Source organism: Burkholderia sp. E168m22 (assembly GCF_001319805.1).
Taxonomy (GTDB): Bacteria; Pseudomonadota; Gammaproteobacteria; order Burkholderiales; family Burkholderiaceae; genus Burkholderia; species Burkholderia orbicola.
In genome coordinates, this window is the sequence record NZ_BBSK01000112.1 from 1 (window position 1) to 56978 (window position 56978).

Consider the following 56978-nt stretch of genomic DNA (forward strand, 5'->3'; position numbering starts at 1 on the left):
ACTCGTCGTCAATCGGTCTTCGCGCAAAACTCGCGACAACGGTTTTGAATGCAGAGACGGCGTTTCGCTTCAGTGCATTGCTAACCCCGACCGCATCGATTTTTTCGAGCCACTCTCGACTCGACAGCGACAGGCTTGCCGCCTTCGCAACTGCGGTCGCACCGCTCATGTGATGACGCCCGTCGGCATCATGAACGATAACGATGCGATCCTTGCCTCTTGAGAACAGCTCCGGTTGCTGATAGTCAAGCCAAGCCCCCCCGACTGCATCTTGGAAAGCTTTGGTCGACCGTCTTGCGGTCAGTCCTGATTTCATTTGGAAGAACACGCGATGCCGGTGACCCGCCGAGTTCTCGACTGTGCAAACCAGATCGTCCGTTTGCGGTCCATGCGCGCGTGCCTGGAAGCGCAGTTCTGCGATGACCCACCCTTCAGCAATTCCCGGGGAAGGCGCACCTAAACACATGTGGATCAGCTTGACAGCCTGGGCACGATTTTCGAATGTGACTCCCTGCCCTCCAGTCGACGCTGAACTCGCGGCCGATTTGGCCATTCCTTCGGTAGAGGACTTGCGTTGTGAAGACTTTCCCGGTCGACGTGTCTGTTTTTTCGTATTCGTATTCGTTTTCATGTTTTGATCTCTGCCCGCATTGCTTTGCCGCTACTCGCCGCGTCGCGCTGCCAGTCACGCGTGATACTTCGCCGCCTCCTGGCACATCCGTTGCTGTTCGACGAGCACCGGCGAGCCCTCGCGCAGCGCGATCGACACCAGGTCGTCACGCATGGTGCGCAACAGGCGCTCGACCTCGAGCGGTTCGTGCTCGTCCAGGTCGAAGTAGAGCCGCGCGATCGCGGCGATCGGCAGACTTTTCACGCGCGCGCAGCACGGTGAACTCGGTACGCGTGTAGGTGCGCGGCACTGGTAGGTCGAGCTGCTGGGGGCGATTGGCCACGGGATCGTGACTCCTCAGAAATTGCTAGCGCCGGGCGATGGTTGATCGGCGGGATACAGGATGTCATCCGTGATGCGGCCGGCGACCCCGTCGAGGTCCGGGAACAACACGCCGCGATTGATGCCGGCCCGCTGAAGCTGCCCGCGGATAGTGCCAAATGCCTCGCCTGGAATGCGGATGTATCGCAGTCGGTCACGAAACCCGGGGTTGGTGTCGAGCGCGAAGTATCTCGTGTCGAGGCCACTTTGCTTCCCGCGATGCACCGTGAACCAGCCGTCCTGGGCAGCGATACGGCGAGAGACATGGCGCGGCTTCAGCAACCGCGTTCGGCCGAGTCGGAGCGGATCTTTGCTCTCCTCGGGCGAGATCAGGTCGTCGTGCACGACGGGCAACATCCACACGGCGCCCGGCCACACGCCACGGCCCTCCTCGCTTTCACACGAACGGTACTCGCACGGTTGCTCGACGGCCGGTTTTTTTACTGCGAACCAGAGGGCCGACAACGCACTCCCCGACCAATCCAGCAAGCGGGTGGGCATCGCGTGGTGTTGCGCGATCGCAAGCCAGTCGGCGTTCGTCAAGTCCACGGTCGATTCGACGTGAGGCAGGGCACGCTGCTTGAACTCGTCGAGCATGCGTTGCTCGGTGTTGGGCCGCAACCGCAGTTGGTATGGTGCGCGTCCAATTGCGGGCACAAGCCGCCACGACTCCACCTCCTGGCCGCGAAACAGTGGGAAATCGAGGCTGATCACGTCGACGCTGGCAAGCCACTTGTCGACGTGTTGTAGAAAGCTCACGAGGTCAGTCGCTTCCCCGACACATTGGGCATCGCGGAGATTCGGATCGAGACTGGATGAGGTGCTCATCGGTGAGTCCTTTGTTCGTGGGTCAGGGTACCGTCATCCTAATGCCCTTTTATTCCACTAGATCCCGCCACGGAATAGAACCACTTAGACAAAGAGTATCGCGGTGCCCTTTGACGACACAACTACACACGCCCTGACTCACTTGCTAGAGTTTCTACGTAGAAACTGTCGACTACGAGGTCCACACACGGATCACGCATTGGCTGCGCCAACTCACAGATTTACCCGTGCATATCAACCGCCGGCGTATTCGCCACGACAGGCAGAAAACGTTCAGCATCAGTCCGATTCGATCGGCAAGTTAAAGGAAGGCGTGCCAACATGCTGCACCTGCTCCAGTGCTTCAAGATAGCGATGGACCGGCACCGCAGCAAGTTGCTTATCATGAACACGAAGCAACGCTTCGAGTGCAGTCCGTTCCGCGTCTGTAAAAGTCCACTTGCCACCCCGCTCTGCCCGCGCAATGCATTGGTTGAGTGCGAAATCCGCGGAGCGATACAGTTCCGCTTCGCCGTCGGAACGCAAATAGAGCGCGAGCGCGAGTATATTGGACAGCGTGGCGATCGACTCGATATCACCACTGCCGCCGCAAAGCAGCGCAAGTGCGAGGTGGTGCTTGAGAGAAAGACGACGGACTTGGTCAACCGGAAGAGGTAGTAGTTGCGCCTTCGTCAGTGGCCGTCGGCGCACGGTAGAGTGTTTTCGCATAGCTTGATTGCCGTGCCAGCAACATCAAATTTTATCGGGCGACCGCTTCATCGTATTCGCCGATCCGCGCGTGTTTAAGCACTTCGGAACCTCGGACGGGAAGTCACGCCTTGCGGCCCCGGCGCTCTAGTTCGATCCTGGTACGTTCCAATTCTCGCGCGAATGTGGCCTCATCCGGGAGGACCGTCTGATACTCCGCTGCGAGTATCTTGTTCGGTAAGTTGTCGAGTGCATAATGCGCCTCGGCCGCGCCTTTTTCAGCACACAGAATCAAGCCAACCGGGGGGTTTTCGCCGGGCTTCATCCAATGTTCACGCGCGTAGTTGAGGTAGAGATGCATCTGCCCCGCGTCCGCATAGCTGAAGCGCCCGACCTTCAAATCGATAATGAGCAGGCATCGCAAGCGCCGGTGAAAAAACACGAGATCGACTCGAAACCAGGTGTCATCGATCCGTAGACGCCGTTGCCGACCTATGAACGCAAAGTCATCGCCGAGCTCGAGGAGGAAATCCGCCAAGTGCTGGATCAAGGCCGCTTCGAGATCCGACTCCGAATATTCGTCCTTCATGTCAAGAAATTCGAGGACGAACGGATCGCGGATCGCTTCCTCAGGCGATAGAAGATCGCCGGGTTGCGCTACAGCCACCTTTCCGAGCAAGGACGCCTTGTTGCGTGACAGCACCAGCCGCTCATAGAGCTGACTGCTGATCTGACGGTCAAGCTGTCGCACAGACCAGCCCTCACGCAACGCTTCAGCCTCGTAAAAGTCGCGAGCAGCTTGCGTTTTCACCGCGAGGAGGCGAACGTAGGCGGACCAGGGCAACGGAAAAGCCTGAGCGATAGAATTTAGCTCAAACGCCACGCCCGGCGGCGCCTTCACCGCCGCCTTGGTTGATTTTGCAGACGCTGTCGGGACAATCCGGGCGGGCGTGGATTGTGCAGACAGTGTCTGCACAATCCGATCCGCAGGCCACGTCAAGTAAAAGGCGCGCATCTGTGCGAGATTGCGCCATCCGAAGCCGCGACCGAATCGCTCTGACAGATCGGCGCCCAAACGGCGGATCACCGCCTCGCCATAAGCGGCCCGTTCCTCCCCGCCCTGCTCGAACTCAACGATTCGTCGCCCGATCTCCCAATATGTCGCCGTCATCAGGGCGTTCACCGTGCGAGCCGTCGCTTCGCGCGCCGACGCGACTATATCGGCAATTTCACGGTGTAGTCCCGCATAAGCGGCCTGCCCGACATCACGCTGCGTCACAGTGCGTTCACCACGTCCTTGAACGCCTTGCCAGCGGTGAACTTCACAGTATTCGCGGCCGGGATGGCAATCTCCGCGCCCGTCGTCGGATTACGTCCCGTGCGGGCGGCTCGCTGCCCCTGCGAAAACGCGCCGAAACCGATCAGCTGTACCGATTCGCCGCGACTCACCACGTCCGTGATCGCGTCCAGGACCGCCTGGACGGTTTTGCTCGCGTCGGTTTTGCTGACGCCCGCGCCCGCTGCGACCGCGTCAATGAGTTCCTGCTTGTTCATGAACAGCCTCGGCAACAAAGTCAAAGCTGCACCCTACCTCATCCCGCTGCACACACGCAAATCGCTGGCGATCAGTGCAGCAATACCCTCCAACTCACTGGCATCCGTCCCCACCACTGCCTGCGGCGGGCAGCCCACCAATAAACTCCGGCTTACACCTGTCGCAGCCACGCTCGCCAAGAGCAATCGCGAACGTTTTTCGCCCGGCCAGCGCTCACACAACTAGCGGGCCGGTGCGGGTGTCATCACTCGCGCAGACTACATGGTCCGGCTTCCGGTGTCACACAACCTGACTGTTTCTCCAGCCGAATCTGCCCGGCCGACCTGCGCGGACCACGGCATCGGTTCGTGCCGCGTCTCCTGCCTCCCGTCTGCCCGCCACCGGCAGCCGGGCCTAGACTCAACTTCAGTTGTGTGAGCGATGGATTCAGCGACATGAATGCAGGGGTCCCGAAATAAAGGGTAACATAGCCCTTAATATGTTCCCCTTCATTTCGCTAGACGCCGTCTCTCGAATGCCTTCTTCTTAACGCGATTGCGCGGCACTAAACCTACGGCAAAATTGTTCAGTTAAGAACAGCAGCATCGCCGCCATTAAAGCCGCAATGTCCGGCTGAAATCGACTTTCATGTCGCCATGAAATGAATACTTGGTATGTCGGATGCCCCCCAGATCCAAATGCCCGATACGCTCGAGCATTCCGAAGCCGGGGTAATACGCGTCGACCCACCCTTGACCGGTAACGCGCGCTCCGTGATCGCGCGAATACACGAACCGACGGCGCCCGTTCGTGAACACGAAGCTTCCGCCGGCTAGAGAGACCGTCGGGCTGAAAATCAGGCACGTGCTGAGGGCCGCAACTCACCGTGCCTTCGAGCCGTGAAAATACGCATAATACGAATTCACTGTATCAGGAGGCTGTCATGTCCACCATCACCGCCACCGATCTGGCGCGCCACACCCGCCAGATTCTCGACCGAGTTGCCCGCTAAGGCGAGACCATCGTGGTCGAACGCAACCAGACCGTGATCGCGCGCCTGATGCCCGCCGAACCCGCGATGAACGCCGCCCAGGCGCTCGCCGGTCTGCCGATGATCGTTGCCGAGGCCGCGGCCCGTTGGCTACACGAGAGCCGCACCGGCTTCGAAGACGGAGTGCGTGACCCGTGGGCGTGATCATCGACAGCTGCGTGGGGTCGGGCTCGCCGGCGGAATGGTCGCGCCGTGCGCGGTGATCGATGCAGCCGGAGATACGCCGGTGTTTATCTCGACGATCTTGCTCGGCGAACTGGCGTTCGGCGTGCAGTCCTGCGCGAATGCGGCATAGCGCGCGCCGCGCACCTGCGCCTCGAGCGCCGGCCTGCGCTGGACATCACGCGCCACACCGCGGCCGCGTTCGGCGTGCTGGCCGCCGCCGTCGAGCAAACCGGCCGCTCGCCGCGGCCCCACTGCAACGACCTGTGGATTGCCTCGCAAGCGATTGAGCACGGCTACGCACTGATGACGCTGAACGTGCCGGATTTTGCGGACCTGCCCAGACTGAGCGTGATAGTGCCGACGAGCGCCGGCACCAGCTGAATGGGATCACCAAACCAGCTATAGGCACCGACATCCGTTTCGACTAGACGTGCTTGCATAGCAAATCAAAACCGCACCCGCACCCCGGCTCCGACGCCATTTCCTGATGAGGCATGCGTAATCGTGTCATAGCGCCACGCCGCGTAGATGTCTGTGCGCTTCGACAGTGGATAGTCGTAGCCCAGCGCGAACGTCGACCACCGGATGTCGAAACCGGTGACAGGACGCCGACGGGTGCCCGCCCACGACAGCAGCATACTGCCCATACCGAATCGCGCGCTTGCTCCCACCTGCACGGTGTCGTCGGTCACGTTGCTATTGTTGCTCACCCGCTCGTACTGGAACATGAGCTTCGTCGCGTCGATCCGATAGGCACCGCCGACAAGCCATGCCGTTTGTGCCGTCGCACCGTTAAGAAAAAGCGAAGCTGTGTGCAAGCTTTGCACCGCAGCCGTTGCCGAAAACGAGCCGGCGAAGTAAAGGACGTTGGCACTATAGTTCGCCTGTCCAGCATGGCCAGCCACACCCGCATTGCTATAGAGCAGGCTTGCAGAGAGCCCGCCGACCTCCGGTGTCTGATACAACACCGAACTGTCGATCGCCGTATCGCTTTGCACGGAAGCCGCCCCCATGGCGGAGCCCAGGTATCCGTGGGAGATCATCGGCGAGAACGCGAACGAGTTACCGAACGGATTGAAGAGTAACGTGGAGACGAACAGGGGTGCCGTATTGCGCCCGACCGTCACTTCCCCAAAGCCTCCGCTCAGTCCGACAAAGGCATTGCGACCGAAGAATGACTGACCATTGAATGAACCGAGCTGACCAGCGTTGACACGGAAAAAACTCTCCAGCGTGAATACCGCCTTCATGCCGTGACCAAGATCCTCCGATCCAGACACGCCCCAATATGACGTCGTCATCCCGCCTGAGCCAACCTGCCAGGCACTGCCAGCGGCGCCTGGCGCATGCGTTTCGCCAACAAAGGCGTCGATCAAACCGTAAAGCGATACCGAAGACTGGGCGTGGACGACGCCCGGGATGCCCCACATCCCAACCGAAACAGCGCAAGCGCGCGCCAAGCCCCAAACTATCTTCCGCATAGGTTCTCCTCCTCGTTGTTCGAATCGATCGCGCGCAACCGGGGCGACGCGTCTACGCGGACACGACGCGCGCGAGCGGCCGACCGTGCTCGGCCAATGCGACGGCCACCACGAGTTCATCCGGCGCAGGAGAATCCGGCACAATCAGCGACGCGGTATCGAAGTGATCGAAGTTCCACATGTCAACCGCGCCATGCAACGGAATGTCCAGACACGCACCTGCGGCGCCGCGCTTCGTGACTGACGGAATGAGCGAGGTGGTCCCCGGTAGACAGGCGCGTATCGCCTTGCCCATTCGTGGATGTAACAGCGCGGCCGCACACTCGAGCGGCACCGCCGTGCCCACCAAGGCGGCCTTGCCGTACACTTGAATGGCCCCGCGTTGCACGCCCAGTGCACATCGGGCGTGCTCGGTCAGCGACGTCCCCAGCTCCGCACCGAGCTCGTACAGAGGCTCAAGAGGATCATCTATTCGCCAGTTCTGCCGTGACAGGACCGCAGCTGCAATGGCCTGGCGGTGCGCTGGATAGATTGCGGTGCCCAGCTCGGCACGCCGCTCAACCAGATGCACCACGATCTTTGCGATTTGAACGCTCACGAGGTTACCTCCGTGGCTACCGCCGCGTGCTCACCCTGAAACAGGGGCGCCGTGGGAAACGCGCCGCGCGCCGACTCGTAGGCGCGTGCGGCGCGCAGCACGAGTGCATCCGCGTGCAGGCGCCCAACGATCTGCACCCCCGTGGGCAAACCACCGGGCAGGCCGCACGGTACGCTCGCGGCAGGCAGCCCGGTCTGGTTGCACCACGATGTCTGCTGAGGTGCCGTGAGCAGTGTCTTCGGCAACCCGGGCACCGGCAATGGGCCGCAATGAAACACCGGTGTCACGAGCAAGTCGTAGCGCTCGAAGAACGCGGCCATCTCGACACCCAGCAGATGACGTGCACGCAACGCACCGGCAAGTTCTGGCGCGGTGACTTGCAGACCGGACTGCACAAGAACCTGTACGTCCGAGTCGAGCTGTGCACGTTGCGCCTCGCTCATCGCGCATGCACGTTGCGCAAAGAACACCGACCACTGAATCGCGTGCATGCGACTGTCCAGATAATTGGCCAGCGGCTTCACATCGACTTGCTCGACGTGCGCACCCAAGGCCTTGAGCACGTCCGCGGCCTGCGCGACACTTGCAGCGACCATGGGGTCGACCGTCACGCCCGCAATGCCAGGGCAATACGCCACGCGCAGCCCGGCGACGCCATCCTCCAGTCCAATGCGATAGTCCACCGGGCGAACTGACTCTGACCGCAAAGGCTCGTGCACTCCCGATGCAACGCTAAGCATCAACGCGGCGTCACGCACATTGCGCGCAATTGGCCCGAGCGTGGACAGTCGCGTCCAGGAGCCGGCTACGCCGGTCGGCACGAGATCGAACGTGGGCTTAAAGCCTACGACGCCGCTCCAGCACGCCGGCACACGAATCGACCCGCCGCCGTCGGTGGCCAGCGACAAAGGACCCATGCCAAGTGCGACCGCAACTGACGAGCCGCCGCTGCTGCCACCCGGCGTCACGCGCCGATCCCAAGGATTGCGGGTAATGCCGGTGAGCGGGGAGTCCGTCACAATCTTGTTGCCGTATTCCGATGTCGTCGTTTTTCCGAACAACAATGCCCCGGCACGGCGCAAGCGCGAAACCGCAGGCGCATCGCTACGTTGCAGTGTGTCCGGGCTCGTCAATGAGCCATACCGCGTCGGAAATCCTTGTACATCGATGAGATCCTTGACCGATACCGGCACGCCATCGAGTAGCCCGAGCGGCTCGCCGCGCATCCAGCGCTGCTCCGATTCGCGCGCTGCCTGCAGCGCCATATCTGCATGGAAGCTGCACATGCAATTCACGAGCGGATCAAACCGCTGGATGCGCTCCAGCACTGCCTCCATACACTCACGTGGCGACAGTGCATGACGTCGATACTCGACAAGCAACGTCTCTGCACTCATCATGGATATATCATTCATATCGCACTCCTTAGTGATATAGACAAAGTAATGACGGGATGTCGTGGCCGCTTTATCCCTGACAGGTCGGTAAAATCGGTCCGACCGAATCCAAAAGCGCAAAGCCGTTATCCGCCTGCGCCTGAGCGATGCGCGTCATGCATGTGACGTGATCGCCCACTCGGCTCACGCCCGTCTTACCGCGCGGCAAATTCAGCGAAATGCCCGACAATGCCGCCTTGACATGCATGACTTCGACGCTGCCAGCGTCTTGCGCGGCCTGCGCAAAGAGTCGAATACCTGCGTACGTGCATTCCCCGTGAGGCAGCATCACCGCATAGGGGCCTAACCGCGGCGCACGGGTGTTGGCCACGCGCGCGGTGTAGCGCGCAAGAAAGCGATGATTTTCAGCGCTATCGATGCTCATAAAGTACGATGACACACCGATGGCGCCCGTTGATGCGCCCGCAGTTGCAATCGATAGCGATTCGTGCGCGATGTCCGTGACCAACTGCGGCCTCATCGCAAACGACCGATACTGTTTGACAAACGTGACCGGATCATCGCCGATGCTGTGCCATACCAGTTGCGGCTGCTGTGCTGCAATTCGTTGAAGCACGGCACCATAATCGCGCGTGCCGAACGGCAACCAGTACACGTTCAACAAGCGGCCACCGTGGCGAGATACGGCCGCCTCCAGCGCGGGCACCAGCACCTTGCGGTTGCTGCCGACGTCCGAGACGACCGCGCTGACACTCTTTCCACCACCACGCATGAGCCACGTAATGAGCGGTTCGACCCGCTGAGCAACACTCAGACCGGTACTTAACAACAGCGGATCACAGCGACCCTCGTCGAAATTCGGATAGACGACAAGACGCGCGGCCGTCTTAGCGGCCTGCAGCGCCGCCTCGCGCTCGGACGGCAGCACCATGCCTGTGAGCATCGCCACTTCGTCACGCATCAATAGCTGCCTGGCTTTCTCGAGCGTCACTGCCGTCGACATCTGCGTATCTTCGACGGCCAGCTCGAGCGGCCGCCCAAGCAGTCCGCCAGCAGCGTTGATTTCTTCAATGGCGAGCATCGCACAGTGCCGATTGGTTTCCCCGACCCGGGTAAGTGGGCCGCTCAACGGCGCAAGCAATCCGATCTTGATCGGCGCCGCTGCTCGGACAAGGTTCGGACAAACGGCGGCGCTGAACGCCCCAAGCGCGCCCCACAGGGCAGATCGCGAAAAGTCACGTCGATTCATGTAGGTTCTCTTTCAATGAACGCCGCTTGCGAATCAGCCGTTCGTTCAGCAGCAGGTGACAAGAATTGGGCCAACGGGTGCGCGCTGTCCGTGCCGCGGTGCGGTTCGATCTTTCCCGCATGGGCGAGCCGCCCGTTCTTGAGCGCAATGCATCGCTGCGCGCAGCGCAACACGAGGTCAAGATTCTGTTCGACAAGCAGCACCGCCAGCTTCGAACGACGGCACAGCACCGGGATTACATCGCCGATCAGCTCGACAAGATTGGGTTGCACGCCGTCAGAAGGCTCGTCCAGCAACAACAGTTTCGGTCGACCACACAACGCACGCGCGATAGCCAGTACCTGTTGCTCGCCGCCCGACAACGTCCCGCCATGTTGCGAGAGCCGCGTTTTCAATATCGGGAAGTACTCGAACACCTCATCCAGAATCTCGGCGTCGCCGGCCGCCGCGGTTCCCATCATCAGATTCTCGCGTACCGTGAGCTTCGGAAAAATCCATCGCCCCTGCGGCACCAGCCCGATGCCCAGCCGAGCGATTTCATGCGCGCGCATGCCGTTGATGACGTGCTCGCCAAAGCGAACCGCTCCGCTCACGTGCGGCAAAAAGCCCATAATCGCCTTCACAAGCGTCGTTTTTCCCGCTCCATTGCATCCGAGCACCCCGACCACTTCGTTGGGCTGAACGGCAAGCGTGATCTGGTGCAAGACAGCGATGTCGCCGTATCCGGCCGACAGATTTTCAATGTGCAGCATGACTTGCCCCCTGCCCCAGATAAATGCGTCGGACTTCCTCGTCCTTCGCAATGTCGTCGTAGCGCCCTTGGCGAACGATTTGGCCGCGGTGCATAACCCACGTCTCGCAATTAAGCGACTGCACGAAACGCAGGTCATGTTCGATGGCAAGTACCGCACACTGCTCACGCAGGCGGTGGATGAGATGCACAAGCCGCTGAGCATCAGTGGCGGATAAACCCGCAGCAGGCTCGTCGAGCAGCAACAATGCGGGGCGACACATCATCGCCATGCCGATTTCCAACCACTGGCGCTCGCCGTGTGGCAGATGCATCGCCAGCATGTCGGCTTGCGCGGCAAGTCCGATTTGCTCGAGAACGCCATCGAGGTGCCGCATCGAAAACGCCTGTCGATTCGACACACCGAGCGCAGCCACTTCGAGGTTCTCGCGTACGCTCATCATCTGGAAGACATTTGTTCCCTGGAATTTCCGTACGACGCCGCGCCGGCAGTATTGATACATCGGTCGGCCGGTTATTCGCTCACCTGCGAGATACAGCTCGCCAGCCCCAGGCACAATCGCGCCCGACATCAGCCCGACCAGCGTGCTTTTTCCAGCGCCGTTCGGGCCGATGACGCAAAGCAGGTCTCGCGCGCCAATTTCTACGTCAACGCCCGCAATCGCGTTAATGCCGCCAAATGCACGGTACAGTCCGACACCTTTGATGATCGGCGCGTTCATCACGACCCTCCTTCGACGCGCCGCGCACCAGAGCGCGGCATGCGCTTGAGCGATATTCCAGTGAATTGACGCAGTCCCTTGAGCATGTCCCCCAGACGCACGCCGTTCGGCAGGCAAAGCACGCACGCGAGAAAAACTGCGCCGAGAATAAGCGGCCACCACTGTGTGCTCAGACTGGACGCACCATGCTTGAGTAGCGTCAGGCCGACAGCGGCGAGCACGGGACCGCCCAGCGAGCCACGTCCGCCTATGGCAACCCAGAGGATGACTTCGGTGGCCAATACCGGTGAAAACACATCGGGCGCAACAACGCCGGCGGTTGCTGCCATCAAGCAACCCGCCACCGCGGCCAACACCGCCGAGGCCATGAACATCAACAGGAGATGCCAGGACGTGTGATATCCACACGCCAGCGCGCGCCATTCGTTCGTCGAGATCGCCGCGAGCACCTTCCCGTATCGGCTGCGACAAAGCAGCCACACCACGCCAAGCAGCGCAACGAGGATTATTGCGACGGCATACCAGGACGCGACCGGGCCGCTCAAATCGAGTGTGTGCCCCGCAAGCTGGAAGGACAGCCCCGGAATACCAAGCAAGCCCGTGTCTCCGCCTGTTACCGACTGCCAGCTCGTTGCAAGCTGCTGCGCGATAATCAACACCGCCATACTGAGAATGGCAAAGAAATGCAGCCTCACCCCTGCATACAGCAAGAAGTAACCGAGAACGGCCGCTGCGACCGCAGCACAGGCAAGGCCAGCGAGAAATCCGACTAACGGCGTCTGCCCAAACTGGACCGTAGTCACGGCGAAGCCGTATGCTCCAATGCCGAAGAAGGTCGTGTGACCCAGCGTCAGTACACCGGCACGCCCCCACAGCAGGTCATAACTGAGCGCCAATATCGCCAGAACGAGTGCATCGCGTATCACGGCGAGTTGATACGCCCCAACGACAAACGGCAGAATTGCGCCGGCCACAACGATCGCAAAACCGGTCATAATCGGAGACAGATCGCTGCCGCTCAAGGCGGGCTGTGACAACCAAGTCCGCGCACGAGAAAAATAACGGTCGAACATTGCCTTACCCCTTTCCGAGAAGCTGATGCGCCGCACTAAAGCCGGGGAGCAGACCCTGTGGCCGGAAACGAATCAGGACAATGGATACAATCAGGACAATCGCCGACGCGAGTGACGGATCGACGCGATAGCTGAGCAAGGTCTCGATCGTGCCGACAAAAGCGCTGCCGAGTATGCTGCCGGCCACCGAACCGATCCCCCCCAGCACGATCACGAAGAACGCCTTGGCAAGATAGGACACCCCGAGATGGGACTCCACCGACACCATGGGCGCCACCAGAACACCGGCGAGCGAAGCGAGCGCGGCGCCACCACAAAAGGCCACCCGATTCAGCCTTCTGGTATTGATGCCGACAGCTTCGGCCATCGCCGGATGTTGAATGACCGCACGCAGCTTCGTACCAAAACGCGTCCGAGTGAACAGCACCCAGCATCCAGCGGTAGCAGCCAGTGCCACACCGATCACGAACATCCGATAAGCAGGATAGCTGCCGCCCGGTACGTCAACGGTTGCGTTGAACGGCGCATAGACCAGCATCGGCTGAGTGCCGAAGATCAACTCGATCGCCCTCTGAACGATCAGGCTGACCGCGTAGGTCGCCAGTAGCGTATCCAGTGGACGGTCATAGAGCAGTCGGATGACGAAGCGCTCGAGACACCACCCGAGCCCCGCGCCGACAATCGGCGCGGCGAGCAGCCCAGCCCAGAATGCGTGTTGACCTCCCACGGACTGCGCAACCGCCAATGTGTAAGCCCCCATCGTCACCCACTCGGCATGCGCGAGGTTCACGATATCCATCAGGCCAAACACGATCGCAAGACCCAATGCCACAAGCGTAAGCACGCTAACGTAACTAAGAATGTTTAAGATCGTCGCCATTACTCCAAATCCTGTATTCAATGACCGCCCAACCCACCCAGCCCGCGCTAGGCACGTGACAGCGAAGCCCACCAAGACGACACAGAGCTGACGCATGTCGCCACCCAGACTAAGTAACGCTTAGCCTGCAGACTAAGAAATACTTAGCAAAAAGTCCATTAAAAATTAAGAAACTCTTAGGATGCGTCGGACCTCATCGACATCCTCGATCTTTCCCAAGCGCCTCAGAGAGGCACGTCTACGCTCGGGCCTGAGCCAGGAACAGCTCGGCATCGAAGCCGGGATTGATGAATTCTCGGCGAGCGCACGCGTGAATCAGTACGAGACCGGCAAACACGCACCCAAGCTCCAGACGGCCCACCGTCTCGCCCGAGTACTGCACGTCCCGACCAGCTTCCTATATGAAAGCAATGACCTCCTTGCGCGGCTTCTCGTCGTGGCCGCACCGCTACCGCAGGACAGCCTAGAAGCACTTCTCGAATACGCCGAGCGACTGTCACGAACCGCCGCCTCCTGATTCCCGACAGCGCCAGGACTAAGATTTACTTAGCAAACCGGGCAATCGATTCCTGGACACTTGATGCATGTCCAGCGACTCGACCGTCACCTCTGTGTTTTCGAAACGCCTGAAGCAGGCGCGGTTGCGTACCGACCTCACCCAGGAACAGCTTGGCATTCTGGCTGGCATCGATGAATTTTCCGCCAGCGCTCGCGTCAACCAGTACGAGAAGGGCAAGCATGCTCCAACCGTACAGACCAGTCAGCGGCTTGCCCGAGCACTTCTCATTCCGACAAGCTTCCTGTACGAGGAGGATGACTTGCTGGCCAACCTTCTCTTAATTGCTGGGCGACTGAGCAAAGAAAAGAAGCGGGCCCTAGTCGCCGCGGCAGAATCACTCGCGCAAGAATAACCCGTCACTCCCGTCGGTGAATAGCACAACCACTGCGCACTTTATCAAGGCCCTTGGAGACGAAGTTCGCACACGTCGCCAAACAAAGAAGCTCACTCAAGTGGGCCTCGCGACGCGGGCTAACGTCCATCCGAACACGATCTCTTTGGTCGAGCGTGCCCAAATAGTCCCCAAGATCGACGCTCTGCTTGCGCTTGCTGCGGCCCTCGACACCTCTCTCGCAATTGGTTAAAGCAGCAGTGACTCGAGCAGATCTTCGCCAGATCCCGTCGGCCTCACACAAACAACAACTATGAGCCTCTCGCCGGCGGCGATCGGCCATTCGTCACTCACAAGCAGTCCGCCAACGATCGCCGCTGCCTTGGAATAGAACCTCGCCGGCCTCGACCTGACGCGATGAACCGCCACGGAGATCGGTCGGACCGGTACGCGCGCAGCTTCGATCTTGACGTCTATTTATTATCATAAATTTACGATCGAATATCTCACCTGGTCAAGCGACAAAATGTCAGCGTTTACCCCTGCAATTCCCTCCAAGCTCCCCGCCTACGTACCCTCTTGATGAGCACCTCGACACTCTTTTAGTTCATTTATTGTAATTAACCGGCGCATTGTGACCGACATGTCGTGAACTTCGGCGGGCATGCGCAGATCATGCGATGGCGGCCCCTGCTGTTCGTGGATACCACCTCAGGACGCGTCGCGGCTCATCTGCGTATCAAGTTCGGAGTCGAGCACAAGCTTTTGCTTCAACGCGGCATGTACTTTCCGCAGTTGCGCCTCAGCCTCGTCCATATGCGCGGCCATCAAGCGCTCCACTGCCTGAGCGTCGCGCCGCCGTGCAGCCTCGAGGATTGCACGGTGCGCAGCGAGCGTCGTACGGCCGAACGCCTGATAGTCACGCTGCGTGACGTTGCCCGCCACGATCACCAGCGAGTGCAGCATCTGATTGATGATCCGGCAAAGGCACCGCAAAAATGCGTTCGGATGAGCCGCGGCCAGCACGTCGTGAAAATGAATATCCTCGCAGCGCTGATCGAGCGCCTGCTCGTGGCCGGCCACAAACGGCTCGCACACTGAAATGCTGCGCTCGAGTGCTCCGAAATCTGCATCTGTCAAGTGCGCTACTGCGCCACCAGCGACAATCGGCTCGAGCGTGCGTCGCACCGCATAAAGCTCCTCGAGCGTGACGTTCTCGAAGAACAAATAGTTCTGCAGTGCTTGGAACGCCCGCGCCAGCGGCACACGCGTAATTGTGGCGCCTCCCTCGGGGCCTGTACTGAGGCTCACGAGTCCCTGCACTTCCAGTGCCTTGAGCGCATCGCGCATCGAGCCCCGGCTCACGTTGAACATCTGCTGTAGCTCAGCTTCCTTGTTCAAGCGCTTGCCCGGACGCACCCGCCCGTCGTTAATCCAGCCCTTGATCAGCTCGGCCACCTGATCGCCTCGCTTGGTCGTACGTGGGCCGCGTTTGTCCGGCGGCATAGATTGCGTTTTACGCGTCGCCCGTTGTCGTCCTGCCATGTTAGTTACGTCCGTGGTTGGCCAGCGTCATCCAATATCGGCGCCATTATCGGGCATCCCTGTCGCCGCTGGCGAAAATCTGCGGCATGCCTTACCCGACGTCACCCTCCCTAGGTTGGGAGGTAGCAAACCTTCCCACAGATGCCTACGCTGCATGGCACACGGTATGGACGCCGCGCGAGCATGTCGTCCATGCCAAGCCATCGGCCGGCGCGCGTGCGCCATTCGGAACGATCGGACATGCCAGACGCCCTGCAAACACCACATCCGCGCCATGAAGTCGCAACGCTTAAGGCGGCCCTGGCAGCCGCCGGGCTGGACCTCGATCGACTGTGCGCGCAAATACGCGCACATCGCGACGAAGCGAACCGTACCGGACAAATTCCCGCAACGTTCTGGCAAGGCAATACGGTCCGTGCTTTGAACCTGAATCTCGTGCCGGGCCAATACGGGGGATGTCCCGGGGTGCAATCGCTCATCTCACGCGTGATGCTGATGGAATATCTGGGCTACGCGGACGCCGCGCTCGCGCTGGCTCTGCCCGGCCCAGGACTTGCCATGCCTCCGGTTATCGCACTCGCCAACGAACGACAGCAGGCCGCATTCTTCGCGAGCTTTCACAGCGACGCGCCACGCTGGGGTGCATTTGCGATTACGGAGCCTGATTGCGGGTCCGACGCAACAGCCATGCGGACGTCGGCCCGCAAAACCGCGCACGGCTGGGTGCTCAATGGCACCAAATGTTTCATCACGAACGGCGCGCGCGCCAACACGATCATCACGTTCGCAACGATCAACCGCAACGCGGGCCGCTTCGGCATCCGGGCATTTCGCGTCGAGCACAACGCCCCGGGATTCTCGGTCATGCGTGTCGAACATATGGCCGGGCTGCGGGCCAGCCAACTGGCCGTGCTGTCGTACAGCGATTGCGAAGTGCCTGACGATGCTTGCCTCACGCGCGACGACCAAGCGCCATTGAGCGATGCGTTTTCCGGCGCGCAACGGTCATGGGACTATTTTCGGCCGCTGCTCTCCGCAGTGATGGTCGGCACGTGTCGACGGGTACGTGACGAACTCACAACCTATTTCGAATCGGGCTCACATCCGGCCGACCTGCGATGCAGTCCCGGCGACGTCGACGTGCATCTTTTGGATCTCGATCGGCATATCACGACCGCGCGCCTGCTCTGTCATCACGCAGCATGGCTCGCAGATCAGGGGCATCCGAGCGCCATGCATGCCTCGATGGCCAAGGCATACGCCGCACGCGTGACAGCCCATGTCACTCGAACCGCACTCGCACTCGTTGGACTCGGCGGTATCGCGCATTGTCCATCGCTCGAACAATGCTGCCGAGACGCCAAGGCGTTCGACATCATGGAAGGTACCGGCGACATGCAGCGGCTGATGATCGCCAGCGCTGCCCTACGCGCGCCGCAATTGCCGTGGGAATCCACTTCAGACGCGCTTGCGCATTCAGCCGCGTTGCCGCGTGCATGACCTCACTTGCCCTTCATACCGGAGACGTTCATGACATCCAATTCCGTATCAAATCGCCCTGACGATATTGCTACCGCGCTCAAATCCTGTCTGCTGTCAACGCTCGGCACGCATCTGAGCACCGAGCTCATCGAGGACGACACAAACCTCTTCGACCTTGGTGTCGATTCGATGAACATGACCGAGCTCCTGCTGCAAGTGGAGCAGCGCTTCAAGTTTGTGCTTGACCCTGAAGACCTGAGCAGCGACCTCTTCCTGCGATTCGACAACCTGGTTACATTCGTCGCCTCCCATGTTCCCTCGAATTGAGTCCTGGGTTCCGGCGCCCAGGATCGTCGCGACCGCTCAGTACATTCCATTCGCACGCAGCGCGCACCCTACACGCACCGACGTGAGCTCGCCACTGTGGCAATGCCCGCTTGATTCCGTGATGCAAGCGGTCTATAGCGACACACTGCGCTGGCGTAACGAATGTGATCCACAACGCGCTCCAAAGGCGCCTTCGCCGCCTACGCCTTCAGACGAGCTCGTCGTAGCCGAGTCGAATCTTTCACTGTCCGACATGGCACTACGCGCGGCACGCCTGTTGTATGACGGTGCCTCACAACTTCCCCGGCCAGACCAAATCATCGTTTGCTCGACCAGCTTCGAACACGATCTGGCATTGTCCTGTGCGGGACGTTTGCATCACGAGCTCGCATCGCGTCGCCCGCCATTCGCGATCGGGCAGCTTCAGGACGTCTCGTTTGCAACGGCGCTCGATCTGACGCTAGCCATGATGGATGCGGACACCGAGCTCAATACCGTCCTGATTGTCGCGGCCGAGCGCTGGCTTCCGCCCTTTTCTCGGTACGTTGACTTACACACGCGCCTCGCCGATGGAGCCGCTGCCGCTCTCCTCACACGCCATCCGACACCTGGCTGGCGCGTGCGCGGCCTGACCATCTGTACGCCGGCCACGCCCAGCAGCTCCAGCGTCATCGCAACGCCTGTCGATTCCGCCACGCTTATCGGCGCCATCAACAAGGCGCTGGCACGAGCTGCCTGTCAGGCCACACAAATGGACTGGATTGTCCCAGCGAAGACGGATAACCGACTATTGCGCAGTATCCGTGCGCACGATGACTTGCCGCTTGAGCGCATCTGGCTCGCAGATGACACGCCCGGCCACCTTTGCGCAGCACACACACCTGCGCGTATTGATAGCCTCACGCGGGCTGTTTCGCCGCGCGATGGCCAACATCTGCTTGTATGGTCTACGGGATTTCACGGCCAAGTCGCCTGTGCGATTCTTCAATTCTGCGAAGCACCATTATGAGAACGAGTCCCTTCTCACTTTCCGCGGTCGCCCACTGTCTGCCGGCTCAAACCGTACACGTAAATCAGTGGGTCGAACGTTGCGGTCTGTCTGACGCGAGCGCTCGTGCACTGCGCGATCACGGTGTGGGGCAGTTCCACGACGCCGAGGGCGAGTCCCCAGCAAATCTGGCCGTACGTGCTATCACGACACTTTTGCGCGAAACCGTCACACCACGCTCAACAGTCGATGCCCTCATTCACACGCATACGATACAGACGAGCGCGCTCGCGCCACCTGCCAGTACAGCCCATTACATTCAACGCCATTGCGGACTGAACCGGGCATTGACGTTCTCCGTCACGCAGCAGCAGTGCGTGTCTCCGATGGCAGCCATCCGGATACTGCTTGCGCTTGCGGCGCGATACCCCACTATCGAGCGCGCCATCATCGTGTGTGCGGACGTCATTGGTTCGGGCTGCGATCGACTTCGTGCGATTGGGGACCTGGCGCTGCATAGCGACGGCGCATGCGCGTTGCTACTTGAACGAGGGGCCGGACACAACGTCATCGCCAGCTTGCATCTATATACCGATGCGCGCTTCTTTCGCGGGACGGACGACACTTTGCAGCCGATTCCCGACGATCGGTACTACTGGTCGGCCTTTACCACCATGCGCGCAGCTATTCGCCAGGCAAACATCGCACCCGATGACATCGCGCACGTATTGCCTCACCACGTCAATCTACCCGGCTGGGCACGGTTGATGGGAATGCTCACCATTCCCGAGGCGCGGCTATTCATCGCGAATTTTGGCACGGTCGGCCACGCATTCGGTGCGGATCCGTTCATCAATTTCGAGACCTGTCGCAACCAGCAGGCCGGTGAATGGTCGTTGCTTTTTTCTAGTGGTATGGCCGGCTGCTTCGGCGCCCTGGTGATTCGTCATTGACGAACACCGAGCATCTTCCTCAACCCGACGACGCCATTCCACACCATGCGAAACATACTTGACCTCGTGCTGGCAACCGCACATCAGGCACCCGATTCGCACGCGGTCGTATTCGGGGATATCCGCCTGAGCTACCAGGAACTTGCCGAGCGCGCATGTGCACTTGGCGACGCGATCGCCTCGCTCGGCATCGCTCCTGGCGCACGTATCGGCATCTTTCTGGAAAAGCGCATCGAAACCGTCGTGTCGCTGCTGGGTATTGCCGCCGCAGGCTGCGTTTTTGTGCCAATCAATCCGCTGCTCAAACCGCAACAGGTCGCACATATCCTGCACGACTGCGGCGCGATCTGCCTGATTACCAGCGCAACGCGTGCACGCTTGCTAGCCGAGAACGGGCCGCCCGCCCTCACCCATACGATCCTCACAGATGCTCCCGATGACATGGCACCTACATACGACGGGACTGCACGGGTCCATCGTTGGAGCGAGTGCTTCGCTCGGGCGGCTATCGACACGCAACGAAAAGCATCCGATGTCCCGACATCAGGCATTGACACGGACCTCGCGGCCATTCTCTATACATCCGGCTCGACGGGACGACCCAAGGGCGTCATGCTCAGTCACCGCAACCTGCTCGAGGGGGCATGGAGCGTCGCTCATTATCTGAACCATACGCACGCCGATCGAATCCTGGCCGTACTACCGCTTAGCTTCGATGCAGGCCTGAGCCAACTCACGTCGGCCTGGGCAAGCGGCGCCACCGTTGTCCTTGTCAATTACCTCTGCCCACAAGACGTGATAGAGGCCTGCGCGCGTGAGCACATCACCGCGATCACGGGCGTGCCCCCATTGTGGATGCAACTGGCCCATGCTTGCTGGCCCGATGCCGCACGCGCCACGCTGCGCTACTTTGCCAATACCGGTGGCCGCATGCCCAGGGCAGTACTGCAAGGCCTGCGTGCGCTGTTTCCACATGCCAAACCCTACCTCATGTATGGTCTAACCGAGGCGTTCCGCTCGACCTACCTCGACCCCGCCGAAGTCGATCACCGCTCTGACTCGATCGGCAAGGCCGTGCCCAATGCACGCATCTTGGTCGTGCGCCCCGATGGTTCGCCGTGTGCGCCTGACGAACCCGGCGAACTTGTACACGTCGGCGCGTGCGTCACGATGGGCTACTGGGGTGATGCAGCGCGAACCTCTGAACGCTATCGTCCCTCGCCCGAGCATAAACCTGGCGGGGCTGCGCCAGATACCGCAGTCTGGTCTGGGGACCTCGTGCGACGCGATGCGCACGGCTTTCTGTATTTCATTGCGCGCAACGACGCGCAAATCAAGAGTTCCGGCTACCGGATTAGCCCGGAAGAAATCGAGGAAATCATCCACGAAAGTGGTCTTGTTTCCGAAGTCACCGCTGTGGGTGTACCCGATGATGCGCTCGGCGAGACGATCACGCTGGTCGTCGTGCCGGCAGTCACGCCGTTTCTCGCCCGAACGCTGCTGTCGTGGTGCAAGCAACGCCTGCCCAGCTACATGGTGCCGCATCGCATCATCGTTCAGACGGACATCCCGCGCAATGCCAACGGCAAATTCGATCGCGTAGCCTTGCGAGACGCACTCGTGAGCGCGCCGAACAACCAAGCGAGGCCAATATGAATCGATCATTGACCCGCCGCCATGACGTCCTGTTCGCCGACAGTATCGATGTCACACGGCTTGCCAATCGTGCAGGTTCCACACCCTTTTTCGTCTATGCGCGCGCCGCAATCGATGCCCGCGTGTGCCAGTTGCGTGCAAAACTGCCAGCGTCGATACAGTTGCATTACTCGATCAAAGCCAACCCAATGCCTGCTGTCGTACACCATCTGACCACGCGAATCGACGGCTTTGACGTGGCCTCCGGCGCCGAGTTGGCATTGGCACTCAACGCAGGCATGCCGCCTGATCAGATCGGCTTTGCAGGTCCGGGCAAAACACGTGAGGAGCTACGGTGTGCAGTGGCCAGCGGCGTGAACGTGCACATCGAATCGCTCACCCAACTGCATCTGGTGGCAGCCCTTGGCTGGGAGCTGGGCCTGCGCCCGAACGTGACAATTCGCGTGAACCCGGATTTTCAGATAACGCATGCCGGCATGCGCATGGGTGGGGGAGCAACTCAATTCGGCATCGACACCGAACAGGTCCCGGCACTACTGCAAGAACTGGGCACATGTGACCTGACACTGGCGGGCTTTCACGTCTTCTGGGGTTCGCAGTGCCTGCACCCGGCTACCATCGTCGAAGCACAGCGGCGCAGTGCCGAGCTCGTCATGAAGCTCGCATCCGATTTGCCACTGCCGCCCCGGTACGTGAATCTGGGCGGCGGTTTTGGCATTCCCTATTTCGAAGGCGAAGTGCCGCTCGATCTCGATGCCGTCGCCCAGCCAATGCACACCTGGCTCTCGCGCATGCAACGCGCTTTGCCCGGTGTGCGCCCCGTGCTCGAATTCGGGCGCTACCTGGTCGGCGAGGCCGGTGCCTATGTATGCCGCGTCATCGATCGAAAAGTTTCACGCGGCACCACCTTCCTTGTCACCGACGGCGGCCTGCACCACCACCTCGCGGCCTCGGGCAACTTCGGGCAGATACTGCGCCGCAATTTCCCCGTGGTACTCGGCAATCGGCTCGGCGATACACCAACTGAGCGATTTCACATCGTCGGCTGCTCGTGCACTCCGCTTGATCGCATCGTCGACGACGTGCTGCTCCCCAAAGCTCAGATTGGTGACTTCGTTGTCGTTCTGCAATCGGGTGCCTACGCGCGCTCGGCAAGTCCCAGGGATTTCCTCAGCCATCCCGAAGCAATCGAGATGCTCGTCTGACACCGATGACTCACACCCAATACGGAGAGAGCCATGATGCGCAACCCTATACCATCATCGTCCGATCTGGTGCCGCCGACATGGGCCATATCTGACGATCAGCGCGCACTCGTCACCGCCTGCCAACGCTTCGCTCGAGACCAGCTCGAGCCTTTGCTCGCTGCTCCGCCGTCGCAAGCGGGCTGGCGCGATATCGTCACGCATGCAAGCTCGCTGGATCTGGGAACCATGATTTTGCCGACGGCCCTGGGCGGTATGGCTATTGGCCAGCACGATCTGTGCGGTATTGTAAGCACGTTGGCCTGTGGCCCGATTGAACGCGCCGCGCAACTCACTCAGAGCATTCCGGCGCTCATGACGCTGCGCGCATACGACATGCTCGATGCGCTCGCGCCTCATCCCATCGGTGACTACTTTAACGGCACGTGCGCGATCGCGCTTACGGTGCCGGATTTTCACGCCGCCACGCTCTGGCATCTGCACGATCAAGATTGCGCGCTCGTTGCAACGCTGATGCTCGCACCGCACGCCCGCGGTCTCGCCCTCATCGACTCGGCCCACGGGGATGCTGAGGCATGCCGCCGCCGCCTCGTTGTGCTTGGCGCTCTTTCTCTTGAGCAATGGCGCTGCAACGGCACACTGTGTGCCGCCCCACTCGCCTCGATCGATCAGTGTGGCGCGCAAAGTGATTCTCCGTCCCAGATATGGCTCACCAACATCGCCCTGTACGTGTCGGCCTTGCTCAGCGGCGCCATGCAGCACGACGTTGCATTTGCACTGCGCTACGGAGCCGAGCGACGCGCATTTCGCAAGCCGATCATGCTGCATCAGCGCGTGGCCACGCGGCTGGCCGACATGCTCATTGCAACGCAAGGCACGCATCTCTTCTTGCGTGCGCTCACGCTTGCCGAGCCGAACATATCAACCGCACTCGTGCGCCAGCTGGTCCGTCACATTGCAGCCGAATCCATGGAGCTCACCCATGAGCTAGTTCAACTTTGCGGCGCACACGGCTATGTCTCAGGGTTACCGCCCGCGGCGCGCCTGACGACATGTCATTGGTTCGCGATGTTGCTCATGCGTGTCGATACGGCGCTCGCTCAGCTCACGGATCGACATACGTCCGACTCCAACAGCGGCGCATCGACATGAATGCGCACCAATGCTCCCGCCATCGCCGCGCGTGCGAACCCCATTCGGTTAGATCCGCGACGTCGCCACGTGAGTGCTGGCTGCGCGAAGCAAATTGTGACGATATGCGCGATATCGCCGATTGGCTTGCGCGTCCGGCCATTGCGCAGTGGTTTGACTTTGGCCTCGGTCGACAATCGCTTTCCTTACTGGCGGTCCAGGCGATGGCGCAAAGTGATCGACATCGGCTACGCGTATTTGGCGTACGCGGCACGAACCGCCCAAGCGGACTGGTCGCGATCAGCGATGTTACTCACCGGTTTGGTCTCGGCTCCTTCTGGGTGCTGCGCGACCCCACTCGCGCCGCATGCGCGAACATAACACTCGCAGCTTCGGGACAGGTGCTTCGAGAAGGTTTCGAGCGCGATAAACTGCATTGCATTAGCGCGTGGGCGGCGCAACGCAATATTCGATCACAGCGACTGCTCGCACGTTTGGGGTTTCGCCTTATCGGTTTGCAACGCGATTGCCATGTCATCGACGGCCAACGCATGGGACGTCTGCTCTACGACCTGCTCCCGCAGGACCTAAGCTTTCCGACGCCAATATGATGCCCCCGGTCGTCACCGCACTATGCTCCTACGTGCCGCCCGTCGTGAAGCTCGACGAACAGGTATCGGCCATGGAGCCCACCACGACGAGGCCGCTTACCGGCTGGGATGCATGGATGGCCTTGTGGCGCACCGAATGCACACCGTTCGGGCCGACAGCAATGCCTCGTATCGGTCCGAGGGAGAGGTCCCTGCGTGCGCCGATCGCCCACACCACCGATCTGTCTGGGCTTGCGGCATATGTCACGCGGGCGATCTGTGCCGCTCGGCCTCGCGCTGCCGCCTCGGTTGACGTCGTCATTTTTTGCCACAGCAGTGTTGACGAACATATCTCGACAACAACCGCGGGGCGTCTGGCAAGCGTTGTAGGCGCCCCGCGCAGCCCGTGTTTTTCGTTCTCGATCTCGCAGCAGGGCAGCACTGCCCCATTCACGGCCTTACGACTGGCGCAGGACCTGTTCGTCGCCGAACGCGACCTACGTACGATCCTGATTGCTGCCGCAGAGAAGTGGGTGGCACCGTTTTCTCGCCACACTGGAACGGGCCCACTGCAAGGGGACGCAGCCGCCGCCCTCCTTCTGGAACGCTTTGGTGCGAGCACGCGCGGCTTGCGCCTCATCGACGCTCAAACCCATCCTTGTCCGGCACCAAGCGGCGACTCGCCGCATCGCCACGCGCATCCTGACCCACGTCTACTTCAAACGATGCTGCAATTGATCGCCACGCTGCTCGAAAAACACGCGATTGCCCCGTGCGACGTCATCGCCGTCGGACAATGCCACACGCATGCGCTTGCAGCTGCACTGCAGCAGGAACTCGGCATCGCCTCGCTTGCAGGCGTGCACACGCACGATGCGAATCTCGGTGCAGCGGATTCAATCGAACAATTGACGAGCATGGCCCAGACGCATACCTTCCCATCACAGCACACCGTCTTGCTATGGAATATCGCATCATGCGGCTACGTAGGCTGCGCGCTACTCGACGCACATAGTGCGCCTTTGCTCGCGCGCTCCCTTGGCGCGAACTCCTCATGGTAGACACCACAATCGGCATCCCGTGTGTCGCCTACCATCTTCCGGAACATGTCGACTCCGTTCGCCACTGGGCACGTCGCACCGGCCAACCCGCTGCTGTAGTGGCAAAGCTCGAGCAGGCCGGCGTACGCAATTTTCACGTGGCACGCGGGCAAAGTGCCTTCAGCCTCGCGATCGAAGCGGTCGACTCGCTGCTGCGCAATGCACCAGTCACCCGCGAGTCAATCGACTGCCTGGTCTACACTCACACGCTGCAGGGCAGCATCACGCCGCCGCCGGTATCTTTGCCGCGGCAGCTATGCGAGCATTTTCGCCTTGTAGGTGTCCCGTCGTTCTCGTTTGCCCAGCAACACTGCGCGTCCTCGCTCGGTGCGTTGCGCATCATTCGTGCAATGTTCATCGCACATCCCGCCCTCCATCGCATACTGCTCGTCGGGGCGGACGTGATGCCTATGGAGACCGAACGCGCGATGGGTGCGTCAGGGCTGCTGGGTGACGGCGCGTTCGCCGCGTTGGTCGAGCGCCATGCGCGCGCCAATCGCCTCGTCGCACTGACCACGCATGCGAGCGGTCGCGGCTGGCGCGGAATGCTCGGGCAGATCGAAGCGAGTTTCCTTGCGCAGTACCAGCTCGTCGCGCGAAAACTCATCGCGCAAGTCGCCCACGATGCACACATTGCGCTCGCCGAGCTCGATCGCATCTTGCCACCTCATCTGGATCAGCCTGGGTGGCGGCGTCTCGTCCAATCGATGGGTCTGCCACCCGAGCGCCTTTTCGCGCACAATTTTTCCCGTATCGCACACGTTACCGTAAGCGACCCGTTTATCAACCTGGCTGACTGCGGCCCAATCGCGCAAGGCGCCCCCTTGGTGCTCTATGCGCAGGGCGTAGGGGGATTTTCAGCTGCCGCATTGCTGATTCATTAGATGCGCACACTCCACACCCGGTCGCCCGTGGAAGCCCATGGCCTCATGCCATGCAGCCGCGGATCGACGTGATATACGTGAGTGCGCGGGTCGATGTATCAAAACATTACATTTTTATGGCTGTGATACGGCTGCAAGCGACTACACTTGCTTTTTGCATGGCGATCAATTGGTCAATAGCAGAACATGCGCCACCTGCAATCGCCACGCATTGTGCTGCTTCAATCCCAAACGACGCACGTCCGGCCACCGCGCCGCGCACCAGTGCGCGAAGTTCCTCCGAGGGCCTCCAGTGGATCGAGTCTGTCAACGCGGCGCGGGTGACACGCCCACCGTACCGCAGCCTTTAACATCAGGCCTGGCCGGCCGATGGGTACCGCTGGCCACCGCCTTTCTCAATACCGTGGACCTGTCGTCTTTGCTGAAGTTGTTCGGTGACGTGTCCGCTTCGTTGGGCTTCCCACGCTTTGCCATCAGCCGAGTCTCACGAAGACACACGGGAAACGGCCGCTCGATGGCGGTCGAGACGCTTTGCGCACGCTATCCGGATCATTGGGTCGCCCATTACGCGCAACGAGACTACGGTCCGGTCGATCCGGTCCATCGGATGGCGTTTGCCCGTGCCACACCCTATCGATGGGCCGACATCAGAGGCTTGAATCGCATCGAGCAACGCGTGCTCGGTGAGGCACGCGACGCGGGATTAACCAGTGGCGTGAGTATCCCGCTTCGCGAGACCAACGGTGACATCCTGCTGGTGAATCTCGCCAGTCCGTCGCCGGAGATCAAGACAGAAGTCCACATGCGCCTCGCGAGCTCAATTGGCGCGCTCTTTCATCAAGAGCTCCATCGATTGATGAAGCCCCATCGGCCTGAGCCGGCGATTGAACTCTCCCCGCGCCAACAAGAGTGCCTTGCGTGGGTTGCCCGGGGTAAATCGTCATGGGCGATCGCCTCCATTGTTGGCATATCGCCCCATACCGTTGACTACCATATCGCCGAAGCGATGAAGATTCTGGGCATCAACAGTCGAACCGCGGCAGCTGTGCATGCCGTCACAACCGGTTTGATCCAGGTGTAAGCGGCCAGCAGGACCGTCTGCGGCAGTTCCTGCCGGCCACCCGACCATCGACCGGCCTCATTGTGGACTCGTGGCGCCATCAGCACATTCGAGCTTACCCGCGCGTGCCCGCACAATCGCATGCATCGCGATGGCGACTCGCTACGGGCGTCCTGTCAACTTCATCGGCGCCGCACCTCCCCACCTAACTAGTTCCCCTCACCTCACGCGCTTGATAGCGTGGCATCGGCTATTTTGTTTGAGGGGAAAATCGTGCCATCCATCTTCGCTGGCAGTTTCGACGACATGCCAACTATGATGCATCGCCGCCTCGGCGTGTTCCGCTACGACGTATTTGTAGGTCGACTGGGTTGGCAGTTACCCGGAGCGGACGCGACGAGCCTGACCGAATGGGATCAATTTGATCGGGGTCGTACGATTCACGTCGTCTCGGTCGATCAGGCTCAGCACATTTGCGGGTGTGCACGATTGATACCGACCACACAGCCGTATTTGCTCCAGACACTGTGCGCGCCTTCAGCGGCTCTAGACTTGCCATGCGCACCCACGGTCTGGGAACTGTCGCGGTTTGCCGCCCGCTGCGGGGCAAACCCGATCATGCGCGCATCAACTGGAATGCAGCTGTTTCCTTCGATTCTCGCAATCGCCGCGTCACTGGGCGCCACATGCGTCATCGGTGCCATGACACGTGCCGTGGCACGACTTTACCAGCGTTGCGGTCTGGCGCTCCAAGTCGTCAACACTGTCGAAACCGCAGGTCGTCCAGCTTACCTGATTGGCGCAATCGAACTCACGCGATCGACGTTCACGAATCTGGGGTGCAACGCGCACGAGCTTTTGGCCGCCGTGACATGGCTCGGCGCCCATCCCACGTGAGTCGCACTTTCGATGTCCGTGCCCCCGCCCGATACCAGCGGTCATTGAAAGGCCGCTGGCCGGTGTCAAACACCGTTTCCGACCAGAAACTGGCGGCATCTCGGCGAGATTGCGCGCCGCGCCGGGTTTGAACACACTCGCCCGGCGCGAACGCGCTACATGCGCGGGCCCGCGCGATGATGTCGGCGATCGGTGTCTTTCACCCAGTCCGGCCGAATCGCAGATGCATAAGCCTGAGCACTGCGTGACGCTTCGCCGTTGGCCTGAGCAGAAAACCCAAGTCGCTCGTCGATGGCACGCGCCACGGTCGACGATTTGGGCAGGCGTCGAGGATCACAATCGGCCCAAAACGTGAACATGCTCTCGAACAACACGCCCAAGATCGTTGTCGTATAAGGCAATTCGACCGTGACAAGCTTGCCGGGCGAATCAGCTTGAAGGGGCAAACCAGACATTGGCATTGTGGTTCCGCCCATGCCCGTGCACACCGCGTGAAGCTCGCGTTGCAATCGCGCCTCGACATCGCAATGGCTGACGGAAGAATCGACAATTGCACGGGTCAAGTTAGCCAGTTCCTGGGTTTTCAGCTCAAGGCGATTGTGCAATCGACCGACTTCCTGTTCTGCTCGCCGCACGCGCGCTTGCAGCGCCGAGCATTCGTCGGGCGACAGCGAACACTGCTCGTTCGTATAGTCAGCCTTCTCGGGGCGTTCCATGCGTCCACCTCTTCATGACCATGATCACCTCGGCACTGAGCCTCAACGGGATCAACCTACTCAAAAGCGGTAACACCGCGCGCAAAAACCAGCTCAATCGCTACGCAATCGATTTGCGATGTCGCCGCATATCGTTCGCCGGCCAGCCGATGCAGTGTTTGCTGCGGAACGACGCATCGTCAACTACGAGACTATGGAGGTCAGAAGCGTGAGATTTTCCGCGACAATTCATTTGAACGCACGCACCCTCGCTTTCGCGAGCCGGTTTAATCGGTCGTACGCGCCGATCTTTTCCAGTTTCGACGCGAGCTCATCCGATAGGAGTCGATTCGATGCCAACGTATCTCGAATTGAAGGCGCAAGCTGAACAGCTCAGACAACAAGCAGAACAGGCCCGCCTGGCTGAGCTTGACATCGTTCTCGCGGAAGTTCGCGCGCGTGTGGCCGAATACGCGCTGACCCCCGAGCAGGTCTTTGGGCGTCGGCGCAGCGCCTCCGCCCCGCAGGTCGGCCAAGGTCGTATCCCGGCCCGGTATCGCGATCCCAAAACCGGCGCGACGTGGAGTGGCCGCGGTCGCGAACCCGGCTGGATCAAGGGGAAAAAACGCGAGCGATTCCTGATCGAACAGGTCTAGAGGGACACCGCGTGGTTTTCCGTCCCGTCTCATGTCGTGCGCGCAGGGCATATCAGTTGCATTGAGCGGGCACAGCACACAACGTCTCGGGACTACGCTCAACGAGCACTGATACGGCTCGGTGCAAATCTGCGAAGCTCATGCGTTAAGACTTAGAACGGCACCGATAGTCTGAGCGGCACCAACTCGGGACGCACCATTGCGTCAACGTTGATGGTTTCCGGCGCATCCCTGGAAACAGGGCACGAAAGAAGATCGGGGCCGGCTCATACAGCTCATATCGGACAGGTCCGATTGGCCCGGCGAGATGCCGTCCGTACACTGCGGCACATGATTTCACTGATCCAGTCCTCCTTCGATACGGCGCGCAATGCCCTCGCGCATGTCGCGCGCCGCCCTGCTTTCCTGCGCAAGCTCGACATCGCGGTGCTCGCGCTCATTGTCGCGAGCGTGCTCGTCGTGATGGCCGACAGCGTGCAGACGCTGCACGCGCAATACGGCCATGCGCTCTACGCGGCCGAATGGGCGTTCACGCTGCTGTTTTCCGCCGAGTATCTGCTGCGCCTCTGCACCGCGAAGAAGCCGGTCGCGTATGCGCGCAGCTTCTTTGGCATCGTCGATCTCGTGTCGGTGCTGCCGACCTATCTCGCGTTCTTCTTCCCCGGCCTGCATGCGCTGATCGACGTGCGGCTGCTGCGTCTGCTGCGCGTGTTCCGCATCCTCGGGCTGTCGATCTATCTCGAGGAAGGGCAGATGCTGATCCGTGCGCTCACGCGCGCGCGGCGCAAGATCTTCGTGTTCATCGGCGGGATGTTCGTGCTCGTCGTGATTCTCGGCACCGTGATCTTTCTGGTCGAAGGGCCCGAGCACGGGATCACGAGCATTCCGGTGGGCGTCTACTGGGCGGCCGTGACGATGAGCACGACCGGCTACGGCAACCTGACGCCCGTCACGCCGCTCGGCCGGTTGATCACGTCGTGCGCGATCCTGCTCGGCTACGGGATCATCGCGTTTCCGACCGGGATCATGGGCGCCGAACTCGTTGCCTCGGCGATGGAGCGCGCCAGGGCGAACACGCGGCCAAGCGACGGCAACGGGCCGTGCTGCCCGCACTGCGGCGTCGCGCTTCCCGCGCAACGTGCGCCGGACACCCATGCGCACCGCAGCGTGCCCGCCAAAGGCCGCCACGCGCGATAGCCGCGGCAAGAATCAGCCCTGTCCCGAGTAGCTTCCGTCGTCGCTGGCGTAATGCGACGGGCAGCATCGGCAAGATCTCCCGGACACGCACGAACGTCTTGATTGCCTCTCGGAACAAATCAGCCTTGTCCATTCCGGGTTCGGCTACCTGGGGGGTTTTCGTATCAAGATCGTCGTCAATCGCTTGTCACGCTGGTTCGCATGGCGGCCCCTGATCGGATTTGACGCACGAACACACCGACCTCAGCAACAATCGCCTCGAGAAATTCATGCTCCCACGCGGTTCAGACGCGTGATCGGCCGTTGCCGGGATCCCTCACCCCGCGTGCCCGCCCAGCATCTGCGCGAATGCCGCCAATCCCGTCAGCATGATCTGCACGCCCACGCACAGCAGCAGGAACGCGGAGACGCGCATCGCGACCTTCGTCCCTTCGCTGCCGAGATAGCGCGCCAGCGTCGTCGCACGGCTGTAGATCTGCCAGATCGCGAACGCGACCAGCGCCGCGACCGCCACCGAGATCACGCCGGACAGCACATAATCCTTCACGCCGTGCGAACGGTTCGCATGCAGCGCGATACCGGCCGCGATCGAGCCGGGGCCGATCGTGAGCGGCACCGTCATCGGAAAAAACGCGCGCGACATCAGATTCGGGAAATCGCTGCCCTGCGCCATCGACGCGTCGGTCGAGACATCCGGCACATTCAGCATCGACCAGCCGGCCACGGCCACCGCGAAGCCGCCGCCGATTCGCAACGCTTCCATCGAGATGCCGAAGAAGTTCAGCACCGGCGCGCCGACGAAGAAGATCACGAGCAGCGTGAAGAAAACGTTTCGCCCGAGCTTTTTCGACAGCAGCGCGCGTTCGGGCTCGGTCAGCGACTGCGTGCGCTCGAGAAACACGAATGCCATCCCGAACGGATTGATGATGCCGACGAGACCCATGAAGCCGAACAGGATTTCGGGGATCAGGCGGTCGAACGTCATTGCGTACCTGCGCTTCCGGCTTCGACGAGACGGGTGTGACTCGGCAACGCCACCTGCAGATCCGTGCCCGGCGACACGTCGGCCGATGCCGCACGCGCCGGCTCGCGCGTTTCGGCGAGCCATTGCTTGAACTCCGAGGCGGTCATGCCGACGGCGGCATGAGCCGGCCGCGACGCGGCCGACGATGCGTCGTCCTGACGCTCGGCATGCGTGCGCGATGCCGCGCCCGACGCGGGAGCCGCCGCGGCGAGACGCTCGCGAGCGGTTTCCGGGCGCACCGATTTCCTGCGCGCCGTGCTCGCGGATTTCCGCTCGGAAGGCGTCCCGGCCGATGCACCCGGCATCGGCGCGGCTTCATCGCGTGCGGCCGCCCGTACGCCGATTGCCGTGGCAGCCGCCGCGGCTGCAGTGCCCGACGCGTCGTCCGGGTCAGCGGGCACGATCACGGATGCCGTCTCGCTCCGGGCCGGCGTCGTCGCGATCGCCGCCTGATAAACGGTGTTTCGCGCCGGGGCGCGCCTGCCGCCATGAAACGCGTGCGCGCCCGCCAGGCCCACGGAACCCAGTATGAGACCGGCCACCAGCGTCAGCACCGTCGGCTGCCATCCCCGGCGTGCCAGACGCGGCTTCACCCACGGCTTGTTGTCCGAACCGAAATCCGCCGCGCGCACGGCGGCGGGCACCGGCGCCTCGCGCGTGCCGCTCAGGTCGAACACGCCCGGCTTCGGCTGCTTGCTTGTGACGAACGGCCTGCGGCGGCGCCCGAACGGCGGCGGCAGATCTGAAAAAGGCCGCGCGAGCGGCAACGCGAAGCGTCCTTCGATGTCTTGCATGCCCATGATGTCGACGACGGATCGCCCGACATCCGCCGCGCCAATCCGTGCTCCCGTGAGTAAATTTGATTGGCTTCGAGTATCGCCGTAGGGGATATCCCGAGTAAATCGGACTGGGCTTATTCGAGCGGCAACGATGCGCGTCAACGCAATTTCGTTTCCGGCCCTTTCACGATGCGCCATCGCACGTTCCGGCCGGATACCGATGCGCGGCCACACAGCTCCGGAAACGAACGCGCAACGCCGCGCGTTCGCGACAAGACCGCGTGGCGCTCAGAACCGCCCGCGCAGCCCGATGAACACTTCGTTCGACGACAGCTTCGACTTCAGTTGCTCGTCGCGCGCCGACACGCGGTTCACGAACGTGTTGAAGCCCGTCTCGACGTTGCCCATGTCGACATAGCGATATCCGACGTCGATCGTGAAACGCTTGTTGATCGCATAGCTCACGCCCGCGCCGGCCGAATACGCGAGGTTGGTCTGCGTCTTCGACGCGAAGCGACGCGTGTCGTTGCCCTGCCAGCCTTCGGCCGACACGATCGCGACACCGACGCCGAGCGTGCCGTACACCGAGAAACCACGCCCCAGGTCGAAGTCGCGATAGCCGTTGAGCATCAGCCGCTGCGACGACACATGGAATTCGTTCGCGTTCGCGTCGAACGGCGCCCAGTAGCTGACGAAGTTGCCGGAGCGCTTGAACACGTATTCGCCTTCCGCGCGCCAGCCGTTACCGAACTGGTAGCCGCCCGCGACCGAGCCCGTCACGCGATCCTGCCCGTCCGGGCCGCCGATGCGGCTCGTCACACGCGGGCTCGTCAGCTCCATGTTCACGGCGTTGTCAAACGCGCCGATGACGCGCGCGGTCGCGTAGTAACCCGCGTCGCTCGGGTCCTGCTTTTTCGTTTCCGGTGCGACCGTATCGGCGAATGCCGCGCCCGAGAACAGCAGTGCGAGCGACAACGGGAGGGCGAAAGACTTGATCATGACGTGACTTCCTGAACGATGAGAGGAGATCACGCCATCGTAGGAAATTCGTCATGCACGCTGAACCCGTACGCGAACGGGTGGCGCCTCCGTAGCGCTACGGAGGCGCGCGCTTACTTCGCGTCGTAACGCAGCAGCGGCCGGCCGTTCAACGGTTGAACCACGCGCGCGTTGTGCGAGTAACGCATCCGGAATGCGGTGATGTCGTCCGCCGACAACTCGACCGGCTCGTCCAGCACGTACCATTCGACGTTCTCGGTCAGCGGCGGCGTCGTGAGCGAACCGAGGTAGTGGTAGTAGGTTTTCACGCTGCGCGGCATCAGCGCGGCTGCGTGGAACGACGGCACGCTCGCGGTATCCGCGCCGCGCAGCGCATCCATCACCGCCGCGAACTGCGCGTTCTCGCTGCCGGTGCGATAGAACACCGCGACGACGGCCAGCCGCCCGTCCTGCGAGCGGAACACGAAATGTCCCTCGATCGGAGAGCTGCGACCGTCCAGCGTATGCTCTGCCGGCGCGTGGAAATGAATCTGCTGAAGCCGGAAATGCCGCCCGCGGATCGTCGCGCTGCCGCCGGCCGGCACGATTTGGATCGTATGGCCGTTATCGATCGCCTTCGCGCGGGTGTCGGCGATATGCACGTCGATCGCGACGTTCTCGTCCTCGTAGCGCGTCGCGCGCTTGACCGTTGCGGAATCGATCGCGACCGGCGACTGCGCGTCGCCGGATTCGAGATGCCACTCGCGCTGGTGATCGTAGTCGAAGCCATGACCGGTCGGCGCGGCAGGCGCCGATGCCGGCGCATCGGCCGCATGCGCGCCGGGCGCGATCGCCGTCGTCGCGAACAGCGCCGCCGCGGCAAGCCGGATCATCGTGATTCGGGTCGTATTCATTCGAATGCTCTCTACTGAAAAAACAACGCGATGCCACGCTCGATGCGAGTCGGTCGAAACCGGCCGCGCGGGCGTGGCGGAAAAAATCGGGGTAAGCGGTCATCACGGGGCACAACGTGCCCACGTTCGTTCCGCGCGGGAATCGCGGTCGGGCGCGCGATTCGGACCTTGCCGCGAGTCAGGCCGGACGCGATCCGGTTCGCGTTGCGAAATCGCACGACGTAGGGACACCGCGCGTCGAGCCGCTTCCGCTCCTGCGCCGCGGCATCGTCGCGCCGCTACGTCGCCGATACGCCCGCGAGCGCCGCGTAGTCGCGCACCAGCTCGACGAGCGACGCGACCTGCAATTTGTCGAACAGGTTCGCGCGATACGTCTCGACCGTGCGCGGCGACAGCCCGAGATCGCGCGCGATTGCCTTGTTGCTGCCGCCGCGCACGATGCCGTCGAGCACGTCGCGCTCGCGCGCGCTCAGCGTCGCCATCCGGCTCGCGCGGGCCTGTTCCGCCGCGTCGCCGTCGCGCCGGTCCGCGTGCCCGCGCAGCGCCTGCTGGACCACGTCGATCAGTTCGTCGTCGTCGACCGGCTTGCGCAGGAAATCGCACGCGCCGCGCTTGAACGCACGCCGGCACGCATCGACGTTGCCATGGCCGGTCAGCACGATCACCGGCAGGCTACGCCGGCCGGCGAGACAATCGAGCGCGTCGAGCCCGCTCATCCCCGGCATCCGCAGGTCGAGCAGCACGCAGCCGAGCGTGCTGTCGTCGGCTTCCGCGAGAAACGCGTGCGCATCGGCGAAACGGCGGGTGCGCAAGCCGACGGTCCACAGCAGCAGCGCGAGGCCGTCGCGCACGGCTTCGTCGTCGTCGACGATCGCGACGACGGACCCGGCCTCCGGCGGATGCATGGCTTCATGCGTGCTCATCCATGCCCCTCCCGCGCCATCGGCAGCAACAGCACCGCCTCGGCACCGCCGGACGGCAGGTTCCGAATGGTCAGCGCGCCGTCCTGACGCTGCGCGAGCGTGTCGCACAACGGCAGCCCGAGGCCGAGCCCGTCCGTGCGCGTCGTGAAGAATGGCTCGAACAGCCGCGGCAGCGCGTCGTCCGGCACGCCCGGCCCGGTGTCGGTCACACTGAACCGGTAATGCCGGCCGTCGCGTGCACCGCTCACGCGGATCTCGCCGCGCGGCGCGCCTGCCAGCACGTCGCGCGCGTTGCGGATCAGGTTGTGCAGGATCTGCTCGACCGCGACCGGATCGGCCAGCGGCCGGGCGCGCGGCGCCGCGTTGCGCCACGTCAGCGCGACGTGCTCGCGCGCCGCGTCGTCCGCGTGCAGGAACAGCAGCGACGCCATCAGCGCGTCCGGATCGAGCGCACGGCGCGCGTCGTCGCGGCTCGACGTCATCGCGGTGCGCAGGCGGTCGAGAATCGCCGCGGCGCGCTTCGCCTGCGCGACGCTCGTCTGCAACGCACGGCGCACGCTGTCGCGCTCCGACGGCGTATCGAGCATCCGCTCGGCTGCGCGCGTGTGCGTGACGATCGCGGTCAGCGGCTGGTTCAGCTCATGCGCGAGGCCGGCCGCCATTTCGCCGAGCGTATCGAGGCGCGTCACGCCGTCGAGCCGCGCGCGGGCGTGCTCGCGGCGACGCGCGTCGCGCAGCCGCCACGCGCCGAGCGCGCCCAGCACCAGCAGCGCGGCCACGACATTCCACAGCGCGATCGACAGCCACGGCAGGTCGGCCGCCGTGAGCGTGCGCGTCGTCGTCAGCACATACGCCTGCGGTCGTGCAGGCAGGTGTTTTTCGACGTGCATCGTCCAGCCGAACGGCGTGGCCGGCGCGTCGCGATGCAGCAGCTCGAACGCGCGCCCTTGCAGATGCAGCGCCGCGGATGCCAGCGAATCGGGCCAGTCGCCCGGCGCCAGCAGTTGCCCCGGGTCGATCCGCACGGCCCAGCCGGAATCGGCGGCGAGCCAGTAACCGTCGCCGGCGAATTCGATCGAGAACGTCGTGGCATCGCGCGGCGGCGAGCGTCGAACGGCGAGACTGGCATCGTGCCGGCCCGCACCCGGCGGCCGGAACTCGAGCCCGTCGAGCTGGGGCATCCGCGTGCGCAGCGTGTCGAGCATGTGCGGCGGCGGCGCGGACAACGCGGTCGCGCCGAGCGTCGCGAGCATCGCTTCGTGCTGCGCGGCCTTCTGGCCGAGCACGCGTATCGCGATGCTCGAATCCTGGAAGAAGCGGTCATACGCGTCGCCGGCCGCGCGCGACACGCGGCGGCGATACGGCGGCCACGTGCCGGTCGGCGACCCTGCAAGCCATGTCGCCAATCGTCCGATGATGTGTTGATGGTCCGTGATGCCCATGGAGATCGCCCTCGGCGGAACCGCACCGCGCTCGTATGAATCGAAGTTCGCTGGTGCAAGTATCACGTTCGGTTCGCGAGCAAGTAAATCGGACTAGGCTGATTCGTCCTACGGACGATTTCGATCGCTAATCGATTTTTTCATCGCCTTTGCAGCGTCGGGGGATCGGTGTCGCCCGCTGTCGAGCCGCCGACGTACGTGTTGCATGTTGCCCGTCGGCGCGGCGGTCTGCGCATGCTTCATCGACATCGCGAACGCGATCGTCTTCGATCTGCTTCCTGCGTTGTCAATTGAACGGGCGGCAGTGCATTCCGGCCGCCCCGTCGCGCATCAGATACTCCACTGATTCACCCGCTTCGACAACGCCTCCGCACTCTCCTTCCGCTCGCTGTACCGATCGACGAGATACGGCCCGACATCGCGCGTCAGCAGCGTGAACTTGACCAGTTCCTCCAGCACGTCCACCACCCGATCGAAATAGGCCGAAGGCTTCATCCGCCCGGCTTCGTCGAATTCCCCGAACGCCTTCGCCACCGACGACTGGTTCGGGATGGTCAGCATGCGCATCCAGCGGCCGAGCACGCGCATCTGATTGACCGCATTGAACGACTGCGAGCCGCCGCTGACCTGCATGACCGCGAGCGTCTTGCCCTGCGTCGGCCGGACGGCGCCCATCGACAGCGGAATCCAGTCGATCTGCGCCTTCATGATCCCGGTCATCGCGCCATGCCGCTCGGGCGAGCACCACACCATGCCTTCCGACCACTGCACCTGTTCGCGCAGCTCGACGACCTTCGGATGGCTCTCCGGCGCATCGTCGGGCAGCGGCAGGCCGCTCGGGTTGAACACGCGCACCTCGGCGCCCATCGCCGTCAGCAGGCGTGCGGCTTCCTCGATCAGCAGGCGGCTGAAGGCGCGCTCGCGCAGCGAGCCGTACAGCAACAGGAACCGCGGCGCATGCGTGGACGGAGAAGCCGGCCGCAACTGTCCGGCATCCGGCACGCGAAACGATTCGAGATCGAGTTGCGGCAGGTCGTTAGAAAGATCAAGCACGCTTGCCCTCCGTGTCATGGCGATGAATCAGGATGTCGTTCATGCAGATGGATACGCCCGTTCGTTCACGCGCGCTCGTACCAGCCTTTCGACCGGTTGACGACGCGCACCACCAGCAACATCACCGGCACCTCGACCAGCACGCCGACGACGGTCGCCAGCGCCGCGCCCGAATGAAAGCCGAACAGGCTGATCGCGGCCGCGACGGCCAGCTCGAAGAAGTTGGACGCGCCGATCAGCGCGGACGGGCACGCAACGTTGTGCTTCTCGCCCACCGCGCGATTGAGCCAGTAAGCGAGCGCCGAGTTGAAGAACACCTGGATCAGGATCGGCACCGCGAGCAGCGCAATGACCAGCGGCTCCTTGAGGATCGCTTCGCCCTGAAACGCGAACAGCAGCACGAGCGTCGCGAGCAGCGCGGCGATCGACCACGGGCCGATCTTCGTCATCGCGGCGTCGAATGCCGCCCGCCCTTTGGCCAGCAGCCGCTTGCGCAAGACCTGCGAGACGATCACGGGGATGACGATGTAGAGCCCGACCGACGTGATCAACGTCGCCCACGGCACCGTGATCGCGGACATCCCGAGCAGCAGCCCGACCAGCGGCGCGAACGCGACCACCATAATGCTGTCGTTCAACGCGACCTGCGACAGCGTGAACAGCGGATCGCCGCCCGTCAGCCGGCTCCACACGAATACCATCGCCGTGCACGGCGCGGCGGCCAGCAGGATCAGCCCGGCGATGTAGCTGTCGAGTTGGTCGGCCGGCAGCAGCGACGCGAACAGATGCCGGATGAACAGCCAGCCGAGCAGCGCCATCGAGAACGGCTTGACGAGCCAGTTCACGACGAGCGTGACGCCGATGCCTTTCACATGCCGACGCACTTCATGCAGCGCGCCGAAATCGACCTTCACGAGCATCGGAACGATCATCACCCAGATCAGCAGGCCAACCGGCAAGTTGACGTGTGCATATTCCATCCGGCCGATGTGCTGAAACAGGCCGGGCAGCGCTTGCCCGAGCGCGATACCGGCGACGATGCACAGTGCCACCCAGACGGTCAGATAGCGTTCGAAGAAATTGATGGCGGGCATGGCGGCCGCCTTGCCTGCCGGCGAGACGTCGGGTGCGTTCATTGAACGGGTATCGATCTCGGTGTCGCGAGCGGCCAGCGGCTTCTCGCCGGTCGCCATGCGCGCAGTCAGTTTCGGGAAATCTCCACGAGTGCCGCCTGGAGTTCGGCGTTGCTCATGCGATCGAGCGGCAGCGCCAGCAATTGCAGCATCCGGTAGCCGAGCGCCTCGCGCGTGAGTTCGAACGCGAGACGCTTGCCTTCATCGCCGCCCGGCGCATTCGATGGATCGGCATAGCCCCAGTGCACTTTCACCGGGCTGCCGGGCCAGTGCGGGCAGGTTTCGGCGGCCGCGCTGTCGCATACCGTGACGACGACGCGCATGTCAGGCGCGCCGGCGCCGACGAATTCGTCCCAGCTCTTGCTGCGGTAGCCGCTCGTGTCGACGCCGGCGTTCGTCAGCGCGTCCAGCGCGAACGGATCGAGCCGGCCGCTCGGCGCGCTGCCCGCGCTGTACGCGCGCATGTCCTTGCCGAGCTTCGCGGCCCAATGGTTGAGCATCCCCTCGGCCAGCACGCTGCGCGCCGAGTTGTGGGTGCAGAGGATCAGTACGTGGGTGGTCATGGGCAATGCGCGCGAACGCGTCAACAGGTTTGCGTGCCGGACGTCGAACACGCGGACACCGGCGAGCATGGATTGCCGCCGCAGCAGTTCTCGGTGAGATAGGCCAGCAGGCCGTTCATCGTCGCGAAGTTCGCGCTGTAGATGACGAAGCGGCCTTCCTGCCGGCTCGTGACGAGCGCGGCATGGGCCAGTTCCTTCAGATGAAAGGACAGCGACGATGGCGGCACGTCGAGCAAGGCGGCGATCTGCCCCGCGGGCAGGCCCGGCGGCCCTGCCTGCACGAGCGCGCGGAACACGGCGAGCCGGGATTCGTGGGCGAGCGCCGACAAGGCGGCGACGGTCTGGTTCGTTTCCATATTTCGATAATAATCGAAATATGAAATAATGGAAACCGCCGACGGTATTCGGCGATGCAGCGAAAGGATGCGGTCCGTCGCCTTCGCGAACCTGCAAAGCACGGAGCGGCAGATCGAGACGGAGATCGGCGGCGATCTTCGCGTGACGGCAACGGCGACGGACACGGCAATCCGGATCGAGGTCAGCCACAGCCGGCCCTCACGCCTTTTTCTTCCCCTTGAGAATGAACGCCGCCGCCGTACACCCGATCATCGCGATTCCCGCGATCAGGAACGTATCGCTGTACGCCATCAGCAGCGCCTCGCGCATCACGCGCTGGTTGACGAGCCCCAGCGCAAGTTCATGCACGCCGGAGAACGATCCGCCCGGCAGCACGTCCGCGCGCGGCGCATGCACGCGCGCGAGCAGCCGCGCGAGCATCGCCATGCGCTCCTGGAACGCCTCGGAGAACGGCGTGACCGCCTCGCCGATGCGCATCGCATGCAGCTTCTGCCGCTCGACGACGATCTGGCTCATCACCGCGATGCCGATCGCGCCGCCGACGTTGCGGACCATGTTGAACACGCCCGACGCGGAGCCGAGCTGCGCCTTCTCGATCCCGTCGACGGCCATCACGGCCAGCGCGATCACGACGAACGACTGCCCGATCCCGCGCACGATCAGCGACGGGACGATCACGTTCGATGCCGCATCGGCGTCGAGGTGGATGTTCATCAGGCAGCCGGCCGCGACCAGCACGAAGCCGAGCACGATCGTCGTGCGCGGGCTGGTGCGGCGCATCAGCGGCGGCGTCAGGAACGACATCGCGAACTGCACGAGCCCGTACGGAATCATTGCGAGGCCGATGTCGCGCGCGCTGTAGCCGTGCAGCTCGGCAAAGTAGTTCGGCACGAGGAACACCACGCCGAACACCACCGCGCCGAACAGGAACTGCATCAGGCTCGCGATCCCGAAGTTGTACTGGCCGAGCAGCCGCAGGTTGATGAACGGCTCCTTGCGCCGCAGCTCGATCGCGACGAACGCCGCCAGCCCGAGCGCCGCGACGATCGACAGCTCGACGATCAGGTCCGACGCGAACCAGTCCTTGCGCCCGCCCTCCTCCAGCACGATCTGCAGCGCGCTCAGGCCGACCGCCATCGTCGCGATGCCGAACCAGTCGGCCCGCCTGAGCATCCCGAGCTGCACCGGCACGGGCCGGATCGCCCAGCCGATCGCCGCGACCAGCGCGATCGCCGGCGGAATCTGCAGATAGAAGATCCAGCGCCACGAATACATGTCGGTGAGCCACCCGCCGACCGACGGCCCCGCCGCCTGCGCGACGTTGTTCGCGATCGCGAACAGCGCCATCCCGAGCGGATGTTTCGACGGCGGCAATTCGGTGACGATCAGCTGGAACGACAGCGGGATCAGCACGCCGCCGAACGCGCCCTGCAGCGCCCGCGCGACGATCATCGTCGAGATGCTCGGCGCGACCGAGCATGCGAGCGAAAACGCGAGAAAGCCGGTCGCGCCGACCAAGAGCACGCGTCGCGCGGAAAACACCTGCACGAGCCAGCCGGTGAGCGGAATCACGACGATCTCGGCGACGAGGTACGCGGTGGTGATCCACGAGCCTTCCTCGAAGCTCGCGCCGAGCGAGCCGCGGATGTCGGGCAGCGACGCATTGGTCACGTGCACGTTCATGCCGGCCATGAAGCAGCCGAACACGCCGCCGAGCACCGCGACCCACGCGCGCAGCGAAACGGTGTCTTCGTGCGCAGCCTGCGCGGTCGTCGTGCTCACGTGCCGGCCCCCTGCGTGCCGCGCGTGTCGACGCGCGCGATCACCGACATCCCGGGCCGCAGCACGACGCCGGCCGGCGGCGCATCGACGCGGATCTTCACCGGGATGCGCTGCACGATCTTCGTGAAGTTGCCGGTCGCGTTGTCCGGCGGCAGCAGCGCGAACTGCGCGCCCGAGCCCGGCGCGAGGCCGATCACGCGGCCGTGCAGCGTATGGCCCGAATAGGTGTCGACGTCGATCTGGACGGGCTGGCCGTCGTGCATCGCGCCCAACTGCGTTTCCTTGAAGTTCGCCACCACGTACACGTCGCTCAGCGGCACCACCGCGAGCAGCGGCATCCCGACTTCGACGTACTGGCCGGCTCTCACCGCGCGCTGGCCGACGCTGCCGTCGCGCGTCGCCCGGATCACCGTGTGGTCGAGATCGAGTTGCGCGAGCGCCAGCTTCGCCTGGGCCGCCGCAAGCCGGGCGCGTGCCTGCGCGATCGCCGCGGTGCTCTGTTCGCGGCGGCGCTGCAGCACGGTCTGCTGGTCGGTCTGCACCCGCACGGCCGCGCCGGCGCGGGTCAGCTCGGCGCGCGCCTTCAATGCGTCCGCATGGGCCTGCTCCCAGCGCTGCCCGCTCGCGGCGGATTCGGCCAGCAGTTGCTTGTAGCGCGTCGCATCGGCGTCGCGCCGCGCGGCTTCGGCGCGCGCGGCGGCCGCATCGGCGTCGGCCTGCGCGATCTGGCTGCGCTGCTGGCCGATCTGCGCGTCGAGCATCGCGGCCGCCGCCTGCTCGGCCTGCAGCGTCGCGTCGGCCGCCGCGACGGCGGCCTGCGCATCGTCGACCTTCGCGCGATAGTCGCGGTCGTCGAGCCGCACGAGCACGTCGCCGCGCTTCACCGGCTGGTTGTCGTCGACCGCCACCTGCGTGACGTAACCCGACACGCGGGAGCTGACGGTCACGACGTCGGCGCGGACATACGCGTCGTCGGTGCTTTCGATGAAACGGCCGACGGTCCACCAGTGCCAGCCGAACACGGCGAGCGCGATGACGGCGAGCACGACGCCCGCGGCGATCAGTTGGCGCCGGGAGAACCGGGCGGTTTTGGCTTTTTCGGGTACGGCAGTCGTGCTCATGATCGGAATGATGAGTTGGCGTGCAAGAGAACGGACAGGGACGCGGCGAACGTGGCCGGCTACGGTTGCCAGCCGCCTCCGAGCGCCTTGAACACGGCGACCTGGTCGAGCGAGACCTGCTGCGTCGACTCGGCCAGCGCCGAATCGACCGCGACGAGGCTGCGCTGCGCGTCGAGCACGCCGAGGAAATCGAGGGCGCCGGCTTCGTAGTTCAGCTCGGCGAGGCGATAGGCGCGCGCATGCTCGGCACGCGCGGTTTCGAGCGCGGCGCGGCGGCGCCACGCGGCGCCGTAGCGGGCCAGCGCCTGCTCGGTTTCCTTCAGCGCGCGCAGCACCTGCGCATCGAATTGCGCACGGGCGAGCGTGTCGTCGGCGCGGGCCTGCGCGAGCCGCGCGCGGCTCACCGCCATGTTCGGAAAGCGCCACGTGATCAGCGGGCCGACGCCCCAAGCGATCGCGTACTTGTCGCCGAGCGTCGACGGATCGCCGCCGGTCGACAGCCAGTTCACCGAGCCGCCGAGCGAAATCGACGGATACAGCTCGGCCGTCGCCACGCCGATCCGCGCATTCGCGGCGGCCAGTTGGCGCTCGCTCTCGCGCAGGTCGGGGCGACGGCGCAGCAGCGACGCGCCGTCGCCGACCGGGAACGGCCGAGCGAGCATCGGCGCGGTGCGGCAATGCGCGGCGGCGTCGGGCAGCGCGCCGGGCGCGCGCCCGGTCAGCACCGCCAGTTCGTACAGCGCCGCGCGCCGTGAGCCGACGAGCGCCGGCAAATCGGCGCGCGTATCGTCGGCGAACGCGCGCGAACGCGCCACTTCGAGGTCGGACACGAGCCCGTGCGCGCGCTGCTTCGCCGTCAGCGCGGCCAGCCGGTCCGCGATGCCGACCGACTGCTCGGCCACGTCGATCCGCTCGCCGTATGCGCACACCTGCGCATACGCGGCCGTCGTCTCGGCGGCCACCACGACGCGCATCGCATCGGACGCGGCCTGCACCGCGTCGGCGTCGGCCTGCGCGGCGTCGACCAGATGGCGCACGCGGCCCCACAGATCGACTTCCCACGACAGCGAGAACGACGGCGCGAAACCCCAGCGCGTGCGCGCATCGGTGTCCTTGGCCGCCGCAACGATCTGGTCGGGCGCGTGCTTGCCGTAGTCGACGCCGAAGCCGGCCGTCGTGTCGGGCAACCGCGCGGCGCCCGCCTCGTCGAACACGGCACGCGCACGCTCGACCCGCGCGACGGCCGCGGCGAGATCGCGGTTCTGCGCCAGCGCATCGCGCACGAGGCCGTCGAGTACGGGATCGTCGTACAGCCGCCACCAGCGTTGCGGCGGTTCGCCGGCGGCCGCGGCCGGCACGTCGGCCACCGCGTCAAACGGCCCGGTGCGCGTCGCGTCGGACACCGGCGGCCGATACGGCTCGCCGACCGAACACGCGGCCAGCGCGGCCGACGCCAGCAGCACGGCCGCACAGGTGGCGCGCCGCACGCGCGGCAAGCGTGTCTCGACGGCGGGAGAAACGGGCGAAGCGGACGGAATGGACGGAACGCGCATCGGGTGGCAGTGGCAAGGAGGTCGAACAAACGATGGGCTTATGGTAATTTCGACCTATGCGGTCGATCTCGCGCGTAAAGCGCATTCGTCGTCGAGAAAAGGACAATCCCGATCAATTGGAAAATTTCTTCATCGCACTCGAGCGCCAGGCGCGTGACAAGCAGATCGCCGTCGTCGCCTCCGACTCGCCGGCGGGCATGGCGTACCCGCCGCATTCGCACCGCCAGGGCCAGCTGATCCACGCGATTTCCGGCGTGATGATCGTGCACGCGGACGCGGGCAGCTGGGTCGTGCCGACGGGCCGCGCGGTGTGGGTGCCGGGCGGCACGCAGCACGAGATCCGCTCGGCCGGCGACGTGCAGATGCGCACCGTGTTCGTCGGCCCCGAAGTGCGGCCGAGCCTGCCGACCGAATGCCGCGTGATCGAGGTCGGCACGCTGCTGCGCGAACTGATCGTGACGGCCTGCGACCTGCCCGCCGACTACGACCTGTCGCACCGCGCGGGCCGCGTGCTCGCGCTGATCCTCGACGAGATCGAGATCGCGCCGTCGCTGTCGCTGCACGTGCCGATGCCGCGCCATCCCGCGCTCGTCGCGCTGTGCACGCGGCTCATCAACGACCCGTCGTCGGTCGTCACGCTGCAGGCGTGGGCACGCGACGCGCACATGAACGAACGCACGCTCGCCCGCGCGTTCAAGCGCGAGACGGGCATGACGCACGGCGCATGGTGCCGCCACGCGCGGCTGCTGCTGAGCCTGCCGCGCCTCGCCGCCGGCACGCCGATCCTCGAACTCGCGCTCGAACACGGCTACGACAGCCCCAGCGCATTCGCGGCGATGTTCCGCAAGGCGCTCGGCGTCGCGCCGAGCGAATACTTCCGGCGGCGCTGACCCCGGCGTCGATTGTCCGTTTTGCGACGATCGATCGCTGATGCGCGCGCGCGGCGTGCCGTGGCCGTCGCTACAGTAGCGGCATTGCCATACGGCCAGCCGGAGGTTTCGTTATCCCGATGGATCTGATTCAAAGCATGCAGGCGTTCGTCACGCTCGCGGACGCGGGCACCTTCACCGAGACCGGCAAACGGCTCGGCATCACGACCGCGCACGTCAGCCGGCTCGTCGCGTCGCTCGAGCATCGTCTCGGCATCCGGCTGCTGAACCGCACGACGCGCTCGATGTGCCTGACCGAAGCGGGCGAACGCTATCTGGCGCGCGCCCGCGACATCACGCTGGCCGTCGATGCGAGCGAGCGCGAGGCGCGCGACGCGCGCGTGCATCCGCATGGCCGGCTGCGCGCGCATTGCAGCGCCAGCATCGCGAACCATTTCGTGATTCCGCTGATCGGGCAATTCCAGGCGCGCTACCCGGACGTGAGCGTCGACCTGACGCTCGCGCCGCACCTGCCGAAACTGGTGCGCGACAGCTACGACGTCGCGGTGATCGCGATGCCGAGCCTGCCGAGCTCCGAGCAGGTCGCGATCGACGTCGGTCGCATCCGCAGCGTGCTGTGCGCGTCGCCCGCGTATCTCGATGCGCACGGCATGCCCGATTCGCCGGGCGCGCTGGTTCACCATCGCTGCGTGCAACTGGTCGCGCCCGCGTATCACGAGCGCATCTGGACGCTCTGGAACGGTGCGGAAGCACAAACGGTGGACGTCGATCCGTCGATGACGGCCGACGTCGCCGCGTCGCTCGCGATCGCGGTGCGCGAAGGCGCGGGAATCGGCTTGCTGCCGGACTTCGTCGCCGCGGCCGACCTGCGCTCGGGCGCGCTCGTGCGCGTGCTGCCCGACTACCAGGCGGAGGAAATCGGCGTGTTCCTGGTGTACGCGTCGCGCCAGCATCTCGACGCGAAGACGCGCGCCTGGGTCGACTTCATGAAGGCCGCGCTGCGCGATGCGTTCGCACAAGCGCGCGACGACGCGTGCGCACCACCGGCCGGGAAAAAAAGCCACGCACCGGGCAAGGCCGGCGCGTGGGCCGGCGCGGCCGCGTAGCGGCACGGCGCCGGCGGGCGATGCACGGTTACTGCGGCTTGAACAGCGCGCGCAGGTTCGTCATCGCCATGTCGAGGAAGCCGGTGACGAACGCGTCGAATTCCGGCTGGCGCGCGGCGCCGCCGTGCGACGGTTCGCCGGCGATGTCCCACGTCACCGTGCAGGCCTGGTCGCCGCGCGGTTCGACGCGCATCAGCGCCCACAGATTGCCGATGTCGAACGACGTATGGATCAGGCTCCACGTCATCACCATCGCTTCGTCGTCGTGGCTGTTGAGCTGTTCGACGACGACGTTGCCGTCCGCGAAATGCTTGATGCGCAGCGAGCGCACGCCTTCGCCGATCATGTCGGTATGGTCGAGCCCCGTGATGAAGCGCGAGAAGCCGGCGAAATCGCCGACCACGCGCCACGCGTCGCGCGCCGGCACGTCGAGATCGGCCGAGCCGGACAGGATCGGCGTTTGCGGCGCGTAGACGAGCGTGGACGGACGGGGTTGCGTTGCAGTACGTTGCAGCATGATGCCTCCTTGATGAATGATGCGATGACAGCGATTGATCAAACGGGGTACGTCTTCACCACGCGGGTTCGGGCTCGGCGTCGCGGCGGGCGTCGTTCGCGCGCGGCGCCGGCTCGGGCGGCGGCGGCATGAAGCCGCATTCGGCGAGGTAGCCGAAATGCGCATCGAGCAGCGCGTCGTCCTTGTCCGGATACGTGACGCCTAGCCGGCGCAGCGTCGCCTCGGTGCGCGCGTGATCGATCACGGCCATGTCGCCGATATCGTCCTGCCGGTCGTCGAGATAGAACGCGACGACGTCGAACAGCGCATTCGATTCGTCGATCGACAACAGCCGCTCGCGCCAGACCCCGGGCGCTTCGAATCGCAGCGGATAGCCGCGCCGCGCGAGTGCGCGCAGGTAGCCGGCCCAGTCGAGCGGACGCGGGTTGTGCAGATGGAACACGCGCTCGGTGCGCGCACCGTCGAGCGTGCACGCGACGATCGCCCGCGCCAGGTAGTCGACCGGGCTCAGGTCGAACAGCCCGCCCTCGCTCGCGAGCGGCGCGCAGCCGAGCTGCACCGCGCCCTTGAGCAGCAGCAGGATCCGGTTGCGTCCCGGCTGGCACAGCCCCGTGCGCGAATGGCCCGTGATGTTGCCGGGCCGCAGGATCGTCGTGTCGATCCCGCGCGCAGCCGCTTCGGCAACGAGATGCTCGGACACCCACTTCGTCAGGTTGTAGCCGTTGTTGACGAAGGCAGGGCCGGCCTCCGACGGGGCCGCCTCGATCAGGCGTCCCGTCGGGCCCGTCGCGCTCGCCGCGGATAGCGTCGATACGAAATGCAGCGCCTTGCGGCGGCCGCTGCAGCACAGGCGGAGCAGTTCGAGCGTCGAGCCGACGTTCTCCGCGTGCAGGTACGGGTAGTCGTACACGTGGTTCACGTGTGCGCCGTTGTGATGAATCGCGCCGACCTCGGCCGCGAGCGTCTGCCACACCGCATCCGACAGCCCGAGGCGCGGCGCACCGAGATCGCCGCGCAGCACCCGCACGCGCGGATGCCCGCACAGATGGCCGAGCCCGTTGACGAACGCCGCTTCGTCGAGCCGCCGGCGCGCGCTCGCATCGTCGTCGCCGCGCACGACGCAGTAGACGATCTGGTTCGTGCGGCTGATCAGTTCGCTGAGGATGAAGCAGCCCAGGAAGCCGTTCGCGCCGGTCAGCAGCACCGCGCCGGAGCCGTCGCCCGCCGGCTGGCCGGCCGGCAGTCGCACGTCGTCGGGCAGGCGGCGATCGTCGTGCACGCGCGCCGGCACGTTCGCGCCGCGCTCGCCCGACTCGTCGGTCAGCAGCGCCGCGAGCGCGGCGATGGTCGGCCGCTCCATGAAACGCGCGAGCGCTGCGTTGCCGCCCAGCTCGCGCTTCACCGCCAGCATCAGCCGCGACACCAGCAGCGAATGGCCGCCCAGTTCGAAGAACGACGCGTCGCGGCCGATCTCGTCCGGCGCGAGTTCGAGCAGCGTCGCCCACATCGCGGCGAGACGAAGCTCCAGCGCGCCGCGCGGTGCGTCGCGCGTGTCGCTTCCCGCACGCGACACCGGCAGGCGCGCGAGTGCGGCGCGGTCGATCTTGCCGTTCGGCGTCGCGGGCAATACGTCGAGCGCCGTGATGTCGTACGGCACCATGTAGTCGGGCAGCGTGGCGGCCAGCACGGCGCGCAGCGCGTCGGGCGTCGCCGCCGCGTCGACCGGCTTCGCGGCGAACAGCCGGATGCGCTTGCGCTCGTCGGGCACCACCGCGCACTGGCGGTACAGCCCCGCCGCCAGCGCGGCCGTCTCGATCTCGCCCGGCTCGACGCGAAAACCGCGAATCTTCAGTTGCGTGTCGCGGCGGCCCACGTAGCGCAGCGTGCCGTCCGGCTCCCAGCTGGCGATGTCGCCGGTCCGGTACATCGTCGCGCCCGGCGCGCCGTACGGATCGGCGACGAAACGCTCGGCGCTCAGGTCGGGCCGACCGAGATAGCCGAGCCCGACGCCCGCGCCGGCGATGCACAGTTCGCCTTCCTCGCCGGTGAGCGCCGGACGGCCGTCGGCCGCGAGCACATGGCAGCGCGCGTTCGCGATCGGCCGGCCGATGCGCCGGTTGCTGTCGCCGGCGCGCAGTTCGCCCGTCGTCGCGAGCACCGTGCATTCGGTCGGCCCGTAGATGTTGTGCAGCCGCCGGTTCGCGCTCCAGCGCGCGATCGTGTCGGGGTCGCACACGTCGCCGCCCGTGACAAGGTGCGCGAGCGCGGGCCAGTCGCAATCCGGCAGCGCCGCGAGCAGCGCGGGCGGCAGGAACGCGTGCGTGATGCGCGCGTCGGCGACGAGCGTCGCGAGCGCGTCGAGTTCGCGGCGCTGCGCTTCGCTCGGCGCGACCAGCGTCGCGCCGGCGAGCCAGGTCGGGAACATGTCGAGCAGCGACGCATCGAACGCCACCGTCGAGAACTGCAGCACGCGCGACGACGCATCGAGCGACACGTGCGCGCGATACCAGTGGCAGAACTGCACGATGTTCCGGTGCGACAGCATCACGCCTTTCGGCACGCCGGTCGACCCCGACGTGTAGATCGCGACCGCGCAGCGCGCATCGCGGTCCGCATCCCGTTCGAGCGGCCACTGGCCGGCCAGCGCATCGGGCGAGGCGTGCGCGTCCGCTTCCGCGTGCGCGCCGCAGTCGATCACGTCGAGGTCGAATCCGTCGAGCAGCGCCGGCTCGACCGCCCCGCCGACGACGAGCGCCTGCGCCCCCGATTCACGCAGGATCGTGCGGGCCCGCTCGGGTGGAAACGCGGGATCGAGCGGCACGCAGGTCGCGCCGGCGCCCAGCACGCCGACGATCGCCGGGTACAGCGCGACGCCCTTGTCGAGTCGCACCGCGACCACACGTGGCGCGGCCGGCCGCGCGGCGATGCGCGCGGCAACCTGGCGGGCGCGCGTGACCAGCTCGCGATAGGTCAGCTGGCCATCGGCCGCGACGAGCGCGCAGGCGTCCGGCGCAGCGGCCGCCGCACGCGACACGAGCTCCGGCAGCGACGGCTCGCACGGCCACGCGGCGGCCGTGTCATTAGACGCATGCCAGCCGGCCAGCCGTTCGAGATCGAGCACGATATCGGACGGCCCCGGCGGCGTGGCGCGCGGCGCGTCGTTCGGATCGCTCAGCTCGCGCGCGATCCCGCTCGCGACTTCGTGCATCAGATCGACCGCGCATGCGGCGATCTCGTCCGCGAGGTCGGCGCCGTTGAGCGCCGCGCCAAACGCGAGCGTCGCGTCGGCCAGCACGCGCGTGTCGCCGGGCGCCGCGTCCGTGAGCCACGCGACGCGTACTTCGCGCGGCGGAAACGCATCGGCGACGATCTCGCAATGCAGCGGCCGTGCGTGGGCGCAATGCACCGCGGGGTCCGGCACGCCGCAGACGATCGACCACTCGGCCGCGTTACGCAACGGTTCGGGTGCCGGCGCCGGCAGCAGCAGCGCATCGGCCGCGTCGCGCAGCGGGCCGTCGCGTCCGTCGGCGATACAGACGGTATGGCCGGTCGCCTCGAGTTCAGCCGCCAGCCGTGCGGCGAGACGGGTCTGCCCGCCGATCGCAATGATGATCGCTTTCATCGACGTGACTCACAGGTAGTCGGACAAGGCCGCGCGGGTCGGCGCGTGATCGAGCAGGCCGCTCATCCGGAAGAACTGCCGGATGTTGACGATCATCGGATGCTGGCTCGTGATCGGATAGGCACCCACCATGTCGTCCGCGATCCGTGCGCGCTCGGCGGCCGGCAGATCGAGCGCATCGATCAGGCGGCGATCGAACTGCAGTTGCAGGTCGGCACTCAGGTATTCGCGCAGGAAGCACGGCAGCCCTTCGCCGAGCGCGAGCCGCGCGGGTTCGTCGATCTCCGACCAGTACAGCTTCACGAGATTGATCCAGAACGCCGAGTGACGGCCTTCGTCCGCGAGGTGGTCGGCCATCACGCCCTTCACCGAGCGCTTGAGCGTCGCGTCGCGCGAGAACGCCGCGACTTCCGCCGTGACCGTGTTCTCCGAGATCGCGACGCACAGCAGTTCCATGCCGTCGCGGTACTGCGCGCCGACCCGCTCGACCGCGCGCGGAATCGCCCGCGACAGCTCGATCTCGCTGTTCGGCGGCAGCGGCGCGATGCCGGTGGCCTCCTCGACCTGCCGCAGGTAGTCCATCGCGACGTACGCGTGGTAATCCTCGTCGATCACCACCGTCATCGCATCCTGCCGGCACGCGAACGGAAACGGATGCGCGAAGCGGCCGCGCGCGATCCGCAACGCGGTGGCGTTGACGATCTCCGTCTCGAAGATGATCACGTCCTGGATGTACTTGTAGAAGCTCTGCAGCAGGACGAAATCGCGCACCGCATCGCCCGCGTCGACGATCGCCGGGTGCGCGCACAGCGGCTGGCGTTCGAGCGGGTAGTAGCGCAGTTCGTCGTCCTCGACGATCCGCCGCGGGCGCGATCGCACGGTCGCGCGCGCCTCCCAGCGATCGACGTGGCTCACGTAGGTGACGGCGGTCGTCATCGCGTGTCCTCCGGGGAACCGTAGTAATGGATTTCGAGCAGCAGGCAGCCCGCGTCGCTGCGGAACGGGCCATGCGGCGTGCCGGCCGGGCGCACGAAGTAGCTGCCTTCCCGATACGTCGCGCGATACTCGCGCGTCGCGACGTCGACCAGGCTCTGGTCGCCGTCGATCAGGTGCACTTCCTCGTGGTAGTCGTGCAGGAACGGCACGCTCGTGCCCGCGCCCGGATCGAACCGCACGATCCGGGTCCGGATGCCGCGCTTCGCGTGCTCGTCCAGCGTATCGACGAGCACGACCTGGTCGATGCCGTCGTCGAACGCCGCCGGGTGCTCCCACTCGAGCGCCGCGAAATCGACGATGCGCTCCGACAGCCCGCGCGCGTTCATGCCGGCACCACGTTGCGGGTCTGGCCGAGATGCGCGAGCAGCCCGTCCCACAGGCGCATGCGCTCGTCGATCGCATCGAGCCCGGCCTGCAGCGCTTCCTCGAGCTTCGCCGCGTCGCCGTCGGCCGCCTCGCGGATCATCGCGCGCGCCGCCGGCCCGTGCTCGCCCGAATCCACTTCGATGTGGCGGTCGAGGTAATACACGAGCAGCGGAATCGACGAGCGCTCGATCTTCCATTCGTCGAGCAGCGTGCGGAACATGTCGGGAATCACGTTCTCGCGGCCGTAGAAGAAGTTGCCGAGCACCTGGTGCGTCGCGCCCGACGTGCACGCGGCCATCGTCGCCTCGACGAAGCGGATCACCGGCTCCGGCGCATCGACGGCCTTCAGAGCGGCCGACACCGAGAAGCCCGAGCGCACCAGCGACACCATTTCCTCGATGCGCGAGGTCGACGCGCCGACATCGCGCATCGCGTGCAGGTACAGGTCGTAGTGGCTCATGTGGCCGTTCGGCGTTTCGTCCGATTCCTCGCCGAGCACGATCTCGTTGATGAGACGCGACGCGTTCGCGTTGCGCGGCGCGACCCACGGCACCGCGACGGTCGTCAGGTCCTGCTGCAGCCGCTTCACGAGCGACATGAAATCCCACACGGCGAATACGTGCCATTCCATGAACACGCGCAGCTCGTCGATGGTACGGATCGATCCGAACACCGGATGATGCGCGAGCCGCTCGTGCTGCTCGCCGATTTTTCGCTCCAGCCCTTCCAGTTGATTCACGGGACTCTCCTAGTAATGTCCGCTCGCGCCAGCCCATTGCGCCGGCTTCCGGCGCCGGAAACCGTTTCCGGCGAATTGCCGGCAGGCCGTTTTCGGCTTGCGCAGCAATTTCAGGCGTCGATGCTAAATAAGCTGCCAATTTGCCGCCTATTCAAAACGGACATTCTCATATTCTTTCCGGACCAGACTATTCACCCATCCATCAAAGCCTTTACTGGCAAGGACTTTACGAATTACCGACAAAACCGCACGGAATTGACAGCCGCAAATTGGACTGTCTAGGATAAGAATTGCGATTCATCAAAAAATGAAATGCACGATGCGAATATGTATTTTTCATTAAACAAATACACGCATTTAATTCATCCACCGGAATAAGCTTTCCAGGAGAAACGACGTGATCGATTCGACGCTTCAATTGCCGCTGTCCGCGCCGCAGCGGGATTTCTGGGAGGCCGCCCTCGCGTATCCCGTCCCGTCGACGCATATCTACGCGGCCGAGTATTTCGAGATTCGCGGCGCACTCGACACCGACGCATTCGAACGCGCGCTGCGGCAGGTGATTCGCGAGGCGCAGACGTTGCACACGACGCGGATCGTGCTGGATGGCGACACGCCCGTGCGCGTGCTCGACGCCGCGCTCGCCGACGACTGGGCACTCGAACGCGTGGACCTCGCCGGCACGAAAGACGCGCACGCCGTCGCGCTCGCCGGCATGCGTGCGCACTGCACGGGCGCGATCGAACTGGCGCGCGGGCCGTTCTTCCGCCACACGCTGTACCGCATCGCACCGGATCACTACTACTGGTATCACGGCTACGCGCACATCCTGGTCGACGGCTATTCGGGCAGCCTGATCGCCACCCGCGCCGCCGAGCTGTACAGCGCGTTCGCGGCAGGCGCCAAGGCACCGCCCGCGCGCTTCGCGTCGCTCGCCGAGCTGCAACTCGACGAAGACGCGTACCGCGCGTCCGAACAGTTCGCGCACGATCGCCGCTACTGGCTCGAACGCTTCGCGGACCAGCCGCGCACGGTCACGCTCGCCGGCCCCGCGCGCTTTCCCGAGCGCGACGACGGGCCCGACCTGCGCGAGACGCGTATCGCGAGCGCAAGCGAGAGCGCACGCATCGAGGCGGTCGCCAAGGGGCTCTTCACGTCGACGGTGCCGCGGCTCGTCACCGCGCTGACCGCCGCCTACCTGTACCTGAACACCGGCGCGCACGACATCGTGCTGTCGGTCGCCGCGATGGCGCGCACGTCGGCACGGGAGCGCCGCACGCCGACGCAGTGCGCGAACATGCTGCCGCTGCGCCTGCACGTCGAGCCGGGCCACACGCTCGACGACCTGTGCCGCCAGGCGAACCGCGAGATGACCGCGCTGCGCCAGCACCAGCGCTACCGGATGGGCGACCTGCACCGCGAACTGACGTCGCTCGACAACGGCCAGGGCGTGTTCGGCCCCGAGATCAACATCATGGCGTTCGACTACGACCTGCGGTTCGGCGACTGCGTGACGACGTCGCACAACCTGTCGGTCGGCACCACCGACGACCTGATGGTGAACCTGACCGACCGCCGCAACGGCGAACCGCTGCGCTTCGACTTCGACGCGAGCCCGCAGTACTACAGTCGCGACGCGCTGAACGCCCACGTCGGCCAGTTCCTGACGTTCATGCGCGTGGCGCTCGACGAACCGTTCGCGACGCTCGGCGCCCTCGAAAGCCGGCTCGACTTTCAACCGGCGGCGCTCGCCGGCTGAAAATCGTCTGCGTCACCGTGTTGCCCCATCCAACCGAATCACTACGGAGTCCTGTCATGTCCTATTCGGAATCGCGCTTCTGGCATCCCCGGCAACATCCGCTCGCCGCGTCGCGCTCGCCGATCCGCATCACGCGCGGCGAAGGCTGCTACCTGTACGACGACACCGGCCGGCCGTATCTCGACGCGGTCGCGTCGCTGTTCAACGTGTACGTCGGCCACGGCCGGCGGGAGATCAAGGAAGCGATCGTCCGGCAGCTCGACGAACTCGAATATCACCCGGTGTTCGCCGGGTTCAGCCATCCGCGCGCGGAAGAACTGTCGGCGCGGCTGATCGACATGCTCCAGCCGGAAGACATGAGCCGCGTAATCTTCGGCTCCGGCGGCTCGGACGCCGTCGAGGCCGCGCTGATGATCGCGCGGCAGTACTGGAAGGTGTCCGGGCAGCCCGAGCGCACCAAGTTCATCGCGCTGCGCCAGGCCTATCACGGCTCGCACTTCGGCGGCAGCTCCGTCACCGGCAACACCGTCTACCGGCGCAACTACGAGCCGGCGCTCGCCGGCTGCTTCCACGTCGAGACGCCGTGGATCTATCGCAACCCGTTCACGCATGACCCAGAGGAACTCGGCCGGCTGTGCGCGTCGCTCGTCGAGCGCGAGATCCTGTTCCAGGGGCCCGACACCGTGGCCGCCTTCATCGCCGAACCGGTGCAGGCGACCGGCGGCATCATCGTGCCGCCCGCGAACTACTGGCCGCTGGTGCGCGAAGTGTGCGACCGCCACGGCGTGCTGCTGATCGCCGACGAAGTGGTGACGGGCTTCGGGCGGACCGGCGCCGCGTTCGGCAGCCGCGGCTGGGGCGTCGCGCCGGACATCATGTGCCTGGCGAAGGGCGTGTCGTCGGGATATCTGCCGCTCGGTGCGACCGTCGTCAACCGCCGCATCGAGAACGCGTTCGCGTCCAACCCGGGCGGCATCGGCACGCTGATGCACGGCTACACCTACTCGGGCCATCCGATCGTCTGCGCGGCCGCGCTCGCGAACCTGCAGATCATCGTCGACGAGGATCTCGCCGGCAACGCGGCGCGCGAAGGTGCGTACCTGCTGGAGCGGCTGCAGCCGCTCGTCGACCGCTATCCGGTGGTCGGCGACGTGCGCGGCAAGGGGCTGCTGGTCGGCATCGACCTCGTGAAGGACAAGGCGACGCGCGAATCGATCGAGCCGTCGGACGGCTATGCGGCCGCGCTCGCCGACGCGGCGCGCGATGCGGGCGTGCTGATCCGCTCGCTCGGCAACCGGCTCGCGATCGCGCCGCCGCTCGTGATCGGTCGCGAGGACGTCGACCGGATCGTGCACGCGGTCGAGCACGCGTTCGAAACGGTGCCGCGCTGGACCGCACGCTGAGCGCGGCAGCGGGGCGGCGGCGCTCAGCGCGCCGCCGCTTCCGCGGCAGCGAGGTACTGGCTCGGCGTGACGCCGAACGCGCGCTTGAAGGTGGCCGCATAGGTGGTCGGGCTGCGATAGCCGACCTGATGCGCGGCCTGCGTGACGGGCATGCCGCTCGCGAGCAGCGCGAGCGACATCGACAGCCGCAGTTGCTGACGCCACGCGGCCACGCTCATGCCGGTCTCGCTGCGAAACAGGCGCGCCAGGTGGCGCGCGCTCAGCGCGGCGTCGCGCGCGAGCGTGTCGAGCGGCAACTCGCAGTGCGGCTCGCGCTGCAGCCGCTCGCACAGCTTCAGCAAGCGCCGGTCGCGCGGCAGCGGCAGCGTGAGCGGCGTCTGCGCGAGCTCGCTCAGTTCGTCGGCGAACAGGCGCGCGAGCGGATCGTGGTCGACGCTGCAATCGAACGGATGCGACACGCGCGTGGCGAGTTCGCGCAGCAGCGGCGATACCGTCATCGCGCACAGCGTGGCCGGCAGCCGCGCGCTGAGCGCGTCGCCGAGATAGAGCGAGCAGAGCTGGACGTCGTCGGCCACGCGCATCGCATGGACGGTGCGCGCCGGAATCCAGATCGCGCGCAGCGGCGGGGTGATCCAGCGCTGGCCTTCGACGTCGAGTACCAATACGCCGCGCGTCGTAAACAATAGTTGCCCGGCCTGATGCGCGTGCGGGGCATACTCGTGAGCAAGCGCGCGGGCGGGAGCCGACGCGCAGGGCGGTTCGATCGCGCGGATCCCGCCGAAGGCGAACGCGCGCGCACCGGCGCGCGCGAGGAGAGGCACGTCTTGAACGCTGGTCATGGTCGATCAGTCCTGATACGAAACCGGAGGGGTACCGCAACACGTGAAACGACGGGGGGACAGTGCCCGCACAAGCGGGCCCGTCGTGCGAACAGCCGCCATTAAACCGGCGTCGGCTTCGCCTCAAAACTGTCCTTTTGAACAGGATACGCGCGGGCCGCAATGCACGGCCCGCCCACACCGACGAGGATCACCGATGGACCTGACAATACTGCACGACTGTTTCGACGCACTACAACGCGCGCCCACCGCGGAAGCCGCGTTTCCGCCGATTGCCGCCGCTGCGGCCGCGCTCGGGTTCCGGTATTGCGTGTACGGCTTGCGCCGCACGCTGCCGCTCGCCCGGCCCGACCTGCAGATCGTCGGCAATCATCCACGCGAATGGGAACACCGTTATGTGAAATTCGGCTACGTGACGATCGATCCGATCATCAAGCGGGTCGCGAGCCAGCCGCG

The 56978-nt window shown here is 64.4% G+C and carries 58 protein-coding genes and 1 pseudogene (1 of these 59 running past the window's edge); 24 read left to right on the forward strand and 35 right to left on the reverse strand.

The features are described from left to right. The 6 genes and pseudogenes from AP428_RS36900 to AP428_RS25980 form a co-directional block, all read right to left on the reverse strand. A partial coding sequence (locus AP428_RS36900; RefSeq protein ID WP_197285610.1) for a hypothetical protein occupies window positions 1–631 on the reverse strand: 631 nt, incomplete at its 3' end. Between the two features lie 96 nt (window positions 632–727). After that, window positions 728–953 (reverse strand): annotated as a pseudogene (locus tag AP428_RS35920) (integrase); the annotation flags it as partial. A gap of 14 nt (window positions 954–967) precedes the next feature. After that, window positions 968–1819: an FRG domain-containing protein gene (locus AP428_RS25965; RefSeq protein ID WP_049098169.1), complete on the reverse strand. Its 852-nt coding sequence runs from the start codon at window positions 1817–1819 to the stop codon at window positions 968–970. Between the two features lie 279 nt (window positions 1820–2098). Beyond that, window positions 2099–2527, reverse strand: a complete 429-nt coding sequence (locus tag AP428_RS35925; protein WP_080982102.1) for a hypothetical protein — start codon at window positions 2525–2527, stop codon at window positions 2099–2101. Window positions 2528–2630: 103 nt separating this feature from the next. After that, complete coding sequence (locus tag AP428_RS25975; RefSeq protein ID WP_027791978.1) at window positions 2631–3785, reverse strand: YhcG family protein; 1155 nt, start codon at window positions 3783–3785, stop codon at window positions 2631–2633. Then, window positions 3782–4060, reverse strand: coding sequence for an HU family DNA-binding protein (locus AP428_RS25980; protein WP_027791979.1), 279 nt, complete (start codon window positions 4058–4060; stop codon window positions 3782–3784). The genes AP428_RS25975 and AP428_RS25980 overlap by 4 nt, the downstream gene beginning before the upstream one ends. Window positions 4061–5064: 1004 nt before the next feature. Here AP428_RS25980 and AP428_RS25985 point away from each other — a divergent pair. Together AP428_RS25985 and AP428_RS25990 are read left to right on the forward strand one after the other, a co-directional pair. Then, the gene (locus tag AP428_RS25985) at window positions 5065–5235 is read left to right on the forward strand and encodes a hypothetical protein (RefSeq protein WP_231691707.1); all 171 of its coding nucleotides are present in this window, start codon (window positions 5065–5067) and stop codon (window positions 5233–5235) included. A gap of 48 nt (window positions 5236–5283) precedes the next feature. Next, the gene (locus AP428_RS25990) at window positions 5284–5637 is read left to right on the forward strand and encodes a hypothetical protein (protein WP_231691708.1); all 354 of its coding nucleotides are present in this window, start codon (window positions 5284–5286) and stop codon (window positions 5635–5637) included. A 65-nt stretch (window positions 5638–5702) separates the two neighbouring features. On the opposite strand, the gene AP428_RS25995 is transcribed toward AP428_RS25990, so the two are convergent. Genes AP428_RS25995 through AP428_RS26030 form a run of 8 tightly spaced genes read right to left on the reverse strand, consistent with a single transcriptional unit; the run spans window position 5703 to window position 13407 of the window. Next, window positions 5703–6737, reverse strand: a complete 1035-nt coding sequence (locus AP428_RS25995) for a porin (protein WP_054928401.1) — start codon at window positions 6735–6737, stop codon at window positions 5703–5705. Between the two features lie 52 nt (window positions 6738–6789). Continuing rightward, entirely contained in the window at window positions 6790–7335 is a 546-nt protein-coding gene (locus AP428_RS26000) for an amino acid synthesis family protein (protein ID WP_054928402.1), read from the reverse strand. After that, window positions 7332–8750: an amidase family protein gene (locus tag AP428_RS26005; RefSeq protein WP_054928403.1), complete on the reverse strand. Its 1419-nt coding sequence runs from the start codon at window positions 8748–8750 to the stop codon at window positions 7332–7334. The genes AP428_RS26000 and AP428_RS26005 overlap by 4 nt, the downstream gene beginning before the upstream one ends. Window positions 8751–8802: 52 nt before the next feature. Next, window positions 8803–9981: an ABC transporter substrate-binding protein gene (locus tag AP428_RS26010; RefSeq protein WP_054928404.1), complete on the reverse strand. Its 1179-nt coding sequence runs from the start codon at window positions 9979–9981 to the stop codon at window positions 8803–8805. After that, the gene (locus AP428_RS26015) at window positions 9978–10733 is read right to left on the reverse strand and encodes an ABC transporter ATP-binding protein (protein WP_054928405.1); all 756 of its coding nucleotides are present in this window, start codon (window positions 10731–10733) and stop codon (window positions 9978–9980) included. The genes AP428_RS26010 and AP428_RS26015 overlap by 4 nt, the downstream gene beginning before the upstream one ends. Further along, complete coding sequence (locus tag AP428_RS26020) at window positions 10720–11454, reverse strand: ABC transporter ATP-binding protein (protein ID WP_054928406.1); 735 nt, start codon at window positions 11452–11454, stop codon at window positions 10720–10722. Before AP428_RS26020 ends, AP428_RS26015 begins: the two co-directional genes overlap by 14 nt. Further along, on the reverse strand, window positions 11454–12527 hold the full coding sequence (locus AP428_RS26025; protein ID WP_054928407.1) for a branched-chain amino acid ABC transporter permease: 1074 nt from the start codon (window positions 12525–12527) through the stop codon (window positions 11454–11456). Before AP428_RS26025 ends, AP428_RS26020 begins: the two co-directional genes overlap by 1 nt. A gap of 4 nt (window positions 12528–12531) precedes the next feature. Beyond that, window positions 12532–13407 (reverse strand): branched-chain amino acid ABC transporter permease, encoded by an 876-nt coding sequence (locus AP428_RS26030; RefSeq protein ID WP_054928408.1) that lies wholly within the window; start codon window positions 13405–13407, stop codon window positions 12532–12534. Between the two features lie 181 nt (window positions 13408–13588). Between AP428_RS26030 and AP428_RS35930 the strand changes: the two genes are divergently transcribed. From AP428_RS35930 to AP428_RS37530, 3 genes are all read left to right on the forward strand, one after another. Then, on the forward strand, window positions 13589–13924 hold the full coding sequence (locus AP428_RS35930) for a helix-turn-helix transcriptional regulator (protein WP_027811697.1): 336 nt from the start codon (window positions 13589–13591) through the stop codon (window positions 13922–13924). 67 nt (window positions 13925–13991) lie between these two features. After that, entirely contained in the window at window positions 13992–14318 is a 327-nt protein-coding gene (locus AP428_RS26035) for a helix-turn-helix transcriptional regulator (protein ID WP_012338904.1), read from the forward strand. A gap of 100 nt (window positions 14319–14418) precedes the next feature. After that, window positions 14419–14550, forward strand: coding sequence for a helix-turn-helix domain-containing protein (locus tag AP428_RS37530; RefSeq protein WP_231691709.1), 132 nt, complete (start codon window positions 14419–14421; stop codon window positions 14548–14550). Window positions 14551–15008: 458 nt separating this feature from the next. On the opposite strand, the gene AP428_RS26040 is transcribed toward AP428_RS37530, so the two are convergent. Continuing rightward, complete coding sequence (locus tag AP428_RS26040) at window positions 15009–15842, reverse strand: FadR/GntR family transcriptional regulator (RefSeq protein WP_054928409.1); 834 nt, start codon at window positions 15840–15842, stop codon at window positions 15009–15011. 240 nt (window positions 15843–16082) lie between these two features. Between AP428_RS26040 and AP428_RS26045 the strand changes: the two genes are divergently transcribed. From AP428_RS26045 to AP428_RS35955, 12 genes are all read left to right on the forward strand, one after another. Further along, on the forward strand, window positions 16083–17342 hold the full coding sequence (locus AP428_RS26045) for an acyl-CoA dehydrogenase family protein (RefSeq protein ID WP_054928410.1): 1260 nt from the start codon (window positions 16083–16085) through the stop codon (window positions 17340–17342). A 30-nt stretch (window positions 17343–17372) separates the two neighbouring features. Beyond that, entirely contained in the window at window positions 17373–17651 is a 279-nt protein-coding gene (locus tag AP428_RS26050) for an acyl carrier protein (RefSeq protein ID WP_027811693.1), read from the forward strand. A gap of 121 nt (window positions 17652–17772) precedes the next feature. Further along, on the forward strand, window positions 17773–18660 hold the full coding sequence (locus tag AP428_RS35940; RefSeq protein ID WP_227745911.1) for a 3-oxoacyl-[acyl-carrier-protein] synthase III C-terminal domain-containing protein: 888 nt from the start codon (window positions 17773–17775) through the stop codon (window positions 18658–18660). Beyond that, complete coding sequence (locus AP428_RS26055) at window positions 18657–19592, forward strand: 3-oxoacyl-[acyl-carrier-protein] synthase III C-terminal domain-containing protein (RefSeq protein ID WP_054928411.1); 936 nt, start codon at window positions 18657–18659, stop codon at window positions 19590–19592. The genes AP428_RS35940 and AP428_RS26055 overlap by 4 nt, the downstream gene beginning before the upstream one ends. 45 nt (window positions 19593–19637) lie before the next feature. Further along, window positions 19638–21248, forward strand: a complete 1611-nt coding sequence (locus AP428_RS26060; RefSeq protein ID WP_054928412.1) for an acyl-CoA ligase (AMP-forming), exosortase A system-associated — start codon at window positions 19638–19640, stop codon at window positions 21246–21248. After that, window positions 21245–22453, forward strand: a complete 1209-nt coding sequence (locus AP428_RS26065) for a pyridoxal-dependent decarboxylase, exosortase A system-associated (protein WP_054928413.1) — start codon at window positions 21245–21247, stop codon at window positions 22451–22453. Before AP428_RS26060 ends, AP428_RS26065 begins: the two co-directional genes overlap by 4 nt. Window positions 22454–22486: 33 nt before the next feature. Beyond that, complete coding sequence (locus tag AP428_RS26070; RefSeq protein WP_054928414.1) at window positions 22487–23605, forward strand: acyl-CoA dehydrogenase family protein; 1119 nt, start codon at window positions 22487–22489, stop codon at window positions 23603–23605. Continuing rightward, window positions 23602–24195: a GNAT family N-acetyltransferase gene (locus AP428_RS35945; RefSeq protein WP_082409426.1), complete on the forward strand. Its 594-nt coding sequence runs from the start codon at window positions 23602–23604 to the stop codon at window positions 24193–24195. Before AP428_RS26070 ends, AP428_RS35945 begins: the two co-directional genes overlap by 4 nt. A gap of 44 nt (window positions 24196–24239) precedes the next feature. Further along, window positions 24240–25235 carry a 3-oxoacyl-ACP synthase gene (locus AP428_RS37535; protein ID WP_227745910.1) on the forward strand — a complete coding sequence of 332 codons (996 nt, stop codon included), beginning with the start codon at window positions 24240–24242 and terminating at the stop codon, window positions 25233–25235. After that, entirely contained in the window at window positions 25229–26158 is a 930-nt protein-coding gene (locus AP428_RS26075; RefSeq protein ID WP_054928415.1) for a 3-oxoacyl-ACP synthase, read from the forward strand. Before AP428_RS37535 ends, AP428_RS26075 begins: the two co-directional genes overlap by 7 nt. A gap of 292 nt (window positions 26159–26450) precedes the next feature. Further along, window positions 26451–27239 carry a LuxR family transcriptional regulator gene (locus AP428_RS26080; protein ID WP_082409429.1) on the forward strand — a complete coding sequence of 263 codons (789 nt, stop codon included), beginning with the start codon at window positions 26451–26453 and terminating at the stop codon, window positions 27237–27239. Window positions 27240–27491: 252 nt separating this feature from the next. Further along, complete coding sequence (locus AP428_RS35955; RefSeq protein ID WP_082409431.1) at window positions 27492–28115, forward strand: acyl-homoserine-lactone synthase; 624 nt, start codon at window positions 27492–27494, stop codon at window positions 28113–28115. Window positions 28116–28270: 155 nt separating this feature from the next. On the opposite strand, the gene AP428_RS35960 is transcribed toward AP428_RS35955, so the two are convergent. After that, complete coding sequence (locus AP428_RS35960; protein ID WP_077178144.1) at window positions 28271–28831, reverse strand: hypothetical protein; 561 nt, start codon at window positions 28829–28831, stop codon at window positions 28271–28273. 332 nt (window positions 28832–29163) lie between these two features. Here AP428_RS35960 and AP428_RS26090 point away from each other — a divergent pair, with 332 nt between their 5' ends. Continuing rightward, a complete protein-coding gene (locus AP428_RS26090; RefSeq protein ID WP_054928418.1) occupies window positions 29164–29466 on the forward strand; it encodes an H-NS histone family protein in 303 nt (100 codons plus the stop codon). A gap of 330 nt (window positions 29467–29796) precedes the next feature. After that, entirely contained in the window at window positions 29797–30663 is an 867-nt protein-coding gene (locus tag AP428_RS26095; RefSeq protein ID WP_054928419.1) for an ion transporter, read from the forward strand. Window positions 30664–30979: 316 nt separating this feature from the next. Here AP428_RS26095 and AP428_RS26100 read toward each other — a convergent pair whose 3' ends face one another. From AP428_RS26100 to AP428_RS26160, 13 genes are all read right to left on the reverse strand, one after another. Further along, the gene (locus AP428_RS26100; protein WP_011548575.1) at window positions 30980–31648 is read right to left on the reverse strand and encodes a MarC family protein; all 669 of its coding nucleotides are present in this window, start codon (window positions 31646–31648) and stop codon (window positions 30980–30982) included. After that, the gene (locus tag AP428_RS26105; RefSeq protein WP_011548576.1) at window positions 31645–32664 is read right to left on the reverse strand and encodes a hypothetical protein; all 1020 of its coding nucleotides are present in this window, start codon (window positions 32662–32664) and stop codon (window positions 31645–31647) included. Before AP428_RS26105 ends, AP428_RS26100 begins: the two co-directional genes overlap by 4 nt. Window positions 32665–32754: 90 nt before the next feature. Further along, complete coding sequence (locus AP428_RS26110) at window positions 32755–33465, reverse strand: outer membrane protein (RefSeq protein WP_011548577.1); 711 nt, start codon at window positions 33463–33465, stop codon at window positions 32755–32757. A 113-nt stretch (window positions 33466–33578) separates the two neighbouring features. After that, on the reverse strand, window positions 33579–34358 hold the full coding sequence (locus AP428_RS26115; protein ID WP_011548578.1) for a carbonic anhydrase family protein: 780 nt from the start codon (window positions 34356–34358) through the stop codon (window positions 33579–33581). A gap of 278 nt (window positions 34359–34636) precedes the next feature. Beyond that, a complete protein-coding gene (locus AP428_RS26120) occupies window positions 34637–35281 on the reverse strand; it encodes a response regulator transcription factor (RefSeq protein WP_011548579.1) in 645 nt (214 codons plus the stop codon). Further along, window positions 35278–36723, reverse strand: coding sequence for a sensor histidine kinase (locus AP428_RS26125; RefSeq protein ID WP_011548580.1), 1446 nt, complete (start codon window positions 36721–36723; stop codon window positions 35278–35280). The genes AP428_RS26120 and AP428_RS26125 overlap by 4 nt, the downstream gene beginning before the upstream one ends. A 330-nt stretch (window positions 36724–37053) precedes the next feature. Next, window positions 37054–37794, reverse strand: coding sequence for an arsenical resistance protein ArsH (arsH, locus tag AP428_RS26130; RefSeq protein ID WP_011548581.1), 741 nt, complete (start codon window positions 37792–37794; stop codon window positions 37054–37056). A gap of 47 nt (window positions 37795–37841) precedes the next feature. Continuing rightward, window positions 37842–38912, reverse strand: a complete 1071-nt coding sequence (arsB, locus tag AP428_RS26135; protein ID WP_011548582.1) for an ACR3 family arsenite efflux transporter — start codon at window positions 38910–38912, stop codon at window positions 37842–37844. Between the two features lie 65 nt (window positions 38913–38977). Beyond that, window positions 38978–39472 (reverse strand): arsenate reductase ArsC, encoded by a 495-nt coding sequence (locus tag AP428_RS26140; protein WP_041489434.1) that lies wholly within the window; start codon window positions 39470–39472, stop codon window positions 38978–38980. A 20-nt stretch (window positions 39473–39492) separates the two neighbouring features. Continuing rightward, entirely contained in the window at window positions 39493–39828 is a 336-nt protein-coding gene (locus AP428_RS26145) for a helix-turn-helix transcriptional regulator (RefSeq protein ID WP_011548584.1), read from the reverse strand. Window positions 39829–40027: 199 nt separating this feature from the next. Beyond that, window positions 40028–41611 (reverse strand): DHA2 family efflux MFS transporter permease subunit, encoded by a 1584-nt coding sequence (locus tag AP428_RS26150; RefSeq protein ID WP_054928420.1) that lies wholly within the window; start codon window positions 41609–41611, stop codon window positions 40028–40030. After that, a complete protein-coding gene (locus AP428_RS26155; protein WP_054928421.1) occupies window positions 41608–42732 on the reverse strand; it encodes an HlyD family secretion protein in 1125 nt (374 codons plus the stop codon). The genes AP428_RS26150 and AP428_RS26155 overlap by 4 nt, the downstream gene beginning before the upstream one ends. 59 nt (window positions 42733–42791) lie before the next feature. Continuing rightward, complete coding sequence (locus AP428_RS26160; RefSeq protein WP_011548587.1) at window positions 42792–44285, reverse strand: efflux transporter outer membrane subunit; 1494 nt, start codon at window positions 44283–44285, stop codon at window positions 42792–42794. Window positions 44286–44401: 116 nt separating this feature from the next. Here AP428_RS26160 and AP428_RS26165 point away from each other — a divergent pair, with 116 nt between their 5' ends. Both AP428_RS26165 and AP428_RS26170 read left to right on the forward strand, forming a co-directional pair. Beyond that, window positions 44402–45175, forward strand: a complete 774-nt coding sequence (locus tag AP428_RS26165; protein WP_041489435.1) for a helix-turn-helix domain-containing protein — start codon at window positions 44402–44404, stop codon at window positions 45173–45175. A gap of 119 nt (window positions 45176–45294) precedes the next feature. Next, window positions 45295–46281, forward strand: coding sequence for a LysR family transcriptional regulator (locus tag AP428_RS26170; protein WP_011548589.1), 987 nt, complete (start codon window positions 45295–45297; stop codon window positions 46279–46281). 28 nt (window positions 46282–46309) lie between these two features. Here AP428_RS26170 and AP428_RS26175 read toward each other — a convergent pair whose 3' ends face one another. Genes AP428_RS26175 through AP428_RS26195 form a run of 5 tightly spaced genes read right to left on the reverse strand, consistent with a single transcriptional unit; the run spans window position 46310 to window position 52521 of the window. Next, the gene (locus AP428_RS26175) at window positions 46310–46798 is read right to left on the reverse strand and encodes an SRPBCC family protein (protein WP_006479988.1); all 489 of its coding nucleotides are present in this window, start codon (window positions 46796–46798) and stop codon (window positions 46310–46312) included. Between the two features lie 55 nt (window positions 46799–46853). Beyond that, window positions 46854–50420 carry an amino acid adenylation domain-containing protein gene (locus AP428_RS26180; RefSeq protein WP_011548590.1) on the reverse strand — a complete coding sequence of 1189 codons (3567 nt, stop codon included), beginning with the start codon at window positions 50418–50420 and terminating at the stop codon, window positions 46854–46856. Window positions 50421–50429: 9 nt separating this feature from the next. Next, a complete protein-coding gene (locus AP428_RS26185; RefSeq protein ID WP_006479989.1) occupies window positions 50430–51356 on the reverse strand; it encodes a diiron oxygenase in 927 nt (308 codons plus the stop codon). Beyond that, window positions 51353–51742, reverse strand: a complete 390-nt coding sequence (locus AP428_RS26190; RefSeq protein ID WP_006479990.1) for a hypothetical protein — start codon at window positions 51740–51742, stop codon at window positions 51353–51355. Before AP428_RS26190 ends, AP428_RS26185 begins: the two co-directional genes overlap by 4 nt. Further along, on the reverse strand, window positions 51739–52521 hold the full coding sequence (locus AP428_RS26195) for a DUF3050 domain-containing protein (RefSeq protein ID WP_006479991.1): 783 nt from the start codon (window positions 52519–52521) through the stop codon (window positions 51739–51741). Before AP428_RS26195 ends, AP428_RS26190 begins: the two co-directional genes overlap by 4 nt. A gap of 397 nt (window positions 52522–52918) precedes the next feature. On the opposite strand from AP428_RS26195, the gene AP428_RS26200 reads away from it, so the two are divergent. After that, window positions 52919–54280, forward strand: a complete 1362-nt coding sequence (locus AP428_RS26200; RefSeq protein WP_011548591.1) for a condensation domain-containing protein — start codon at window positions 52919–52921, stop codon at window positions 54278–54280. A gap of 56 nt (window positions 54281–54336) precedes the next feature. After that, the gene (locus tag AP428_RS26205) at window positions 54337–55683 is read left to right on the forward strand and encodes an aspartate aminotransferase family protein (protein WP_011548592.1); all 1347 of its coding nucleotides are present in this window, start codon (window positions 54337–54339) and stop codon (window positions 55681–55683) included. A 23-nt stretch (window positions 55684–55706) separates the two neighbouring features. Here AP428_RS26205 and AP428_RS26210 read toward each other — a convergent pair whose 3' ends face one another. Further along, the gene (locus tag AP428_RS26210) at window positions 55707–56522 is read right to left on the reverse strand and encodes a helix-turn-helix transcriptional regulator (RefSeq protein ID WP_006479993.1); all 816 of its coding nucleotides are present in this window, start codon (window positions 56520–56522) and stop codon (window positions 55707–55709) included. Between the two features lie 196 nt (window positions 56523–56718). Here AP428_RS26210 and AP428_RS26215 point away from each other — a divergent pair, with 196 nt between their 5' ends. Then, window positions 56719–56978, forward strand: the 5' portion of a protein-coding gene (locus AP428_RS26215; RefSeq protein WP_011548593.1) for an autoinducer binding domain-containing protein. Its footprint extends 454 nt past the window's final position; the window shows 260 of its 714 coding nt (coding positions 1–260); the start codon lies at window positions 56719–56721; its stop codon lies off the right edge, out of view.

Bases quoted from the DNA above. Each gene is read 5' to 3' on its own strand.
- AP428_RS26140 (WP_041489434.1), bottom strand. From the start codon at position 39,472: ATGACCACCCACGTACTGATCCTCTGCACCCACAACTCGGCGCGCAGC.
- AP428_RS26115 (WP_011548578.1), bottom strand. From the start codon at position 34,358: ATGAATACGACCCGAATCACGATGATCCGGCTTGCCGCGGCGGCGCTG.
- AP428_RS26035 (WP_012338904.1), top strand. From the start codon at position 13,992: ATGTCCAGCGACTCGACCGTCACCTCTGTGTTTTCGAAACGCCTGAAG.
- AP428_RS26110 (WP_011548577.1), bottom strand. From the start codon at position 33,465: ATGATCAAGTCTTTCGCCCTCCCGTTGTCGCTCGCACTGCTGTTCTCG.
- AP428_RS26105 (WP_011548576.1), bottom strand. From the start codon at position 32,664: ATGGCGCATCGTGAAAGGGCCGGAAACGAAATTGCGTTGACGCGCATC.
- AP428_RS26095 (WP_054928419.1), top strand. From the start codon at position 29,797: ATGATTTCACTGATCCAGTCCTCCTTCGATACGGCGCGCAATGCCCTC.
- AP428_RS26090 (WP_054928418.1), top strand. From the start codon at position 29,164: ATGCCAACGTATCTCGAATTGAAGGCGCAAGCTGAACAGCTCAGACAA.
- AP428_RS26170 (WP_011548589.1), top strand. From the start codon at position 45,295: ATGGATCTGATTCAAAGCATGCAGGCGTTCGTCACGCTCGCGGACGCG.
- AP428_RS26015 (WP_054928405.1), bottom strand. From the start codon at position 10,733: ATGCTGCACATTGAAAATCTGTCGGCCGGATACGGCGACATCGCTGTC.
- AP428_RS35925 (WP_080982102.1), bottom strand. From the start codon at position 2,527: ATGCGAAAACACTCTACCGTGCGCCGACGGCCACTGACGAAGGCGCAA.
- AP428_RS26120 (WP_011548579.1), bottom strand. From the start codon at position 35,281: ATGAGCACGCATGAAGCCATGCATCCGCCGGAGGCCGGGTCCGTCGTC.
- AP428_RS35940 (WP_227745911.1), top strand. From the start codon at position 17,773: ATGCAAGCGGTCTATAGCGACACACTGCGCTGGCGTAACGAATGTGAT.
- AP428_RS26055 (WP_054928411.1), top strand. From the start codon at position 18,657: ATGAGAACGAGTCCCTTCTCACTTTCCGCGGTCGCCCACTGTCTGCCG.
- AP428_RS26100 (WP_011548575.1), bottom strand. From the start codon at position 31,648: ATGACGTTCGACCGCCTGATCCCCGAAATCCTGTTCGGCTTCATGGGT.
- AP428_RS26205 (WP_011548592.1), top strand. From the start codon at position 54,337: ATGTCCTATTCGGAATCGCGCTTCTGGCATCCCCGGCAACATCCGCTC.
- AP428_RS25980 (WP_027791979.1), bottom strand. From the start codon at position 4,060: ATGAACAAGCAGGAACTCATTGACGCGGTCGCAGCGGGCGCGGGCGTC.
- AP428_RS26185 (WP_006479989.1), bottom strand. From the start codon at position 51,356: ATGACGACCGCCGTCACCTACGTGAGCCACGTCGATCGCTGGGAGGCG.
- arsB (WP_011548582.1), bottom strand. From the start codon at position 38,912: ATGAACGCACCCGACGTCTCGCCGGCAGGCAAGGCGGCCGCCATGCCC.
- AP428_RS26190 (WP_006479990.1), bottom strand. From the start codon at position 51,742: ATGAACGCGCGCGGGCTGTCGGAGCGCATCGTCGATTTCGCGGCGCTC.
- AP428_RS26045 (WP_054928410.1), top strand. From the start codon at position 16,083: ATGCCAGACGCCCTGCAAACACCACATCCGCGCCATGAAGTCGCAACG.
- AP428_RS35960 (WP_077178144.1), bottom strand. From the start codon at position 28,831: ATGGAACGCCCCGAGAAGGCTGACTATACGAACGAGCAGTGTTCGCTG.
- AP428_RS26210 (WP_006479993.1), bottom strand. From the start codon at position 56,522: ATGACCAGCGTTCAAGACGTGCCTCTCCTCGCGCGCGCCGGTGCGCGC.
- AP428_RS26010 (WP_054928404.1), bottom strand. From the start codon at position 9,981: ATGAATCGACGTGACTTTTCGCGATCTGCCCTGTGGGGCGCGCTTGGG.
- AP428_RS25995 (WP_054928401.1), bottom strand. From the start codon at position 6,737: ATGCGGAAGATAGTTTGGGGCTTGGCGCGCGCTTGCGCTGTTTCGGTT.
- AP428_RS26005 (WP_054928403.1), bottom strand. From the start codon at position 8,750: ATGAATGATATATCCATGATGAGTGCAGAGACGTTGCTTGTCGAGTAT.
- AP428_RS26155 (WP_054928421.1), bottom strand. From the start codon at position 42,732: ATGAGCACGACTGCCGTACCCGAAAAAGCCAAAACCGCCCGGTTCTCC.
- AP428_RS26145 (WP_011548584.1), bottom strand. From the start codon at position 39,828: ATGGAAACGAACCAGACCGTCGCCGCCTTGTCGGCGCTCGCCCACGAA.
- AP428_RS26125 (WP_011548580.1), bottom strand. From the start codon at position 36,723: ATGGGCATCACGGACCATCAACACATCATCGGACGATTGGCGACATGG.
- AP428_RS26020 (WP_054928406.1), bottom strand. From the start codon at position 11,454: ATGAACGCGCCGATCATCAAAGGTGTCGGACTGTACCGTGCATTTGGC.
- AP428_RS26025 (WP_054928407.1), bottom strand. From the start codon at position 12,527: ATGTTCGACCGTTATTTTTCTCGTGCGCGGACTTGGTTGTCACAGCCC.
- AP428_RS26030 (WP_054928408.1), bottom strand. From the start codon at position 13,407: ATGGCGACGATCTTAAACATTCTTAGTTACGTTAGCGTGCTTACGCTT.
- AP428_RS26075 (WP_054928415.1), top strand. From the start codon at position 25,229: ATGGTAGACACCACAATCGGCATCCCGTGTGTCGCCTACCATCTTCCG.
- AP428_RS26040 (WP_054928409.1), bottom strand. From the start codon at position 15,842: ATGGCAGGACGACAACGGGCGACGCGTAAAACGCAATCTATGCCGCCG.
- AP428_RS26160 (WP_011548587.1), bottom strand. From the start codon at position 44,285: ATGCGCGTTCCGTCCATTCCGTCCGCTTCGCCCGTTTCTCCCGCCGTC.
- AP428_RS25965 (WP_049098169.1), bottom strand. From the start codon at position 1,819: ATGAGCACCTCATCCAGTCTCGATCCGAATCTCCGCGATGCCCAATGT.
- AP428_RS35945 (WP_082409426.1), top strand. From the start codon at position 23,602: ATGAATGCGCACCAATGCTCCCGCCATCGCCGCGCGTGCGAACCCCAT.
- AP428_RS26050 (WP_027811693.1), top strand. From the start codon at position 17,373: ATGACATCCAATTCCGTATCAAATCGCCCTGACGATATTGCTACCGCG.
- AP428_RS26175 (WP_006479988.1), bottom strand. From the start codon at position 46,798: ATGCTGCAACGTACTGCAACGCAACCCCGTCCGTCCACGCTCGTCTAC.
- AP428_RS35930 (WP_027811697.1), top strand. From the start codon at position 13,589: ATGCGTCGGACCTCATCGACATCCTCGATCTTTCCCAAGCGCCTCAGA.
- AP428_RS26180 (WP_011548590.1), bottom strand. From the start codon at position 50,420: ATGAAAGCGATCATCATTGCGATCGGCGGGCAGACCCGTCTCGCCGCA.
- arsH (WP_011548581.1), bottom strand. From the start codon at position 37,794: ATGACACGGAGGGCAAGCGTGCTTGATCTTTCTAACGACCTGCCGCAA.
- AP428_RS26070 (WP_054928414.1), top strand. From the start codon at position 22,487: ATGATGCGCAACCCTATACCATCATCGTCCGATCTGGTGCCGCCGACA.
- AP428_RS26060 (WP_054928412.1), top strand. From the start codon at position 19,638: ATGCGAAACATACTTGACCTCGTGCTGGCAACCGCACATCAGGCACCC.
- AP428_RS26065 (WP_054928413.1), top strand. From the start codon at position 21,245: ATGAATCGATCATTGACCCGCCGCCATGACGTCCTGTTCGCCGACAGT.